This is a genomic window from Cellulophaga sp. Hel_I_12, assembly GCF_000799565.1.
Taxonomy (GTDB): domain Bacteria; phylum Bacteroidota; class Bacteroidia; order Flavobacteriales; family Flavobacteriaceae; genus Cellulophaga.
The window spans coordinates 979,526-1,037,196 of the sequence record NZ_JUHB01000001.1; the positions used below are offsets into that span (position 1 = coordinate 979,526).

Sequence of the window (57,671 nt, forward strand, 5' to 3'; positions counted from 1 at the left end):
ACCCACACCGACTTATAAGAGCCTTAGAAATTTGTTTAGGTACTGGCAAACCTTATTCATCATTTTTAGCCCAAACCAAGTCAAAAAGAAATTTTAATGTAATTACCGTGGGTATTGAAGCTGATCGTGAACTAATTTATGACAGAATAAACCAACGAGTGGATATGATGTTAGCTAATGGTTTACTGGAAGAAGTAAAGTCGCTCCTCCCCTATAAAGATCTAAACGCTTTACAAACAGTTGGTTATAAAGAATTATTTAAGTATTTTGAGGCTGAATGGGAGTTAGATTTCGCGATTTCCGAAATCAAAAAAAACACGAGAAGGTTCGCGAAACGACAACTAACTTGGTTCAAGAAAAGCAAGAATACCATTTGGGTAAAGCACAATGAGAATTTGGACGAAATTTTAAAAAAAATAGACCACCACACGAATGAAAAATAACGAAGGTTTTGTATTTTTTGTCATGGGCGTCTCTGGTACTGGTAAATCCACCATTGGGAAATTATTAGCCGCAGATTTAGGCCTTCCGTTTTTTGATGGAGATGATTATCACCCCAAAGCCAATATTGATAAAATGGCGGCTGGAAAGCCTTTAAATGATAAGGATAGAAAAGATTGGTTGGTAAAACTAAATAGCATTGCTGTAACGCACCAGAAAGATGGGGCTGTTATTGCATGCTCTGCCTTAAAAAAGAGCTATAGAACTACCTTACACCACCAGTTAAAAAATCATTTTTTTATATTTCTAGAAGGTTCTTTTGATTTGATTTTAAACCGAATGGGGAGTAGAAAAGATCATTTTATGCCCACTGAATTACTGAACTCTCAGTTTGATGCTTTAGAAGTACCCGATGCTACTGAAGCTGTTATCAGGGTACCGATCGATAGATCTCCAGAACAAATTATTTCTGAAATAATAAAACAACTTAAGTAGTGGAAACTCAATTAATATTAGCTGTAGTTTTAGGTATTGCAATTCTGCTATTTCTAATTCTAAGACTTAAAATAAATGCCTTTATAGCCTTATTAATTGGTAGCATTACCGTTGGTTTAATTGCGGGATTGAACGCTAAAGAAATTATTGATACCATAAAAGACGGTATGGGGAGCACCCTGGGATTTGTAGCCACAGTGGTGGGTTTAGGGGCCATGTTTGGTGCTATTTTAGAATATTCAGGAGGTGCCAAAACTATTGCCGATTTCATGATTCGGAAATTCGGGTTAAAAAATGCACCTCTTGCGATGGTAATCTCTGGGTTTTTAATTGCAATTCCTGTGTTTTTTGATGTTGCATTTATTATTCTAGTACCTATGATTTATGCCTTACAACGTAAAACTAAAAAATCATTACTATTATATGCTATACCACTATTAGCAGGTTTAGCCATTACGCATGCTTTTATCCCCCCTACTCCTGGCCCCATTGCCGTTGCAGAAATCATTGGTGCAGAACTGGGTTGGGTTATTTTAATAGGATTTATCGTTGGAATCCCGACCGCATTACTTAGCGGATTGGTTTTCGGTAAATTTATTGCTCAGAAAATTCATGTCGAAGCCCCTGCAGAACTGTCAAAAAATGACAGTAATCAATTACCAAACATAAGCCTAACCCTATGGATTATTAGTACTCCAATTGTTTTAATTCTACTAAACACCTTTATCAGCAGTGGTATAATTCTTCATGTACCTTATGGATTACTTAATTTTATAGCACTTATTGGGCACCCATTTTCAGCATTAATCATTGCGAATTTATTGGCTTGGTACTTTTTCGGAATTAAAAGAAAAATTAGTAAAGAAAAACTCTTTAAAATTACTAGTAAATCATTAGAACCCGCCGGAACAATTATTTTATTAACGGGTGCAGGAGGTGTTTTCAAACAAGTTTTAACCACTACGGGCGCCGGAGAACTGTTGGCCACTTCATTGACAAATATAGGCTTCCCTATACTAGCTTTTGCCTTTGTAAGTGCTGCTATAGTGCGTATTATTCAAGGTTCTTCAACCGTTGCCATGATCACAGCTGCAGGTTTGGTTGCACCACTACTTGTTCAAACCAATTTCGGAGATGCTCAATTGGCCTGTTTAGTCATTGCCATCGCATCCGGGGCAAGTATTTTTTCTCACGTAAATGATAGTGGATTTTGGTTGGTTGGGCAATATTTAAAAATTTCTGAAAAAGAAACCTTTCAATCATGGACCATGATGACCACAATATTAGCTATAACCGGTTTTATCACAGTTTGCATCGTAAATGCTTTTCTTTAAAAATACTAATAGGTAATAGCATTCCAAGTTTTAGAATACAAGGGCGCGATACGGTTTAAAATATCTTTTAACTGTACAACATCTACCTTGGGACCATCTGAAAAAACATTTTGAATTTCTTCTGATTTTGCATCAAAAAAAGTCTGAATTAAAAAGGCATTTGGTCTTCTCTTCACTAAAGTTTCTAGTAGACGCATGCTTCCTGAAATCACTTGTTTTCCTGTGCTGTTATTATCTGCCAGAATATCTAAGCCTTTTCTATGATAATTATACATCACAGCCCTATATTCTTTAAACGTATTCGACATTAAATTATCTACTAATTCGAAACGAGTCCTTTCTTTGGTATCTTGACTCCATCCTGCAGAATTAACACCTTGAGCCTGGGTCACTATATTCTGAGCCTTTCGGTAAAAATCAGTACCTCCCTCTAACTCAAAAGTATCTGCATCAATACCCAACATAATATAGGCATAAAATGCAACAACACTTACTAAATTAGATTCAAAAACATTTTCATTAAATACTAGAGGCTGAAATTCAGTATACTCAAAATTATATTGATTGTCCTTATAATTAAAAACCGGACTTTCATAAGCTGTATTGAAGACTGGTCTAGAGGATTGCAATTGAATGCTTGCTTTGAATCTGTTATTTTGAAATTCAGTTACCGTTATAAACATGCGAACGTTTAGCTTTTCAACTTCTTTGTACGTTCTATTGGTCCATTTTGTTTTATTTACAAAATCATTCAATGACCTTTCTAAAGTATTAAATATTTGTTGGTTCGTCTGGCTTACTTGATCTGAATTTACGGTAACTACAGCATTTATTTCCTGTGCAGTTCCAAAAAATGGCAGTAGTAGGAGAACAAGTAAGTAGAAATACTTAAGCATGCATTCTTTGTATTATCTGATTCAAAATATCCAAAGCTACTTCAGCCTTAGTTTTTAAATCAAACGTTTTAATTAAAGAATTCTTATCTATGAAAGCTATTTTATTAGTTTTTTTACCAAAACCAGCACCAACGTCATTTAAAGAATTAAGAACAATGGCATCTAAATTCTTTTTTTTAAGTTTTCCTATGGCATTTTCTACCTCATTTTCTGATTCTAGGGCAAATCCGACCAAAAACTGTGACTTTTTTAGCTCTCCCATCGCGTATAGAATATCTTTATTCTTAACGAAGTCTATAGACAAGTTGGCTTCACTTTTTTTAATTTTCTGAACTGCCACAGTTTTAGGACGATAATCTGCTACGGCAGCAGCCGCTATGGCGATATCTACAAAGCTGTAGTGCTTATGAACTTCATGGTACATTTCATCAGCCGAAACCACTCGCGTTAGATGAACCAAATCATGTTGAATAGTTAAATGTGAGGGTCCTGAAATTAAAAACACTTCAGCGCCTAAATTTGCAGCTGCCTTGGCCAGCTCAAAACCCATTAAACCTGAAGAATGGTTGCCAATAAACCGAACAGGGTCTATGGCTTCATAGGTGGGTCCAGCTGTAATAAGTACTTTTTTACCACTTAAGGCTAAGCCTTTTACTATATGTTGTTTTATAAAGGCAACAATAGCCTCGGGTTCTGCCATTCTGCCTTCACCATGCAATCCGCTTGCTAGTTCCCCAGAGGTAGCGGGTATCATACTATTTCCAAAAGAAGTTAATTTTTTAAACGATTCTTTTGTGGTAGGGTGATGGTACATATCCAAATCCATCGCTGGTGCAAAAAAAACTGGGCATTTAGCAGATAAGTAGGTAGCCAATAATAAATTATCACAGCTGCCATTTGCCATTTTAGAAAGCGTATTGGCCGTAGCTGGTGCAATAAGCATAAAGTCGGCCCATAAGCCAAGTGCTACGTGGTTATTCCAAGATACACTATGCGCTTCTTCCTTTACAAAAGAGGATAAAACAGGATTTTTCGAAAGTGTAGCGAGCGTTAGGGGCGAAACAAAAGAACTGGCGCTATCCGTTAAAATAATTTTAACATCAGCGCCAGCTTTTACTAATAACCTGACCAAAAAAGTAGTTTTGTAAGCGGCAATACCTCCAGTAATACCTAAAAGAATTTTTTTTCCGCTTAACATATTTACTCTAGATCTTTGGCTGTATTTCTGTGATATATTTTATCTTCTAACCACTCATTTACCGCTAGTGCATGAGCTTTTGGTAGTTTTTCGTAAAATTTTGAAACTTCAATTTGCTCTTTATTTTCGAAAACCTCTTCTAAACTATCGCTGTACGTAGCGAACTCTTCTAGTTTCTCAAGTAACTCTTTTTTGATTTCAGAGTTTATTTGAACAGCTCTTTTAGCAGCTATTGAGATAGCTTCATAAATGTTTCCTGTAGGAGCATCAAATTCATTCTTGTTAATGGTTACTGTAGAAACAGGAGCTTTTGAGTTTTTTAAATCGTTCATATTCATACTATCAATGTTTTTATTTGGAATAATTTTCTAATTCTTTGTTCACTTTTTCCATCAACGCCAAAGCCTGTTTTTCGAACTGGGTTTGTGGAAAGTTCTTTTTCAAAACGTCATAAGATGCCTTTGCATCTGACAAACGCTGTCTCTTTTTTTGTTCAGTACTGTTTAAAGCTAAATTTGTTAAGGCTTTTAATTTGTGAAAAAGCGCATCTTCTTTGTAAAAAGATCCTGGAAAATCAAGCATAAAATTATCTAAGGCTGCTATCGCAGAAATAGAAAATTCTAACTTATAAAACTCCCCTAATTTCGTAAATTGTTTTGCAATCTCAAATGCCTTTTGTTCTTTTTTCTGTGTTAAATCCTGAGCCATTTCGTTGGCCTGAGGTAAGTATTCAGAATTAGGGTAGGCATTTATAAATAATTGAAGCTTCATGAGCGCTTTGTCCGTATCAGTTTGATCTAATGAATACTTAGGAGAAAGTAGATAATAACTTTTAGCGCCTAGAAATGCGGCTTCTTGTGCCTTATCACTTTTGGCATACGATTTTAAAAAACGTTCAAAATAATAGCCTGAATTGTTGTAGTCTTTTATTTGGTAATACGAGTCAGATAAGAAAAACATAACGCGTTCTCCTTGAGGCTTTCCGATATATTGAGGGGATATTTGTTCTAATATAACATTAGCACGTTTAAAGTCTTTGGCTTCGTACAACTTTTCAGCCATATCATACTTCGCTTTAACATCCTCGTTTTTAAGTACTTTTTGATACTCACTGCAGGAGCTCAATACCAATACCAAAACTAATGTACTAAAAAATGGTCGCAATTTTCTAAACATTTTGCAAAATTAAGGATTCTAAATGGATTTAAAAAACATTTTTATTAAGCTAAAGTAAAGCGAATACCTTCGCAAACAACTATTTTAGCGAAGTTTTAACGTTCAAAAGATAAAGTGGCCCTATTTGTTACACTGATACTGAATTTAATGATTTTACAAAAGAAGATAATTTAGCGCTTAAATTGGCACTAGCTTTTACCAAAGGTAACCTCACCTGAGCTGTGCAAATACCTAATAGCTCAAAAATAGCTTTAATTCCAGCAGGGTTACCTTCTTCAAAAATTAAATGCATTCCTTCCTCTAATCGGTGATGAATTTCATAGGCCTCACCTACTTTTCGCGCTAATCCTAAGTTTATCATTTTAGAAAATTCGTTCGGCAAACCTTGACCAATTACAGAAATAACTCCTGCACCTCCAGCTAAGACGGTAGGTAATGCAGTAGCGTCATCGCCAGATATTACTAAAAATTTGGATGGTTTTGCCTCTAAGACTTCTTTTATTTGAAGCATGTTGCCACACGCTTCTTTAATAGCGATAATGTTTTTAAAATCAGTCGCTAAACGCAAGGTCGTTTCTGGTAACATATTACTCCCTGTTCTTCCAGGAACATTATAAATAATGACAGGTTTAGGGGAAGCATTTGAGATCGCTTTAAAATGTTGGTATATCCCCTCTTGTGTAGGCTTGTTGTAGTAAGGCGATACAGATAATATGGCAGCAAATTCCGACAAATCAATAGTTTTTAATGCTTCAACAACTAAGGTTGTATTATTGCCTCCGACTCCTAAAACCAAAGGCAACCTGCCTGCATTCGTTTTAATGACGGTTTCAATCACCTGCTTCTTTTCCGTTTCTGTTAAGGTGGCTGTTTCGGCAGTCGTCCCTAAAACTACTAAATAATCTACGCCACCACTTATGTTGTGCTCCACAACCCGCTCCAAACCAATTAAATCTACCGAAAAATCATTGTGAAACGGCGTAATTAATGCCACTCCTGTACCGTGTAAACTATTCATAGCTATTCTATTTCTTTAAATATTTTTAAATATTTCTTTAACTCCTTCTTGAACAGATCAAAATTAGAAATTGGAGTGTGTAAAATTAAATCATTTAAATTTTTATCAACTTCGCTAAAACCAACGCGTATTCTTGCTTTTGTTTTTAGAGTCATTAATTGTAATAAAATATGATCGTCTGTATAATAATTAATCAACAAATCATACTCCCGATTCATAAACTCTAATGCGTAACTATTTTCAATTTTACCTTTCCAGCCTAAGTCTTTGTCTGAGAAAACAGGCGTTGAATAAGGCGAATTTTTATCATAAAAATTTTTATACCCAATAATCTTCACCGAATTTGGCCTAAGCTTAAACTCCTCAATAAATTTATAAAACAAAGTAGTATCATCAAATTTCTCTAAATCTACGATACACCCTATAGACTTTATTTTATTCCCCTGTACCACATCCTTTGAAGGTTGCTGTAACAATTGTTTAATAAATTTACGTCCAGACTTATGTTTTAATCTTTGTTTTATAGCTTTTAAAAACATGAATTTTTACATTTGTACAAAGGTAAATAATATTCACAGCAATTGTTATACGAAGATAAACACTATTATGATTTTAAAAATTAAACATTTTGTTATATTTATAACAATTTTATTTTTTGTTTCTTGTAAGGAACAAAAACAAAGCCTAAGCGGGATCGTTGGAAAACGGATTTCTGTAACAGATAGTATACCAGAAAGCAAAGAAATCACTGATTTTGTGCTACCGTATAAACAACGAATTGACGAAGTTTTAGATAGTACATTGGCTTACGCATCGGTATACATCTCGAAAACCGATGGCAAACTAAATACCTCAGCAGGAAATTTAATGGCTGACGCCGTATTAGCGCTAGCAAATCCGGTGTTTAAGGCCAGAACTACACATACTATTGATTTTGTACTACTTAATCAGGGTGGTATTCGCAGCCCTATTTCTATAGGAAATGTCTCTGCTAGAACGGGTTACGAAATTATGCCCTTCGAAAACTCTGTTGTTGTCGTGGGTTTAAAAGGAACAGCGATGCGCGAAATGATACGCTATTTAGTAAAAAATAAAACCCCGCATCCTATCGCTGGAATTCAAATAATTCTAAAAAAAGATGATAGTTTAGCTGCTGTTCATATTCAAGGGAAGCCATTTGACGAAGAAAAAATCTACTATGTAGCAACCTCCAATTATTTGGTTACTGGTGGTGATAATATGAGCTTTTTTGAGGATCATGTGTCTTTAACCGAAACCGATTATTTAATAAGAAATATAATGATCGATTATTTTGGCAAGATGGATACCCTTGCTCCTACAATTGACGATAGATTTATACAACTAGAAAACTAAGCATGAACAGAAGAAAATTTTTATCGAATACCACAGCGAGTACAGCATTTGTAGGCTTAGGAGGATTATCGTTAAATTCTTGTCTTAACGCAACCACAAAAAAAATATCCATTCTTCATACCAATGATGTTCATAGCCATATAGACCCATTCCCTAAAAGTGATGCCAATTTCCCAAATTTAGGTGGCTTAGCCAGAAGAGCAACCTTAGTACAGCGGTTAAGGCAGGAGAATCCGAATACCCTATTGTTTGATGCTGGAGATATTTTTCAAGGAACGCCCTATTTTAATTTTTATGGGGGTGAATTAGAGTTTAAATTGATGAGTATGCTAAAGTACGACGCTGCTACTATTGGCAATCACGATTTTGATAACGGAATTGATGGCTTATTTGCGCAATTGCCGCATGCAAGTTTTAAACTTTTGTCTGCAAATTATGACTTTAAAAATACAGTGATGAACGGGTACACCAAACCTTATGAAATTTATACTGTTGATGGCATAAAAATAGGCGTTTATGGACTTGGAATTGCACTGGAAGGCTTGGTGAGTAAAAAATTATTTAAGGAAACTCAGTATTTAAACCCTTTTGAAATAGCACAAAACACGGAGCGAATTTTAAAGGAAGAGGAATACTGTGATTTGGTTATTTGTTTATCGCATTTAGGCTACCAATACAGTTCTGATAAACCAGATGATTTAAAGTTAGCCGCTAAAACAAAATTCACTAACCTTATTATTGGCGGACATACCCATACTTTTTTAGACAAACCAACAGTCGTTAATAACGGCATAGGAACCAAGGTTTTAGTAAATCAAGTAGGATGTTACGGAGTTCATTTGGGTAAAATTGATTTTTATTTTGACAGTGAAAAGAACATCACATCAGAAGGGCTAAGCATTACTATTTAAAAAGATACATGACCTATAGCATCAAAAAAACAAACTACGAGGATGAAGACTTTCAACAGTTAACGAAGGCTTTAGACGAAGATTTACGTGTAAAAGACGGAGATGAACACGCATTTTACAATCAATTCAATAGTCTTGAAGGCCTTTCGCAGGTCATTGTGGTGTATAAAAATAAAAAAGCAATTGGCTGTGGTGCATTTAAAAATTATGACTTAAATACCGCTGAAATAAAAAGAATGTATGTGATACCAGAATATCAAGGTAAAGGAATTGGGTCTACTATTTTAAATGAATTAGAAAATTGCGCGAAATTGCAAAATTTCAGCTTTTGCATATTAGAAACAGGAATTCGCCAACCTGACGCTATTGCCTTATATCAAAAAAACAACTATCAAATTATTGAGAATTATGGACAATATAAAGGGATGCAAAATAGTATCTGTTTTAAAAAAGAATTGTAATTTTCTTATTTAAAGTAAATTAACTGGTCCAGTATAGTGTTTATTCTAAATTTTGGCATCATCTTTGCACTTTAAAATACTATTAATATTTAATTTTTTAACATGAGTAAAGGAACAGTAAAATTCTTCAATGACACTAAAGGTTTTGGTTTTATCACTGAAGATGGAGTAGACAAAGATCATTTTGTACACATTTCTGGATTAATCGATGAAATTCGCGAAGGCGATGAAGTTGAGTTTGATTTAGAAGAAGGTAAAAAAGGTTTAAATGCAGTAAATGTAAAAGTACTATAATATATACTTTCTAAATTTTACAAAATCCCATTCGATTTACGAATGGGATTTTTTTTATCATAAATCTACTACTATTTCTTTCAATTCTTCTACTAAGCTATCTTTACGAAAAGGCGTATTAAGCTTTTAATACCCACAGCTGGTATTAAAAAATCACCAATTTTTTTTCTGTGAAAGCAGGCTTATTTTACTAGCCGTTCGCTTATGCTATGCTTGTGCACGAGCAAAGACGGGCTTATCTCCTTTTGCTGCAAAGCATATGCCATGCTGCGAAAATGTCTATTCTTGACTGGGCTCTTTATTTTTTAGAGCGATTTAAAAGTTTTGATAATTTTTAAGTGAATTCGTAGGATTTGAGTAGCCCATTTCAATTGGGTTATTTATTTATTTAATAAGAGCATCCTTTAAGAGTAATACCCCCTACTTTTACTATAACCAATAAATTAAATATCATGAGAAGTCTTCTTTGGCTTGTAGCCGTAATTTGCATTGTAATTTGGCTTTTAGGAATGTTAAACATTATCCCTGGAATGGGTACTAACAGTTTAATTCACATTCTAATTGTAATCGCAGTAATCGTAATTCTTTACAATATTATTTCTGGTAGGAAGCCAATTTAAAAAATTACCTAAAAAAGGAGTTATTGTTAAAACAATATAAGTGTTCGTTTCAAAACAAATAACTCCTTTTCATTACCTAGGACCTATCATAGCTAAAAAATCATCTTCTGATATAATGGCTACACCAAGGTTTTCAGCTTTTGTTCGCTTGCTGGGCCCCATATTGTCACCAGCCACTAAATAGGTGGTTTTCGATGAAACGGAAGAACCCACTTTACCTCCATTATCCTCTATCAACTTTTTCAAATCATCGCGACTCACATTTTCGAACACACCAGAAATAACAAAAGTTTGTCCTTTTAAATCTTCGGTTTGATTTTCTAATTTTTCTGCGGATAATTCAAACTGAACGCCAAAGCTCTTTAAATCTTGAATAATCCTTTGATTGAGGTCGTTCTTAAAAAATTCAACCACACTGTGCGCAATGCGCTCTCCTATTTCATCGACTTGTACTAACTCTTCAATATTGGCTACCATTAAAGCGTCAATATTTTTATAGGCCTTGGCTAGTTTTTTAGCTACTGTTTCGCCAACAAACCTTATTCCCAATGCAAAAAGCACTCTTTCAAAAGGAATAGTAACGGATGCTTTAACTCCTGAAACTAAATTTTCCGCAGACTTTTCTGCCATACGATCTAAAGGCATCACATCTTCTTTTGATAACCTATATAAATCTGCATAATTACGAATCAAGCCTTCTTTAAAAAGTAATTCTACTGTTTCGCCGCCCATGCCTTCAATATCCATCGCTTTACGAGAGATAAAATGTTGAATACGTCCTGTAATTTGAGGTGGACAACCATAATAGTTAGGACAATAGTGCTTAGCATCACCCTCGCTACGTTCTAATAAGGTGTTGCATTCAGGACACCGTTGAATATATATCGTGGGTTTTGAGTCTGTAGGTCGCTTGCTAAAGTCAACCCCTATTATTTTCGGAATTATTTCTCCTCCTTTTTCTACAAAAACTGTATCACGTTCGCGTATGTCAAACTTTTCAATCTGATCTGCATTGTGCAATGAAGCTCTTTTTACCGTTGTGCCAGCCAATAAGACAGGAGCTAAATTTGCTACTGGGGTAATAGCACCTGTTCTGCCTACCTGATAAGTAATTTCATGCAAGACCGTCGAGACCTGTTCTGCTTTAAATTTGTAGGCCATGGCCCAACGTGGTGACTTAGACGTATAGCCTAACTCTTCTTGATGCTGCAGGTTATTTACCTTGATGACCACACCATCCGTTTCATAGGGCAACTCATGCCGATGACTATCCCAATAGGCTACGAAAGCCATAACCTCTTCAATTGATTTACAAAGTTTAGCCACCGTTGGCACTTTAAAACCCCATTCCCTTGCCTTTTCTAACATTTGAAATTGCGAGGTAATTCCTGTTTGCATGCCTACAATACCATATAACAAGCAGTCTAAAGGACGGCGTGCTACTTGAGCACTATCTTGTAACTTTAGGCTTCCAGAAGCTGTATTTCTAGGATTCATATACGGCTCATCTCCATTTTCTATGCGCTCTGCATTCATTTTTGCAAAGCCCTCAAATGGCAAAACAATCTCCCCTCGAATGTCGAACTTCTGAGGATAATCGCCCTTTAATTGTAAGGGAATTGACTTTATAGTTTTAATATTAGTGGTTACATTATCGCCTTGAAAACCATCTCCACGAGTTAAAGCCTGAGTTAATTTCCCGTCTTCATAGCTAATACTTATAGACGCCCCGTCATATTTTAATTCGCAAGTAAACTCAACAAGTACATCACCCAGAACACGTTGAATTCGCTTTTCCCAATCTTCTAAATCATCTTTGGAATAACTATTATCCAAAGAATACATGCGGCTTTCGTGTACTACAGTATCAAAATTTTTAGTGATGGCGCCTCCTACTCGAAGCGAAGGCGAACTCGCATCATAAAATTCAGGGTGTTGTGCTTCTAAATCCTGCAATTCTTTGAGTTGCATGTCAAAATCGTAATCTGAAATTGTCGGTGTATCTAACACATAATACCTATGGTTATGTGCCCGAAGGGTATTTCTTAGCTCCTCAATTTTATCTTTGATATTCATGTACTAATTTGGTTAATCGTATTGGTATTACTCGAGGCTAGCTCTTATTAAAGTTGCTCTTTTTGTAGCCATTTTATAATTTTAGGTGGCGCATAGCCTTCCATTTTTTGTAATAAATCAGGAATGGTACTACTTACTAAAATCATTTCAAAATTTTCTTTTTTCACGAAACCTTTATTCACCATACTTTGAAGCATTTTTAATAAATCGTCGTAAAAGCCATTCGTATTTAAAATACCTATCGGATATTGATGCAAGCCTAATTGACCCCAAGTCAGCATCTCAAAAAACTCTTCTAGGGTTCCAAAACCACCTGGCAACATAATAATTCCGTCAGAGAGTTCATGCATTTTTAGCTTACGTTCATGCATGTTTTGAGTACTAATAAGCTCCGTAAGGGAGGTATGATACACTTCCCTTTTTTTTAAGAATTCAGGAATAACTCCTACAACCTTTCCTCCAGCATCTAAGGCACCCTGGGCTACTTGACCCATGATTCCAATTTTTGCACCACCATAAACAGTCGTGATTCGTTGCTCGGCTAAAGTTCTGCCCAGCATATAGGCTTGGTTCGCAAATTCAGGCTCATTACCAGTGCTACTTCCACAGAAAACTACAATACTTTTCATTTACCCAATTTTATTACCTAATTATCTAAAAAAACGCCTTTCAAAAATCGATCATTCCCAAAAATATCTTTTCGCATTTCAATTTCGGAAAAAAAACTATTTTCTAAAAGTGAATGCGTTTCTTTTCCCAAATATTGATTTATTTCAAAATATAAAGCACCGTCAGCAATAAGGATATCGCGAGCTAATTCTATGATTTTTTTATAAAATAGCAATGGATCGTGATCGGCGACAAACAAGGCAAGTTCAGGCTCGTTTTCTAAAACATTCTTTTTCATGTCAAGCTTCTCCAACATCCTAACATAAGGCGGGTTCGATACCATAATATCAAATTTACCCTCAAAGCTTGGTGTCTTTAAAATATCAGCATGTATGAAATTAATGTCCACCTCATGATACCTTGCATTTTCTTTGGCCAGCGCCAAAGCGTTTTCAGAAACTTCTACGGCATAGACTTGGGCCATTGGTAGATTTTTAGCCAATGAAATGGCAATACATCCGCTTCCAGTGCCAATGTCAAGAATTTTTAAAGGCGATGCTTGCGTAGACACATCATCCAAAATCCATTGCACTAATTCTTCTGTTTCCGGCCTTGGAATAAGCACATTTTTATTGACCATAAAACTTAAGTCCATAAAATAAGCCCTTCCAAGAATATATTGAATTGGAATTTCTAGCTTTAATTGGCTCAACGCCTTAAACAACAAAGACTCTTCTTCTTTAGTAATGATGAGCTCAGGTTGTAGTGCCAAAATGAACCGTTCTAAACCCAAATAATGTTCAATCGATATATAAAAAAAACTTCGTACCTCTTCTTCGCCATATAGGGCATCTAATTCAGCATGAAATATTTTTTTTATTTCTTTTAAAAGCATCGTATTTCTTTAAAGCACTTTTAACATCCAAACAGGACACGAATAATGCCCTGTATTTCCCATAGGTGCCTCTAAATATTCAAAGCCTGATTTTACGTATAATTTTTGGGCAGCTTTCATATAAGGCATTGTTTCTAAATATACTTTTTCAAACTTATATTGTGCTGCTTTTTCAAGGCAAATATTCATCATTCTAGCACCAATTCCTTGTCCTCTTGCCGCTTCTAAAAAGTACATTTTTTGCAACTCGCATACATCTGTTCCTTCATAGTTTTCTAGCGGAGCAATACCTGCACAACCTAAGATGACATCATTTTCAACCACTACAAAATAGCTCGATCTTGGAGCTGTGTAATTTTCGAACATACAATCTAATGCTTTATCGGCGTATGCCGTACCCACTTTTGGAACACCTAAATCGACCAAAACTTTACGAATAACTTTAGCCACCTGTTCATTGTCTTTTTGCTCTATTTCTCGAATGCTTATACTTGTCATATTTTCTTAAACCGATATGTATTTAATATCCTATTTTTGCGGGGTGAAGATACATGAATTTTATATTTTACGCTGCATTCAAATTGCTAAAAACGGATTAGGAACTACCGCACCGAACCCAATGGTTGGGGCTGTAATCGTCTATAACAATAGTATTATTGGAGAAGGGTTTACTAGTACCTATGGAGGCTCACACGCAGAAGTAAATGCAATTAATTCGGTCAAAGACAAATCTTTACTGAAAAAATCTACGCTTTATGTCACTTTAGAACCTTGTGCTCATTTTGGAAAAACACCACCTTGTGCTGATTTAATAGTACAAAGTGAAATTCCGATTGTAATTATCGGACTTTTAGATCCGTATGATGAAGTTGCAGGTAAAGGCATTGAAAAATTAAAAAACGCAGGATGCACGGTAATTACTGGTGTTTTAGAAGAAGAATGTCGAGAACACCACAAGCGATTTTTGACTTTTCAAGAAAAAAAAAGACCTTATATTGTTTTAAAATGGGCTGAAACAGAAGACGGATTTATAGCTCCAGACAAAAAATACAGAAAAAACACAGAGCCTTTTTGGATTACTAATGACTATTCAAAGCAATTAGTACATAAATGGCGTACAGAAGAACAATCAATTTTGGTGGGAACGACTACTGTTTTAGAAGACAACCCTCAACTAAATGCCAGACTTTGGAACGGCAAAAACCCCATACGAATTGTACTTGATAAATCCTTAAAAATTGATTCTTCGTTCCATGTCTTAGACGGCAGCATTAGAACTATGGTTTTTACAGCGGAAAAAGATACGAAAGCATACATTACTGGAGTTGAATACCATCAAATAGATTTCTCAAAAAATGTAGCTTCTCAAGTTTGTGAAAAACTATATCAAGAGAAGATTTTAAGTGTTTTTATAGAAGGAGGAACGAAAACTATACAATCCTTTATTGATGAAAATTTATGGGATGAAGCACGGATATTTACAGGACCTAAAAGGTTTCATTCTGGAACTAGAGCACCACAAATAAAAGGGCGGGTCAACTCAAAAATAAGCCTAGAAAAAGATCAACTAACACTATTATTCAATGCTTAAAAATATAGTTTTTGACTTTGGGGATATTTTCATTAACCTAGACAAACCTGCAGTCTTTAAAGCGCTTGGTAATTTTGGAGGCACTCAACTAAGTCCCGAATTATTCAAATTAGCCAAAAACTATGAAATGGGACTAATAAGTTCTACTGATTTCGTCAAGGCGCTCCAAGAACTATTTCCTACAGCTACAGCCGAAGAAATAATTGCTGCATGGAATTCAATTTTACTTGATTTTCCTATCGAAAGACTTGAGTTTATTGAGCAAATGGCAGCGGACAAAAAATATCGATTATTTTTATTAAGCAATACCAATGAGCTTCATATAACGGCAGTTATCAAATCTATGGGGATCCTAAATTTTAACCGGTTTAAAGCCTGTTTTGAACAGTTTTACTTATCGCACGAAATTAATTTAAGAAAACCCGACCTCCCAATTTACGAATATGTACTTTCCCAGAATCAATTAAAAGCTGAAGAAACACTGTTTATAGACGATATGTTAGAAAACACATTAGCAGCTGAAACTATAGGTATCAAAACATGGAATTTAATCGTAGGCAAAGAAGATATTGTTCAATTAGCATCAAAATTATAGTATGATTAATTTAGGTTTAAGTATTCTTTTTTCTAGCTTAATATTTGTTATTTTTAAACTCTTTTCGACCTATAAAGTCAATACCTTTTATGCGATAGTCACCAATTATTTTACAGCGTGCTTGGTAGGCTTGTTTTTTTATAAAGGCGATGTTTTAATGGCAAGCATACCTGGAAAATCGTGGTTTATAGGCACTCTTTTTTTAGGTGTTTTATTTATTCTTGTTTTCAATTTAATGGCGACAACGGCGCAAAAAGTTGGAGTTTCGGTAGCTTCGGTAGCCACAAAAATGTCTTTAGTAATACCAGTGCTTTTTGGAGTTTTTTGGTATGGCGAAACACTCTCCTATTTTCAGATTTTGGGCGTTCTTTTAGCACTAGTTGCTGTGTATTTTGCCTCCATAAAGGCTAAAAACATAAACCTGCCTAAAACATCACTCTTACTACCCGTATCGGTTTTTATAGGCTCAGGAATTATCGATTCTAGTATAAAATACCTTCAAGAAATTCACGTAGAAGAAACAGAATACCCTTTATTTTCAGCAGTGATATTTGCAGCTGCTGCAGTCGTTGGTGTAGCTATAATAGCTTTAAAAAGTATAAAAAATGGACTAAAAATTAGCCCTAAAGATATTTTAGGCGGAATAGCCTTGGGGGTTCCCAACTATTTTTCTATTTATTATCTTTTAAAAGCCTTACAGAGTGAAACCTTGAACAGCGCTTCGGTTTTTACAATAAACAACGTAGCCATAGTCATGTTTTCCACTTTGCTTGGTATTAGCTTATTCAAAGAAAAACTTAGCCTTAAAAACTGGATGGGTATAGGATTAGCGGTAATCAGTATTATTTTAATAGCCCTATTTTAATAGCACCTTTGTCATGGAAGAAGCTACAGATCTATACAAAACACTAAAAAAACCTTCGGAAGAAATTCTTTTCAAGGAGAAAAAAAGTAAGTTTTTTGGTTATGCTTTTCCTATTAATTCAGAAGATGACGTAAAACCAATTATTGAGGCACTTAAAAAAAAGCACGCTTCCGCTAATCATGTTTGCTATGCCTGGCAACTAGGGTTTAAAACCGTTTCGTACAGAGTACAAGATGATGGAGAACCTAATAATTCTGCTGGAATGCCAATTTACGGACAAATACAATCTTTTGAAGTCACCAATGTACTCGTTGCCGTTGTGCGGATTTTCGGAGGAACTAAATTGGGTGTAGGAGGCTTAATTAGTGCCTATAAAACCGGTGCACAAATGGCTTTGGCAAGCGCAAAAATTATAGAAAAAACAATTCAAGTATATTTTTTAGTATCGTTCGAATATCCTGACATGGATAAGGTAATGCGCATTATAAAACAAGAATCTATTGAAATTATATCACAGGAAATGGCTTTGGATTGTAAAATAAAAATAAGTACCAGGGAAAGTCATTCGGAAAAAATACAGACTATTTTTGAAGCTGTTTACGGCGTTTCTATTTCAAAAACAGATGCCTGATTTACCTTTATAAAAATCAAATAGTTGGAAAGTTTATTTTTTGTAAAATTTCATCAGGACACTTCATGGGTTTATTTTTTTTCGAATCCATAAATGCTAAAACCGTATGTGCATCGGCTAAAAGCTCATTTCTTTCGTTGAAAATCTTATAGTCAAATTCGATCTTTACTAGTGGCAGTTTTTTTAAGCTTGTTTGAACGGTGATAAGATCATCGTAAAGTGCAGATTTTTTAAAATTTATGGTCAAAGAAATTACTGGTAAAATAATACCACTTTCCTCTAAGGCTTTGTAAGAAATACCCATACCTCTTAACCACTCAACCCTACCCATCTCTAGATATTGCGCATAGTTACCATGATATACCACACCCATTTGATCGGTTTCACCATAACGAACTCGAAAAGAAATTTCAGTATTATCCATGTTATTAAAAGTAAAAATTATATATTTAAAGACTTTGCATTTTTAGTAGCTTGTCATGGTAAAAAAAAACTGATAATTCAATAGTATTAGATTTTTTTTTTAGTTTTTTTGTTCACATATTTGTAGCCCTGAGTGATACATATTAAACGTGTCAAATTTAAGGTAAGAGAACCTAATTTAATAACCAACTTAAGATTAATTTAAAAAATGAGTGTTACTGCAACATCCGTATGGAATAATTGTTTAGCTTTCATCAAGGATAACATCCAACCGCAGGCATTCAAAACTTGGTTTGAACCCATTAAACCAGTTAAACTATCGGACAACGCTTTAAGTATTCAAGTTCCTAGTAAATTTTTCTACGAATGGCTAGAAGAGCATTATGTAAAACTTTTAAAAGTTTCTTTAACAAAAGAATTAGGAGAAAGTGCTAAATTGGTGTATATTATAAAAATGGAAAACACCTATGGTAACCGAGAACCTTTTACCGAAAAAATACCAAGCTCAAATAGAAGTACTGTACCTGCGCAAGAATTAGATGTCGCTATTAAATCTAAAAATCCTGAATTAAAAAATCCATTTGTAATTCCAGGTATTCGCAATATAAAAATAGAATCACAATTAAATCCGAATTACAATTTTGAGAACTTTTTAGAAGGAGACTCTAATAGACTAGCACGATCAGCAGGGATGGCCGTTGCTAATAAACCTGGAGGAACTTCGTTTAACCCCCTCTTGATTTTTGGTGGTGTAGGCTTAGGGAAAACACACTTAGCACATGCCATAGGGGTCGAAATAAAAGACAAGTACCCAGAGCGTACGGTGCTTTATATTTCTGCCGAAAAATTTACACAACAATATATCGAGTCTGTAAAGAAAAATACTAGAAATGATTTTATTCATTTTTATCAATTAATTGATGTTTTAATTATTGATGATGTTCAATTTCTTTCAGGAAAATCAGGTACTCAAGACGTTTTCTTTCATATTTTTAATCACTTGCACCAGAATGGAAAACAAGTTATTTTAACATCTGACAAAGCTCCTGTGGACATGCAAGATATTGAACAACGCTTGTTATCAAGGTTCAAATGGGGTTTATCTGCGGAATTGCAAAATCCTGATTACGAAACAAGAATATCTATTTTAAAGAATAAATTATATCGTGATGGTGTTGAAATGCCCGATGATATTATAGAATATGTGGCCAAGCATATAAAAACAAACATTAGAGAGCTAGAAGGAGCTATCATCTCTTTAATTGCCCAATCATCATTCAATAAAAAGGAAGTTACTTTAGACCTTGCGCAACAGGTGGTTGAGAAGTTTGTTAAAAATACCAAACGAGAAGTTTCAATCGATTATATCCAAAAAGTAGTTTCTGATTACTTCGAAATGGATGTAGCCACACTTCAGTCTAAAACAAGAAAACGCCATATTGTACAAGCAAGACAATTAGCCATGTTTTTTGCAAAGAAATTTACAAAGGCATCTTTGGCTAGTATTGGCTCTCAGATCGGCAAAAGAGATCACGCAACCGTGCTACATGCTTGTAAAACCGTGGATAATTTAGCAGAAACTGATAAACAGTTCCGTAAATATATAGACGATTTAACTAAGAAATTTTCTTAAAACCCCTTTATGAAAACTAGAATTCTAATGGTCTGCCTCGGTAATATCTGTAGGTCTCCATTAGCAGAGGGTATTTTGCATAGTAAACTCAACTCTAAAGATTTTTATATTGATTCTGCCGGAACTGGTGGCTACCATATTGGATCTGCTCCTGACTCAAGATCTGTAGCCGTTGCAAACAAATATACTATTGATATTTCACAACAACGCTGTAGAAAATTTACCCCTCAAGATTTTGAGGATTTTGATATTATTTATGTGATGGATTATAGTAACTATCAAAACGTGGTAAAATTAGCTGATAACCAAGCACAAAAAAATAAAGTAAAACTACTTTTATCAGAAACAAGCCTAAAAGAAAAAGAAGTTCCTGATCCCTATTATGACGATAATGGGTTTGAATATGTTTTTGAATTAATCGACAACGCGTGTAACGTGATTGCTCAGAAATTAACAGTCGCTGATCATGGAAAATAACAGCTTTGGAAAACTCTATTTAATACCTACTACTTTAGGCGATAACGAACCTTTAGAAGTATTACCTATTTCTATAAAAAGAACGATTGAGAATATTAATTTTTTTATTGTAGAGAACGAAAAAACAGCGCGTAGGTTTATAAAAAAAATAAGTTCAAAAAAATCGCAATCTGATTTACATCTTGAAGCACTGAATAAATTTACAGAACCTGAAATGATTCCGACATTTTTACAACCTTGTTTAGACGGTAAAGATGTTGGCGTAATTTCTGAAGCTGGGTGTCCTGGTATTGCAGATCCAGGTGCAGATGTAGTTCGTATTGCGCATGAGAAAAATATAAAAGTAGTGCCTTTGGTGGGACCATCATCAATTTTACTAGCGCTTATGGCTAGTGGATTAAATGGACAAAATTTTGCTTTTAATGGCTATTTACCTATTGAATCTGGCGAAAGAAGAGGCGCATTAAAACGACTTGAAAAACTATCGAGAGACTCAAATCAATCTCAACTTTTTATTGAGACTCCGTATCGTAATGATAAACTCTTCGCTGAACTTTGCAAAACATTGAACCCGGCTACAAAAGTTTGTGTGGCTTGTGACCTTACATTACCCACCGAATTAATTGCTACTAAAACTGTTAAAGAATGGTCTAAAGAAACTATAGATCTTCATAAACGACCCACTATTTTTATTCTTCAAGGATAAAAAAAAAGCCTTTTCGATACTTGAAAAGGCTTTTGTATACATATTCTAATTAAATTTTAGCATTGCGTTTGGGTACTATCATTGAGATATCGTAACCCGAAAACTTTTTAATGTAATGACTTACACTTGATCCGTATTCATCATTTACATCATGTGCTCCTAAAGAACGCAAATACTTCTTTACATTTCCAGGACCTGCCAAATGTGCTGCAGCAATGATTCCTGATTCAGTAATGTGAGAATTGCCAATTTTTAACCCCGTGTACTTTTTAATGTCTTTTCTCAAGATCCATTTATTACGAGCTATGTTTGTTTTAAAAGCTCTTTCTTGTAATTTTGGATTTCTTAAGAAATAATCAGGATTGTAAATGCCGACTAATTCTAAAGTGCCGATTCCGAATTGATATTTTCCTAAATATCCTAAGGAATTAACTACACCATATTTACCCCGTGATTCTTTAAAAGCAACAGCTTCCTTAAAACCGACATATGAATTACCAACTCTTGGCGGCAATACAATTGGGTACTCAGCAAAAATTTCGTCTTTGGGAAACGAAAAAAACGTAGGTTCATTTACTTTTAGCGACTTTGGCACTTCTTGATTTTTAATCGAGTTTTTAAAACCAAAACTTGCTAAAAGAAATATCATGATAAGAGGACAACTTACGTTTATCCACTTTTTCATACATTTGATTTCTTAAGACTTACAACCAAAAAAAGGTTCGCTTAAATTAACTCGGCAAAGATAGGCTAGATTTTTTAAGCCAAATGTTGTAAAAAACCCAAAAAGGTTAAAATTTAGATAAATTGAAGGTTAAATCCGTTGATTGACCTATCTTTTTATGTTTTGAAGATTTATCCATCGGACGTATTGCTCTTTATTTCGGTTATGTTGTGCCAGAGTTTTGGCAAATTTATGATATCCAAAGTTCTCAACATTGGCAACAAAATAAAAATAATCATGCTTTTCTGGACTCAAAACAGCGTCAATCGCTGTAATATCAGGCATAGCAATAGGCCCTGGAGGCAAACCACCATATTTGTAAGTGTTATACGGAGAATCAAGGACAAGGTCTTTGTATAAAACCCTTTTAATAATTTGATTAAAATCTCCTGTTTCAAGTTTTAAGGCATAAATCACTGTTGGGTCTGCTTGTAATAACATCCCATCCCTTAGCCTGTTTAAATACACACCGGCCACTCTTGGACGTTCATCCACCTTAGCCGTTTCTTTATGCACTACTGAAGCAAGTGTAGTCACTTCTATTGGTGTTAATCCTAGTGAATTTGCTTTTGAAACACGGGTGTCATTCCAAAATCTCTGATATTCTTTCAACATTTTATCACGAAACTCCGCTGCTGTTGTATTCCAAAAAAACTCATAACTATTGGGAATATACATGGCCAATTTTGTTTGCTCATCGAAACCATTTTCTTTTAAAAAATCTTCATCATTAAATGCCTTGACCAACGAAACACTATCCGCTTCAATTTGCGATGCCACCCTCCCTGCTAAGTCTTCAAGAGTTTCTTGGTTATTAAAAGCTAATGTTATGGGAATATTTCTACTCCTTAGTGTGTTCACGAGCTCGTTATTGTTCATTCCCCTTTTTATAGCGAATTTACCAGCTTTTAAATTTGAGGTGTAGCCTTTTCTTTTCGCAGCTGCTTCAAAAGAACTGACATCTTTTAAAAGCGGCTCAAGGAGCGTTTTAACGGTTTCAAAGTTGGTATTTGATGGAATATAAACAAAAGCTTCAGTGTTGTTAAAGCTCGTATTGGGAATAAAAAAGGCATTGTACACCTTATATACATAGTATCCACCAACAAATAAACCGATAACCGCGAAAGCAAGAATTATTTTTTTTATATACATTATTTAAAATATTTTTTGATATAAGATTTCATTTTTAAAATTTCCATTGGAAAGAATCCAATCTTTCTTAAGGCCTATTTTTAAGAAACCTGATTTTTCAAATAAGCGAATACTCGTTTGGTTATCCTCTAAAATACTGCAATACAATTGATGCATTTCAAGGGTTACACGTGCGTAGCCACATAATAAGTCAAGGGTTTCAGATCCATAGCCTAAATTTCTATTTTCCTTTTCTAAAATAACAATTCCAATTCCTGCTCTTTTGTTTTTTGGATCAAAATCATACAAATCAACAAGTCCTAAAACGCGGTGATCTGTAATACCACAAACACATAACCGAAGTTGTTTTACATCATAAATATCGCGATGTGCATTATCCAAATACAATTGAAGAATTTGTTTGGAGTAGGGTGTCACTGTACCGCTAACTTCCCAGATCTCCGTATTGTTTTCTAACTCATACAAAAAATCTAAATCGCTTGGCTCTAGCGCTCTTAAATAAATATGTTTACCTTTTAGACTATACATCTATTTCTCCTTTAAAAACGAACGCGGCAGGTCCAGTTAAAAATACATTGGTATACCTTCCATCAAAAACATCAAAGCTGATTTCGAGGTCGCCGCCTAGGGTTTTAATTTGAATTTTTTTTGCTTGGGTTTTGTTTGTTTTATGCATGGCAATCGCCACTGCTGTTACACCCGTGCCACATGACAAAGTTTCATCTTCTACTCCCCTTTCATAGGTACGTACAAAAAAATTAGTTTCGCTATTTTGCGCTACAAAATTAATATTACTTCCTTTTTTCCCGTACATCCCATACCTAAGTTTGGCACCTTCTACTTTGACTTCTAAACTATTTATATTATCCACTAATTGCACGTGATGTGGAGACCCCGTGTCTAAAAATACAACATTGGGCTTTAGCTGAATATCAACAACATCTTTCATTTGTAAACTTATATGTTCACCTGAAATTATAGCGGTATGTGGGCCATCAACAGCATTAAACTGAGCCGAACTTTCTATCATATTTAAATGTTTTGCAAAAGCTACTAAACATCGCCCACCATTACCACACATACTACTTTCATTGCCATCAGCATTAAAATAGACCATTTTAAAATCTAATATAGGGTCATTTTCAAGCAGAATTAAACCATCGGCACCTATGCCAAAATTTCGGTCACACAAAAAAGAAATTAATTTGGTATCATCTTTGTTGAAAAAAGATTGACGATTATCAATCATGACAAAATCATTGCCCGTTCCCTGAAATTTGGAAAAAGTAAGTTTCATTTTTTAAACCTATTAGAATAACAAAGGTAGTATTTTATTAAGGGAATTTTGGCAGTTAAATTGACGTTAAACACAAATTTCATTGCTATAAAACTGTTAATTTTGTAGCAGTTAAGTTAAAAAGTAAATTTATTATGAAGAAAATTGCAAGTTTATTACTGGTTTCTGTATTTGCAGGGGCAATTACTTTAGGAGCCTACAAATTATTTTTCGAAGAAAATTCTTATGTTTTTACTGAAAACGAAAGCACGCCTTTTACTATGGCGAGCTACACCCCTACTTCCGCTCGAGGAGCGGGTATAAATGAAGTAGATTTTACTTCGGCAGCCGAAACGACGGTTAATGCTGTTGTTCACGTAAAGAATGTAGCTGTGAATAGTGGTCCACAAAGCCTAATGCAGTTTTTATATGGCTATGAACCGGATAAAACACCTCGTATTCAAGGTGCTGGTTCTGGGGTTATCATAGACCCAAATGGGTATATTGTTACCAATAACCATGTTATCGCTGGCGCTACCGAATTACAAGTTACGCTGAATAACAATATCACCTATAAGGCTGAACTTATTGGTACGGATCCTAATTCTGATATTGCCTTAATTAAAATTGATCCTGAACAAAAATTACCCTATTTAGCTTTTGGAGATTCTGATACTACAAAAATTGGCGAATGGGTTCTAGCAGTTGGTAACCCGTTTAATCTTACCTCCACGGTAACCGCAGGTATTGTAAGTGCAAAAGCTAGATCTTTAGGAGGTGGTAATCAATCATTTATTCAAACCGATGCTGCCGTAAACCCAGGGAATAGTGGTGGTGCTTTAGTGAATACCAATGGCGATTTAATCGGAATTAATACGGCTATATCGTCACAAACAGGTTCTTATGTGGGGTATTCTTTTGCTGTACCTAGCAATATTGCAAAGAAAATAGTCGATGATATTATTGAATATGGGAATGTTCAAAAAGGGATTTTAGGAATTGTAACCGTAAATTTAAACAGTCCCTATGCCATTGAAAAAGGAATCAATACTATTGACGGAGTTTATGTAAATGATGTAAGCGAGGATTCAGGAGCTTATGACGCAGGTTTAAAAACTGGTGATGTCATCAAAAAATTAGATGAAATCACCATTCATAAATATCCTGACTTAACAGGCTACCTTTCTACGAAAAGACCTGGAGATGAGCTGCAAGTAATCATTGAAAGAGATGGCGAGCAACTTGTTATTCCCGTAACTTTAAAAGAAAGACAGACTATTGTTTTGCCTATCATGGATCTTGAAGTTAAAAATTTAAGCGAAAAAGACAAAAAAGAGTTTAAGACTAAAAAAGGAGTTAAAATTGTGGGTGTTTCTGAAAGATATGAAGGATATGGCTTAGGCGGTAAAATTTTACTTTCGGTGGGTGATCAGGAAATCAATGACATTAAAGATGCTAAAGTACTTTTTGGAAAAATAACAAAATACCGAAATACGAGCATAACCATGATGAACAGTAAAGGAGAAAAAGAACGCATTATTCTTCAATAGATATTATAAATTCAAGTAAACTGTCTCATAAAAAAAAGCTTCCTAGTGGAAGCTTTTTTTTATGAGACAGTTTACGAAAACGATTGAAATGATTACTTTTGCCATAAATTTCAATAAAACACCTGAAAACCAAGCATGGATAAAATTAAATCATACGAAAAAGAATTAGCTTTTCAAGCAGATCGAAGAAAAGCTACTACAGAGTTTATTAAAATCATAAGTGATTTGTGGTATGATAAAGCTATCGAAGTAGTCCTATTTAAAAATCAGGTTATCGACAAAAATGTAAGTGACATCATAAACTTACACCAATATGCAGGTGAATTTGTTCAAAAGCCAATTTCTATTTTTGATTCTGTTGAAATTCTTAGAACTATCAATGATATGGTACTTCCGCCAGCAAAACTAGATATCGGAAAATTAACCTATGAATACCATGCTGATAATGAAAGTGAAAATAATGTAAAAGCCTTTGTCTTTAATAAACTTAAAGGAGCTGACGTTGCTGAAGAAATTAAACCTAAAGATGTTGTGCTTTATGGTTTTGGAAGAATTGGACGACTTGTAGCTCGTGAATTGATGTCTAGAACCGGGAAAGGAAACCAAATGAGACTCAGAGCGATTGTGGTTCGAGGCGAATTAAATCAGGAGAACTTAGAAAAAAGAGCCAGTTTATTACGAATAGACTCTATTCATGGTCAATTTAATGGCACGGTTGATATAGATGCCAAGAATAATGCTTTAATTATTAACGGAACAACAGTACATATTATTAACGCATCTAAACCTGAAGATATAGATTACACCAAATACGGCATATTTAATGCACTTATCATAGATAATACGGGTGCTTTTAGAGATAAAGAAGCCCTTTCAAGACATTTAAATGCCAAAGGCGTTGCTAAGGTATTGTTAACTGCACCAGGCGATGGCATCCCTAATATAGTACATGGCGTAAACCATACAGAGTTTAATCCTAGCGATTACAAAATTTTCTCTGCCGCTTCCTGTACAACCAATGCCATTACCCCTATCTTAAAGGTAATAGAAGATTCCCTAGGCATCAAAAAAGGCCATATCGAAACCATTCATGCATTTACCAATGACCAAAATTTGGTAGATAACATGCATCCTAAATACAGAAGAGGACGAGCAGCCACTTTAAATATGGTCATAACAGAAACTGGAGCAGGAAAAGCTGTTACCAAAGCATTACCTGCCTTGAAAGGAAAGCTTACTTCAAATGCTATTCGAGTTCCTGTGCCAAATGGCTCTTTAGCTATTCTCAGCCTTGAAGTAAATGCTAAAACCTCGGTGGAAGGCATAAATACCATCATGAAAAAGTACGCCCTACAAGGCGATTTGGTAGAACAAATAAAATATTCATTAAACCACGAATTGGTATCTTCAGACATCGTAGGTACAACGGCACCATCAATTTACGACAGTAAAGCTACCTTAGTTGCAGACGGCGGGAAAAATATTGTTTTGTATATATGGTACGATAATGAATACGGATATTCACATCAAGTAATTCGTTTAGCGAAGTACATTTCTAAAGTACGAAGGTTTACTTATTATTAAATTGTTTTAGTTTTCAATATTATTAAAGTAATTTAGCAAATCTCTAAATCATTATTAATACTAAGAACTTACAAGATGAAAAATTTTAGATTATTTCTTATAGTCTTGACCTTACTATCTTTTAACTTACAATTTGGTCAAGAAAGTGAAGACGACGGTTCAGAGCCTGATGCTACCCTCGAAACCGGAAATATACCGGGTCAATTTGATTATTTAGCTAGAAAATCCGGAAATTATAGGGCTGATGGTGTTCGATATGAAGTCGTAAAGGTTACTAGCTTAGATAAATTACGAGAAAATGTAATTGACACGCTAAATCTTATTAAGAAAAAGACCACTGAATTAAATGCTAGAATTGTTGAAAACGAAAAAAATATTGTTTCGCTCAATAAAAAATTAAAAGAAACCTCCAGTAATTTAGCAGCAGTAACAGAAGAAAAAGATAGCATGTCGCTTTTTGGTATCTTAGTTTCAAAAGCAATGTATAGCATCATATTATGGACCATGATTGCTGGCTTATTTCTTTTATTATTATTTTTTATTTATAAATTCAGAAGTAGTAATATTCTAACCCAAGAAGCAAAAACTAATCTGGAAGATTTAGAAAGAGAATATGAAGATCATAGAAGAAGAGCTTTAGAAAGAGAACAAAAAATAAGTAGACAGTACCAAGATGAAATCAATAAAAATAAAAAGGCTAAATAATTAGCCTTTTTATTTTTATTCAATCATATGCTTTTTAAAACTTAAATTTGCATCGAAAAAAAGGGTTTATGCGAATTGATATTATTACAGTGCTTCCCGAATTGCTCAAAAGTCCTTTCGAAGCTAGTATTCTAAAACGTTCCATAGAAAAAGGGATTGTGGCTGTTCATATGCACAATCTTAGGGACTATACCACATTAAGTTATAATCAAATAGATGACTATCAATTTGGTGGTGGTGCAGGAATGGTCATGATGATTGAGCCTATTGATAAGTGTATTGCTAAATTAAAATCGGAGCGAACATACGACGAAATTATTTATATGACTCCCGATGGCGAAACACTAAATCAAAAAATAGCCAATAGCATGTCGCTCTTAAATAATATTATTATTCTGTGCGGTCATTATAAAGGAGTAGATCAACGCGTGAGAGATGCCTACATCACCAGAGAAATATCTATTGGTGATTACGTATTATCCGGTGGTGAACTAGGAGCTGCTGTTTTATGTGATTCTATAATCAGGCTAATCCCAGGCGTTTTAAGTAATGAAACCTCTGCGTTGACAGATACTTTCCAAGACAATTTATTAGCACCACCAGTATATACCAGGCCCGCAGACTATAAAGGAATGAAAGTTCCTGAAATTTTATTAAGTGGTAATTTTCCAAAAATTGAAAAATGGCGCGAAGATAAAGCACAAGAACGCACAGAAAAATTAAGACCCGATTTATTGAAATAAATAGAGATTATAGAAGATTATTTTCATTCATATTCAAGAATTGCAGTATATGCGCCTATCCAATTAATACTTTTTGTTGTATACCTTTATAAGTTGTTAAACATGCAAATTTGGCAACAACACATATTTTAATTGGTGCTGTTTTCTCCGGGTTAGTGCAAATTGTAAGGCCAATTATTTACCAGTATTAACTTGATGACAAGGATAATTTTCTTCATCACACCTTTATAATATCGCTTATTTTAGATGTTTTTGATACTTTATTCGGAAATGGTCTCTTACTTTTAGCACTACCCTATAAAAAACCACAAATAAATTAAATTTTTAAGTTGTAAGTTTTTAATATTTGATTACTTTTGCAATCCAATAAATCAACCTCTGACGATAATCGTGAATGTTGCTTTATAACAAACAGTAAATCAAAGCAATGGAAGCATTATTAAAATTTGTTGAAGACGAATTTGTAACTAAAAAAGAATTTCCAAATTTCTCAGCAGGTGATACTATTACCGTTTATTACGAAATTAAGGAAGGTGAAAAAACACGTACTCAGTTTTTTAGAGGTGTTGTGATTCAAAGAAGAGGTTCTGGTTCTTCAGAAACTTTCACGATCAGAAAAATGTCAGGAACTATTGGTGTAGAACGTATTTTTCCAATAAACATGCCTGCTTTACAGAAAGTTGAAGTAAATAAAAAAGGTAAAGTGAGAAGAGCTCGTATTTTTTACTTTAGAGGCCTTACAGGTAAAAAAGCAAGAATTAAAGAGGTTCGCTCTTAATTTTTATGCTCTAAAATATTCAAAACCCGCAAATGCGGGTTTTTTTATAGGAAAGGTTTTGAGAAAATAAAACTCAAAATATTTTGAAAATTAAATAATTTAAGCTATATTTAAAGTATAAATAGTTACGCAACAGCAATCAATGGTTGCCGTTTTGTAAAAAGACAAAACAATTAGTTTGTGAACTATTTTATAAAAGCCATATCAATGTTTTAAACAATGATATGGCTTTTCTTTTGTTATTCAATGATCAAAAAAACAGCTCATATATTACAAGAATCTAAGCCAAAAGAAATAATAGAAAATTGTATCTTCGCACCGCTTAATTCAAACATAAAAAATAATGCAAAAAATAATTTATACAAAGACTGATGAGGCACCAGCTTTAGCTACACAGTCATTTTTACCAATTATCAAATCATTTACTAAAAGTTCAGGAATACGTATTGAAACTAAAGACATTTCACTTGCAGGAAGAATTATAGCTACATTCCCTGAATTTTTACAAGAGAATCAACGAATAGCAGATGATTTAGCTGAATTAGGCAAATTGGCAACAGATCCTGATGCAAACATTATAAAATTACCAAATATTAGTGCTTCGATACCTCAATTAAAAGAAGCTATCAAAGAATTACAAAATAAAGGGTATCAGCTACCAAATTATCCGGATGAGGTGAAGAACGAGGCAGAAAAGGATATCAAATCTAGATACGACAAAATTAAAGGCAGTGCAGTGAACCCAGTGCTTAGAGAAGGGAATTCTGATCGTAGGGCTCCTAGAGCAGTTAAAAATTATGCTAAAAAAAATCCCCATAGTATGGGAGCTTGGTCAGCAGATTCTAAAACTCATGTGGCGACTATGGGTAAAGATGATTTTAAGAGTAACGAAAAATCACTCACCATACAAACCCCAACAACGATTAGTATCGTCCTTGAAACTAAAGATAATTCTAAACTATTTTTAAAAGAAAATATTTCGTTATTAGCGGGTGAGATCATCGATGCAACTGTTCTTAGCAAAAAAGCACTGATAACATTTTTAAAAGAAGAACTGAAAGATGCTAAGGAAAAAAATGTTTTGCTCTCTGTTCATCTCAAAGCAACAATGATGAAAGTTTCTGATCCCATTATATTTGGTCATGTGGTCGAAACTTATTTTACAGAAGTATTTGAAACTTATAAAGATACATTTGACGATTTAGGCCTTAGTGCTAATAATGGACTAGAGAGTTTATTAAGTAAAATTAATGACCTTCCTGAAAAACTAAAAAACGAAATTCAAAATAAAATTGAAGCTACGATTGCCAATGGCCCAGATTTAGCCATGGTAAATTCCGACAAAGGGATTACTAATTTACATGTTCCTAGTGATATTATTATTGATGCATCAATGCCAGCGATGATTCGTAATTCTGGTAAAATGTGGGATAAGAATGGGATGGCTAAAGATACGAAGGCTATAATTCCAGATAGTAGCTATGCTGGGATATATGAAACTACCATCAACTTCTGTAAAGAGCACGGTGCTTTTGACCCAACGACTATGGGGACAGTACCAAATGTTGGATTAATGGCTCAAAAAGCGGAAGAATATGGTTCACATGATAAAACTTTTGAAATTAATGATGAAGGTATCGTTAACATTATTGATACAAACACACAGAAAGTTTTAATTTCTCACAAGGTCTCGAAAGGAGATATTTGGAGAATGTGTCAAGTTAAAGATGCGCCTATACAAGATTGGGTAAAATTAGCGGTATCCAGAGCTAAAGCGACCCAATTACCTACCATTTTTTGGTTAGATCAAAATAGAGCACATGATGCCGAATTAATTAAAAAAGTAAAACAATACCTACCGGAACATCACATTGAAGGCTTGGATATCAGAATCCTTTCACCGGAAGAAGCTACACAAGTTACCTTGGAACGCATTAGCAAAGGAGAAGATACAATATCCGTTACGGGAAATGTTTTACGGGATTATTTAACAGATTTATTTCCTATCTTGGAAGTAGGTACCAGCGCTAAAATGCTATCTATCGTACCTCTTATGAACGGTGGTGGTCTTTTTGAAACAGGAGCAGGTGGTTCTGCCCCGAAACATGTAGAGCAATTTTTAGAAGAAGGACATTTGCGATGGGATTCGTTGGGAGAATTTTTAGCCTTAGGCGTTTCATTAGAGCACTTTGGAGAGAAATACCATAATACACAAGCCATAGTCTTAGCGGATGCCTTAGATGCTGCCACAGAAAAATTCTTGGATAATGATAAATCTCCATCAAGAAAAGTAGGTGAACTAGATAATAGAGGGAGTCATTTCTATTTAGCCCTTTACTGGGCCGAAGCTTTAGCCAAGCAAGACAAAAATAATGAATTGAAAACTAAGTTCGCAGCTATCTATAAAGACTTAGCTGAAAATGAAATTAAAATTATTAAGGAGCTAAATGATGCTCAAGGTAAAACCATTGACCTACAAGGCTATTACAAAGCAAATGACGCCTTAGTAGTTCAGGCCATGCGCCCTAGTAAAACCTTTAATACAATTCTTGATAAATTATAACGAAACAATTCCCTTATACTAACCTTTTCTGTACCAACAGAAAAGGTTTTTTTTTACCTAATACTATGCAAAAACTAGTATTTTTGTGAAAAAATTGCGTTTAATGAATTTGATTAAGAAAATTGCATGCTACTTTATGATTAGTAGTACTCTATTGGTGCATGCACAAGAAAAATACACCATTAATGGCACGATAAGCGAAAAAAATAGCAATGAAACATTAATCGGTGTTACTATAGCTGTTCCTGAATTAGCAACAGGTGCTACTACCAACGAATATGGGTTTTATTCCCTTACCTTACCCAAAGGACAATATACACTGATCATAAGTTATCTGGGCTTCGCTGAAATTACAGAAATAATTAATTTGGATGCAAATCTTAAATTAAACTTCAAATTAGAAGAAAATGCTCAACAACTAGATGAAGTTGTTGTGGTTGAAGATGTTGAAAAAACAAATATTCGAGATCCCCAAATGAGCGTAAATAACTTATCCGTAAGTACCATAAAGAAAGTCCCTGTTGTTTTAGGAGAATCAGATGTTCTAAAGGCTATAGTGCTGTTACCAGGGGTAAGCAATGCTGGAGAAGGTTCATCGGGTTTTAACGTAAGAGGTGGTTCTGCTGATCAAAACTTAATTTTATTAGATGAAGCAACAATTTTTAATTCATCACATTTGTTCGGCTTTTTTTCAGTTTTTAATCCGGATGCCATAAAAGATATAAAACTATTTAAAGGAGGAATTCCGGCGCGATACGGAGGTCGCGTATCTTCTGTACTAGAAATTTTCCAGAAAGAGGGTAATAGCAATGAATTTAAAGCAAACGGTGGAATAGGAATAGTCGCCAGTAGGTTATTACTAGAAGGCCCTATTAAAAAAGAAAAATCGGCCTTTTTAATTGGAGGCAGATCATCCTATGCCCATTTATTTTTACCTTTATTCGATATTGATAACAAAGCCTATTTCTATGATCTAAATGCAAAATTAAATTTCAAGATAAACGAGAAGAATAATATTTTCTTTTCTGGATATTTTGGTCGTGATGTTTTTAGCATAAGTGATAGTTTTGTTAATACCTATGGCAATTCGGTTGGTAATTTTAGATGGAATCATCTTTTTACAGATAAGTTATTCTCAAACCTATCCTTAATTTATTCTGATTATTATTACGGTCTTAAGTTAGATTTTATAGGTTTTAACTGGAATTCAGGTATTCAAAATTTTAACTTTAAATACGACTTAAAGCATTATGTAAACAATACGCTTCAAATTAATTATGGCCTAAATAATATCTATTATAATTTTAACCCGGGCGAAATAAGCCCTAGTAGGCCCTCATCCGGAATCGTTGAAGATAATTTGACCAAAAAATATGCCAATGAATTTGCTGCTTATATAGATATAGAACAAGACATTACACCTAAATTAAGCCTGCAATATGGACTTCGATTAAGTGCTTTTAACAGACTAGGACAAGATGAAATTTTTGAATACGAGAACAATCAACCTGTAACTTTTAACCCTTTGCTCGGCATTTATCAAAAAGCGACCCCGATAGGAGTTTCAAGCAATAAAAGATCAGAGACCATAGCCAAATTTATGAATTTAGAACCGAGAGTTGCTGCCTCTTATCTCATCAATGACAATAGCTCTATAAAAGGTAGTTACACCAGACTTAGTCAGTATTTACATTTGCTCTCAAACACCAATTCTCCAACGCCTTTGGATGTTTGGACGCCGAGTGGACCATTTATAAAACCGCAATTATTAGATCAATTCGCATTAGGTTATTTTAAAAATTTAAAAAATGATGAATTTTCAATAGAAACAGAGGTGTTTTATAAGGATATTCAAAATCGTATTGATTATATAGATGGAGCAAATTTAATTGCCAATGATGCTATAGAACAAGTTATTTTAAATGGTCAAGCAAGGGCTTATGGTGTAGAATTTTTGTTTCGCAAAAATCAGGGTAAATTTCAGGGTTGGTTAGCTTACACCCTATCTAAATCAGAACAAAGAACGCCAGGCCGAACAGCAACTGCAACTAACGGAATCAGTGAAATTGAAAATGGAATCAATGGAGGTCAGTGGTACAATACTCCCTTTGATAAAACGCATGACTTCTCTTTATTTGGAAGTTATGATCTTAATAAAAAGTGGAGTTTTAATTCTAATTTTATATTTCAAACAGGACAACCTACAAATTTTCCCATAGGCCAATTTGAATTTCAAGGATTAACTGTACCATATTTTGGAGCACGTAATAGTGAGCGCTTACCTAGCTATCATAGACTTGATGTATCGGCAACCTTAACACCAAAAAAGAATCTAAACAGAAAAATAAAAGGAGAATGGGTATTTAGTATTTATAACCTCTATAATAGAAAAAATGCAGCCTCTATTAATTTTAGCAGAAATAATGAAATCAATCAAAATGAAGCTACTCGAACTGCAATTTTTGGCGTAATTCCATCCGTTACCTATAATTTTAAATTCTAAAAAATGATAAAGAAATATGTATATATCACCATAGCCATCTTATTGAATATCTCTTGCGAAGATGTTATTGAAGTAGAAGTACCATCAGAAAAATCAAGACTTGTTATTGATGCCTTGATTCGTATTGATCCTAGTTTAGATATGATTGATGTAGCTATAAAAGCTAGCGAAAGTGCTTCTTTTTTTGACAGCGTTCAACCCGCAAATTTAACTGAAATAAGCTTACGAAATATTGATACTTCCCCTGGTAACCCCTTTATTTTAGCCCCGTCTGCAACAGAGGCGGGCACGTACGAAGCGAGTATACCTAGAACATTTTTTACACAGGGAAGATTGGTGTTGAGTATTTTCTACAACAATGAAACGTATGTGTCCTTAACCAATTATGTGCCCGCTCCTGATATAGACTCCATAACCCAAAGTGTAACTACCCTATTTGGAGAAGATCAGACAGAGTTAGAAATATCATTTACGGACCTAGCAAATAGAGATGATTATTATTTATTTGATTTCGATTTTAATGAATACCTTACAATTGAAGATGAATTTTTCCAAAATCAACAATTTGTATTTTCGTATTTCTATGAAGATCGTTTAGAAGTAGATAGAGCCCTTAACATAAGTATACTTGGGATTAGTTTTGAATTTTTTGACTATATGAACCAAGTTATTGCACAAAGTGGCCAAACCCAAGGACCTTTTCAAACGCCCGCAGGTACAGTGTTAGGTAATATTATTAATGTTACCGATACCGATTTTGGAAGTATAGAAAGCCTAGAAGACATCGTACCCAATACCCATTTTCCTTTAGGTTATTTTGCTGTTTGTGAAACGTATAAAAAAACAATCATCATAGAATAATCGATTATATTTTAAAATCCATGAGTACAGATAAAGATTTATTATTAAAAGGGATAAAACATTTAGGTTATACGGTATTCTTAATGTTTTTAGCTCCCTTTGTGTTATACCAGGCATTTAAAAATGAAGATCATCCCTTATTTATTTATGTTTTTATTTTCGGAATAATTGCAGCAATTGCAGCAATTGCCTACGGTTTTTATGGCATTAAAATTATAATGGATAGTCTTTTTAATAAAAAAAAATAACGGTAGATCGTATTTTATAATCTTCCCCGACTATAAATTACTTTATACACCAGCTTTTAAAAAGCCATTTACATGCTTGTAGGTGGTTTTTTTTAGTTTAAGTTTCTTAAAGTGAGTGTAGGTGTATAGGTAAAGATTTACTTTATGCAGTATGGCAAGGGGTAGTTCAGGCTATAGTACTAAAATTTGCTTTCATGTAATACTGGTATGTACCAGTAAAGGTCATTACAAACTTGTACAAACAAAAAAAGTCCTTCATATTGCTATGAAGGACTTGATTAAAAAAGGCGACGACCTACTCTCCCACTTGGTATAGCAGTACCATCGGCGCTGATGGGCTTAACTTCCCTGTTCGGAATGGTAAGGGGTGGACCCCATCGCCATGGTCACCTTAAACTTTCAGTTGGGTCTATTTTAATTCTTTAAAACAAGACCAACAACACTATTTTAATTACTTTGACTACTCACTAGCATGGTTGCTGAGCGTAGCCGAAGCATAACATATTAAAGGGACAAAATGGGTGCTAATAGCACTCACAAAAAACACTAGTATATAATATAAAGTAAACTACGATTAATTTTAATTGTTTTTACAACCAAAGCTGTAAAAGGATTTTCCACCCCCTTAGTTAAAAGGGGGTTTGTTGTGCAAGCCTATGGGCTATTAGTATCACTCGGCTACAGACATTACTGCCCTTATACCTATGACCTATCAACGTAGTCATCTCCTACGGCCCTTTAAAGAAATCTCATCTTGTGGCTGGTTTCGCGCTTATATGCTTTCAGCGCTTATCCAATCCCGACATAGCTACCCAGCAATGCTCCTGGCGGAACAACTGGTGCACCAGCGGTCAGTCCAATTCGGTCCTCTCGTACTAGAATCAGATCCACGCAAATTTCTAACGCCCGCAGTAGATAGAGACCGAACTGTCTCACGACGTTCTGAACCCAGCTCGCGTGCCACTTTAATGGGCGAACAGCCCAACCCTTGGGACCTTCTCCAGCCCCAGGATGTGACGAGCCGACATCGAGGTGCCAAACCCCCCCGTCGATATGAGCTCTTGGGGGAGATCAGCCTGTTATCCCCGGCGTACCTTTTATCCTTTGAGCGATGGCCCTTCCATGCGGAACCACCGGATCACTATGCTCTTGTTTCCAACCTGTTCGACCTGTATGTCTCGCAGTCAAGCACCCTTGTGCCATTGCACTCTACGTACGATTACCAACCGTACTGAGGGTACCTTTAGAAGCCTCCGTTACTCTTTTGGAGGCGACCACCCCAGTCAAACTACCCACCACGCACTGTTCCCTAGTTATAGGGTTAGGCCCTAGACAAGCAAAGGCTGGTATTTCAACAATGACTCCACAACGCCTGGCGACGCCGCTTCAAAGTCTCCCAGCTATCCTACACATTACTTGCCCAGAACCAATACGAAGCTATAGTAAAGGTGCACGGGGTCTTTTCGTCCCACTGCGGGTAACCGGCATCTTCACCGATACTACAATTTCACCGAGCTCATGGCCGAGACAGTGTCCAGATCGTTGCACCATTCGTGCAGGTCGGAACTTACCCGACAAGGAATTTCGCTACCTTAGGACCGTTATAGTTACGGCCGCCGTTTACTGGGGCTTCAATTCAATGCTTCTCCTTGCGAATGACATCTCCTCTTAACCTTCCAGCACCGGGCAGGTGTCAGGCCCTATACTTCATCTTACGATTTTGCAGAGCCCTGTGTTTTTGATAAACAGTCGCCTGGACCTCTTCACTGCGGCCCTCCCAGAGGGAGGGCGACCCTTCTCCCGAAGTTACGGGTCTATTTTGCCTAGTTCCTTAGCCATGAATCTCTCGAGCGCCTTAGAATACTCATCCCAACCACCTGTGTCGGTTTACGGTACGGGCTGCTTCACTTGTTTTTCTCGGAGGATGTTACGCTGGATTATCAACTTTGCCGAAGCATCATCGTACTATCGGGGTGTCACCACTCCCTTCAACGTAGTATTCCGTCACTACGCACCAACACCACATCCCCGTCACTTTTAGCGTGAGCAGGTAGCAGAATATTAACTGCTTGTCCATCCACTACCCCTTTCGGGTTCGCGTTAGGTCCCGACTGACCCCCAGCTGATTAGCATAGCTGGGGAAACCTTGGTCTTTCGGCGTGCGGGTTTCTCGCCCGCATTATCGTTACTTATGCCTACATTTTCGTTTCTATGCGTTCCAGCAAACCTTACAGTTCACCTTCAACACACATAGAATGCTCCCCTACCCCTTTGTACCGTGTACAAAAGCCATAGCTTCGGTGGTATACTTATGCCCGATTATTATCCATGCGGAATCGCTCGACCAGTGAGCTGTTACGCACTCTTTAAATGAATGGCTGCTTCCAAGCCAACATCCTGGCTGTCAATGCAATTCCACCGCGTTATATCAACTTAGTATACACTTGGGGACCTTAGCTGATGGTCCGGGTTCTTTCCCTCTCGGACATGGACCTTAGCACCCATGCCCTCACTGCTGCAAAACATTTTATAGCATTCGGAGTTTGTCAGGAATTGGTAGGCGGTGAAGCCCCCGCATCCAATCAGTAGCTCTACCTCTATAAAACTATTGCAACGCTGCACCTAAATGCATTTCGGGGAGTACGAGCTATTTCCGAGTTTGATTGGCCTTTCACCCCTACCCACAGGTCATCCCAAGACTTTTCAACGTCAACGGGTTCGGTCCTCCACTTTGGGTTAACAAAGCTTCAACCTGCCCATGGGTAGATCACACGGTTTCGCGTCTACTACTACTAACTATGGTCGCCCTATTCAGACTCGCTTTCGCTACGGCTCCGATTCTTAAAATCTTAACCTTGCTAGTAAAAGTAACTCGTAGGCTCATTATGCAAAAGGCACGCCGTCACAGATTGCTCCGCTCCGACCGCTTGTAAGCGTATGGTTTCAGGATCTTTTTCACTCCGTTATTCACGGTTCTTTTCACCTTTCCCTCACGGTACTGGTTCACTATCGGTCTCTCAGGAGTATTTAGCCTTACCGGATGGTCCCGGCAAATTCATACAAGGTTTCACGTGCCCCGCACTACTCAGGATACCACTATCAATAACGTCCTTTACTTATACCGGGCTATCACCGTCTTTGGCCCCTCTTTCCAAAGGGTTCTAATTCATCGCGCATCAAATGTCGTGGTCCTACAACCCCAATATTGCCGAAACAATATTGGTTTGGGCTAATCCGCGTTCGCTCGCCACTACTAACGGAATCACTTTTGTTTTCTCCTCCTCCGGCTACTTAGATGTTTCAGTTCACCGGGTTTGCTTCTCTTTCAAGATACTATACCTTCAATATAGTGGGTTGCCCCATTCGGATATCCGCAGATCACAAGTTGTGTGCACCTCCCCGCAGCTTTTCGCAGCTTATCACGTCCTTCTTCGCCTCTGAGAGCCTAGGCATCCCCCATACGCCCTTTTCTAGCTTGTCACTAGTCCTTTATTCTAATTTATTAAAACATACTCCAGTATAAATACCAAAGCACATCATTTCGTACTTTACTCTAATTTATTTTTTGTGTTTCTTTGTGTTTACTATATCCCTGAAGATAATAGTAAATCACTTTGTCCCAATATGTCAATGAACATCGCGAGTCGCGATAGACAATTATACCATCTATACGCTCACATGCAATACGCCAGAGATAAATTAATATCTCCGGGCATTGCCCGGTGGAGAATATCGGAGTCGAACCGATGACCTCCTGCGTGCAAGGCAGGCGCTCTAGCCAGCTGAGCTAATCCCCCAATTACTAGTCGTTAGTAATTAGTAGTTAGTAGTTAGTACAACTACCACTCAACTTCTAGAATTTCCTTTCAATAATTTTTACTCTAAGAACGTTTATTCGCCATATGCTTTACGCTATATGCAATACGCTGTTTTAGCCTATCGCTTAAAGCTTACTGCCTAAAGCATCGAGCTTTGCTCGATTTGTAGTCTCAGGCAGACTCGAACTGCCGACCTCTACATTATCAGTGTAGCGCTCTAACCAGCTGAGCTATGAGACTCTCACTCTTGAACCCTTTAACAGATCCTCTCAATAACTTATATAACATACTAATAAGACAGCGATAAAATTAAAGTAAACAATAACTCAAAAATACAAGGGCTAGATTCTTCTAGAATTCATCTATAGGATGCTTTTCTCTAGAAAGGAGGTGTTCCAGCCGCACCTTCCGGTACGGCTACCTTGTTACGACTTAGCCCTAGTTACCGATTTTGCCCTAGGCCGCTCCTTACGGTGACGGACTTCAGGCACCCCCGGCTTCCATGGCTTGACGGGCGGTGTGTACAAGGCCCGGGAACGTATTCACCGGATCATGGCTGATATCCGATTACTAGCGATTCCAGCTTCACGGGGTCGAGTTGCAGACCCCGATCCGAACTGTGACCGGTTTTATAGATTCGCTCTGCTTTACAACATGGCTGCTCTCTGTACCGGCCATTGTAGCACGTGTGTGGCCCAGGACGTAAGGGCCGTGATGATTTGACGTCATCCCCACCTTCCTCACGGTTTGCACCGGCAGTCTCGCTAGAGTCCCCATCATTACATGCTGGCAACTAACGACAGGGGTTGCGCTCGTTATAGGACTTAACCTGACACCTCACGGCACGAGCTGACGACAACCATGCAGCACCTTGTAAATTGCCCGAAGGAAAGTCTATCTCTAAACCTGTCAATCTACATTTAAGCCCTGGTAAGGTTCCTCGCGTATCATCGAATTAAACCACATGCTCCACCGCTTGTGCGGGCCCCCGTCAATTCCTTTGAGTTTCATTCTTGCGAACGTACTCCCCAGGTGGGATACTTATCACTTTCGCTTGGCCGCTCAGTCCGAAAACCGAACAGCTAGTATCCATCGTTTACGGCGTGGACTACCAGGGTATCTAATCCTGTTCGCTACCCACGCTTTCGTCCATCAGCGTCAGTGTATAGTTAGTGACCTGCCTTCGCAATCGGTATTCTATGTAATATCTATGCATTTCACCGCTACACTACATATTCTAGCCACTTCACTATAACTCAAGACCGCCAGTATCAAAGGCAGTGCATACGGTTGAGCCGCAGCATTTCACCTCTGACTTAACAGCCCGCCTACGGACCCTTTAAACCCAATAATTCCGGATAACGCTCGGACCCTCCGTATTACCGCGGCTGCTGGCACGGAGTTAGCCGGTCCTTATTCTTACAGTACCGTCATCAGAGTACACGTACTCCTTATTCTTCCTGTATAAAAGCAGTTTACAACCCATAGGGCAGTCTTCCTGCACGCGGCATGGCTGGATCAGGCTTGCGCCCATTGTCCAATATTCCTCACTGCTGCCTCCCGTAGGAGTCTGGTCCGTGTCTCAGTACCAGTGTGGGGGATCTCCCTCTCAGGACCCCTACCCATCGAAGTCTTGGTAAGCCGTTACCTTACCAACTAACTAATGGGACGCATGCTCATCTCTTACCGTAACCTTTAATATCAAACCGATGCCGACTTAATATAATATAGGGCATTAATCCAAATTTCTCTGGGCTATTCCCTAGTAAGAGGTAGATTGCATACGCGTTGCGCACCCGTGCGCCGGTCGTCAGCGGAGCAAGCTCCCTGTTACCCCTCGACTTGCATGTGTTAGGCCTGCCGCTAGCGTTCATCCTGAGCCAGGATCAAACTCTTCATCGTTGTTTTGTAAATATTATTCACATCACTAAAAATAAATTATCCGAACCTAACCCTTATGTATTCTTTAAGCTATTTTGTTAAATTCAATTCTTTATCCAATTATCGTTTCCAATAATTGAACGCTGTCTTACAATATGTCAATGAACCTTTTTATTTCTCTTTTAAGACCCTAAAAGTCTTATCACTTACATCCCTTTCATTCTCTCTGTCTCCGTAAGCGGGTGCAAATATACACCCTCTTTTTAATCCCGCAAATGTTTTTTTAATTCTTTTTTGAAATAATTACTACAATCAAAACAAAACCCTTAGAAACAACACGTTACAAACAATGAAAAAATTAAAAAAAATTGTGTTTGTTTAATCTCGTTGAAAAAAACTTAAAACCAAGCTAAATTTAAATTTCAAAAAGCTTCCCTTCAAATAAACAGGGCATTAAATTTAAGCGATTATCACCATATATACAAACTATTTGTTTTGTTTTTTTTCGGTGGCCCACTTATTGGTCAATAAAGAATAGTCATAATTCAAAGCCGACTTTTGTCGTTCTAACCTAAACTCAGAAAAAGCACGTTGTAAAATATCTTCTATAAGATAGTCTTCATTGACCAAATCTGGTTCAAATTCTTCTTTGATACTTATCTTAAACATTTTTGCTGTGGTATTATACCAGAAGGCACGCCAACCGTTACGAAGCTCTTTGACTAAATCAAAGGCCGTGATTCCCGTTTGTCGATGTATAAGTTTTATTAGAATTTGACCTTCAGTTCGCGTTAACTTTTTTAGTTCATCAGAAAATTCGCCTTCAACATATTTTTGAATTTCTTTGGTATATTTTCTCTTTTTTGAATTTTTAGTAATTTTCAGTAAGCTATCATTCAGTGTTGTTAACCTTTCGGCAGCAAGTTTTGCATACGGATATACTTTTAGCGTTTTTCTACGGAGAATATAATATCTTAGTTTTTCGTCATAATTAGAAAACCTTAATTGACTAAAAACATAAAACTCATCTAAGTCGATGGCGTTTCGCATAATTGAATCGCCCTCGATAATAATCATATTTTCAGCAATAGAATCCAAAGGAGTTTCCTCCTCTTGGGAAAATCCAAAAAAACATATCAAACTCAATAAAGACCCTAGAAATTTAATTCTCATAAGTTTATGTCATAATATTTCTTCAAAATTAAGATAAAGACCCTATATTTTTATTAAATAAAAGTGAATATTACTAACTTCGTGCCTAAAATATACGCAAATGAGTACAAAGAAGATTCTGAACAAGAAATCTATAGATTTTTTAGAAAAATACTTAAATAATGCCTCGCCTACAGGATATGAATGGGAAGGTCAAAAAATATGGATGGAATACCTTAAGCCCTATGTAGATACTTTTATTACCGATACCTATGGTACTGCGGTAGGGGTAATAAATCCTGATGCTAAATACAAAGTAGTTATTGAAGGACATTCTGATGAAATATCATGGTATGTAAATTATATCACCGATGACGGATTAATATATGTGATACGAAATGGCGGTAGTGACCACCAAATTGCCCCATCAAAGTGGGTAAATATTCATACCAAGAATGGAATCGTAAAAGGAATTTTTGGTTGGCCTGCGATACATACACGCGAAAGCTCTAAAGAAGAGGCTCCAAAATTGGATAATATTTTTATAGATATAGGTGCTAAAGACAAAAAGGAAGTAGAAAAAATGGGGGTACATGTAGGCTGTGTTATTACCTACCCTGATACCTTCCAAATTTTAAATGGCAATAAATTTGTTTGTCGCGCCATTGATAACCGTATTGGTGGTTTTATGATTGCAGAGGTCGCTCGTTTATTGAAAGAAAACAAAAAGGAACTCCCTTTTGGTCTTTACATCACTAATTCTGTTCAAGAAGAAATTGGGTTACGAGGCGCTGAAATGATCACACAAACTATAAAACCTAATGTGGCGATAGTTACTGACGTTTGTCATGACACCACAACGCCAATGATTGAAAAGAAAAAGCAAGGACATACTGAAATTGGTGCTGGGCCCGTTATTTCATATGCACCTGCAGTTCAAAACAAATTAAGAGAACTTATCTTAACAACAGCCGAAGCTAAAAAAATTCCTTTTCAAAGAATGGCGTCTTCGCGCTATACAGGAACCGATACCGATGCATTTGCTTACAGCAATGGCGGAGTAGCTTCTGCTTTGATCTCTTTACCCCTTCGGTATATGCATACGACGGTAGAAACAGTGCACCAAGATGATGTTGAAAATGTTATTCAGCTCATCTATGAAACTTTATTAACACTTAAAGAAGGAGATACTTTTAGCTACTTTAACTAAAGATCCTCACCCCTAATAAACTCTCTCTTCTACAAAGAAGGGAGGGTTTTTATATCATATTATGGATGAACTCATAGATGTGCTAGACAGTCATGGAAACAAAACTGGAGCAACAGTTTTAAAATCTGAAGCGCATAAGACAGGAATTTTTCACGAAACGGTTCATGTTTGGTTTTATACTGCTGCAGGACAAGTTTTGCTCCAACAAAGAGGCAAAGAAAAGAATACTTTCCCGCTCTTATGGGACGCTTCGGTTGCAGGACATATTGGTGCCGGCGAAGCCATCGATGATGCTGCCAAGAGAGAAGTGAAAGAAGAAATAGGACTTTCTATTGCTACAAATGCCTTAGAAAAAATTGGTGTTTTTAAGTCGATTCAACAACATACAGCTCAATTTCTTGATTGTGAATTTCAGCACATTTTTATCTCCAAACTAAACGTACCCTTTGGGCAATTAAAAAAACAAGAAAGCGAAGTTGCCGATCTATCGCTCACTTCACTTTTAAAATTTTCAGAAGAAACTTGGGGTTTAGCCCAAACTCAAAAATACGTTCCGCATGGGACGGACTATTACAAAACAATAGTTCGCGCTATACACAAGGCTATAGGGAATTTATAAAATCATGTACCGTAGCGAAAGAATAGGTTTTCTGTGAGCCATTGACCATGTCTTTCACCACAAAACTATTTTCTGACAATTCCTGCTCCCCTATAAGTATCACATAGGGCACATTACGCTGATTGGCATATTTCATCTGCTTTTGCATTTTAGCAGCGCTAGGATAAACATCGGCCTTAATTTTGTTTTTACGTAATTGGGTAGTCAATTGTAGTGCCGCTAAAGCTTCTTTCTCACCAAAATTAACACATAATACTTGCAAGGATTGGTCAATAGCTTCAGGAAATAACCCTAATTCTTCCAACACCAAATATATACGATCCAAACCAAAAGAGATACCCACACCACTGACATCTTTTAACCCAAAGATCCCTGTTAAATCATCATAGCGACCACCACCACCAATAGATCCCATTTGTACTTGAGCTGGCGCAGCCACTTCAAAGATAGCACCCGTGTAATAATTAAGTCCGCGAGCTAAGGTAACGTCAATAGCTAAATTTGCAGTTTGTAATCCTAATTTAGAAATAGATTCTATGATATAGCGCAGTTCTTGCACTCCTTTGAACCCTTCTTCTGAATGTGCTAATAAATTTTCAAGAGCCTCAAGTTGTTCTAAATTAGTTCCTGTGAGCGAAAATAATGGAGCCGCTTTTTCAATAGCAGATAGAGAAATACCTTTTTCAAGCATTTCTTTTTTTACACCCTCCTCCCCTATTTTATCTAATTTATCAAGTGCTACCGTAAAATCGATTAAATGATCTTGAGCACCGATAACTTCGGCAATACCTGCCAGTATTTTTCGGTTATTTAATTTGATACTTACACCGTGCAACTTTAGATCGGCAAAAACCGCATCGTATAACTGCACTAACTCTACTTCTTGCAACAATGAATCAGAACCTACGACATCAGCATCACATTGAAAAAATTCACGAAATCGACCCTTTTGCGGCCTATCTGCTCGCCATACAGGTTGAATTTGATATCGTTTAAAAGGGAAATCAATTTCATTTTGATGCATCACAACATAACGCGCAAAAGGCACTGTTAAATCGTATCGAAGGGCTTTTTCGGAAATTTTAGAAGTTAAGGCATTTGCATCTTTTTGATTATAGAGTGAATCATCTACTTTATTTAAATAATCACCAGAATTCAAAATTTTAAAAATTAAACGATCTCCCTCATCGCCATATTTACCCATCAAGGTTTCTGAATTCTCAAAAGAAGGCGTTTCAATAGGCTGAAAACCAAAAATTTGAAAATTGTTTTTAATACGATCAAGTATATAATTTCGTTTTACGACCTCTGAAGGTGTAAAATCTCTTGTTCCTTTGGGTACCGATGGTTTTTGAGCCATATTTTAATAATTAGTTTCAGGTTGCTATTGTTTCTCGGTTAAAGTTCGATATACGCATTGTTTTATATCTTATCCACAAAAAAACTTCATTACTTTTCTATGATGATATGCTGTACAAAAAACGCGAACTTACAATTTAGTTTAGTATTAAAACCACTTCAAATTAAATCATTGTTACAATTTTACATTGCTACATTAAATCTTTAAGCAATAACTTTTTCGAACCATTGGTACAATTCTCCTTTAGTAATTACCGCTCCTTGTTGAATCAGCTTAAATTTATCTAGATTTTTATCAGCAGTATACATTTTCGATGCCGTTAAATATTCCACAAAGTCAGATTGCCAATTTTTTCGAAACCATGCAAAACCAACATCTGTAGTTAAATCTATTTCAGGATTCATCACTTTCACTGAAATAAGTTTCATTTCTTTTTCTGTCAAATGAAATAAGTGCATTTGTTGTGCTGAAATATTCTCAACAAAGTCAACTTTAGCCAAAACACCTTCCCATATGATATCAGAAAAAACATCTAATTCATCTTCGGCTACATTTGGTTTTTCTTTTTTGATGCTTTCCCACTCGTCACCGGTGATAGACTGTGTCGCTAAAAAATTAATAAACTCTTGATGCAATTCTTCTAATTGCTGTTTTGTAAGTCTTGAATATTTCATTAAATAATTACGTTAATCCATTTAAGCTCTTATCCTTTTGCAAAAGTAAAAAGGCTGTACAAATTGCACAGCCTTTTAATGTATAAAAATTTTTATTTATTAATTTTCTCCAACAACTTCGAAAGGGAAATCAACAACAACATCTCTGTGTAATCTAATTTGTGCATTGTAAGGCCCTGTTCTTTTAACAGCACCCCCTTGAATAGAAATAAATTTTTTCTCTATTTCATGGCCTTCTTTTGCAATAGCGTCTGCTAAATCACTGTTGGTTACAGATCCAAATAATTTGTCTCCAGCTCCAGTCTTTGCTGCTATTTTAATTTCTAATTGTTTTAAAGCGTCTGCAACTTTCGTTGCTGCGTCAACAATTTTCTTTTCTTTATGCGCTCTCTGCTTTAAGTTTTCTGCTAAAACCTTTTTTGCAGAAACTGTAGCCATGGCAGCCAATCCGTTAGGAATTAAAAAGTTTCTACCGTAACCATTTTTTACAGTTACCACATCATCTTTAAAACCTAAATTTTGTACGTCTTCCTTTAGTATAAGTTCCATCGTTCGTTTCTTTTTATTTTAATAAATCACCAACATATGGCATTAATGCTAAGTGACGCGCTCTTTTAACTGCAACTGCCACTTTTCTCTGAAACTTTAACGAAGTACCAGTTAATCTTCTAGGAAGTAATTTACCTTGTTCGTTAACCAATTTAATTAAAAAGTCTGGATCTTTGTAATCTACATACTTAATACCAGATTTTTTAAAACGACAATATTTCTTTTGAGTATTTGTCTCTATATTTAATGGAGTAAGATATCTGATCTCTCCATCTTTTTTACCTTTTGCTTGTTGTTCTATCGATGACATAATGCTTAAGCTTTAGTTTTTAACTTTGTTCTTCTTCTTTCTGCCCATGAAATAGCATGTTTATCTAAACTCACAGTTAAATAACGCATGATACGTTCATCTCTTCTGAATTCTAACTCATAAGGAGTTATGGCATCTCCAGGAGCTGTAAATTCAAACAAATGGTAAAAACCACTTTTTTTGTGTTGAATTGGATAGGCCAATTTTTTTAGCCCCCAATTTTCTTTAGATACCATTTTGGCACCTTTGCTAATTAAGAAATCTTCGAATTTCTTAACTGTTTCCTCTATCTGAGTATCAGATAGAACGGGATTTAGAATGAAAACAGTTTCGTAATGATTCATATGAATATAATTTTAAGTGTGCAAAAGTAGTAATAATTCTGATTTAACACAAGAATTTACTAAAATCTTCGTTATTATGTTTTAGAGTTATTAACATAAAAAAATTAAAGTCACCTTAACCCAAACCTTGATGGCGCTTTTTACTGAATACACAACATATTATGCAATGTTCACATCTTTTGTTGTAGTTCACCGAGTTTTTTCAGTAATTTGCCCATGATTTAACCCCACAAATCAACCATTTATGAAATTAAGAAGTATAATCGTAGACGATTCTTCCATGCAAAGGATGGCGGTAGCAAAATTAGTGAATAACCACCCTAATTTAATGCTTGTCGCTGAATACAGTAATGCAATAGAAGCAAAAAATGGAATTAAAAACAACGAGATTGATTTAATTTTTCTTGATGTTGAAATGCCTATTATTAATGGTTTTGACCTACTAGAATCATTAGAAAACAGACCGCAAGTAATTCTAATTACAGGCAAACCTGATTATGCGTTGAAGGCGTTTGATTATGATGTTACTGATTACTTACATAAACCTATAACCATGTCTAGGTTTGATTCTTCGGTGAAACGGGCTGTTGCTAAATTTGAGCAACTGCACAGAACAAACGAAGATGAGGAGCATATTTTCGTAAAAAGCAATCTTAAAAAGAGAAAGGTTGTTTTAAATGATATTAAATGGATAGAGGCTTTAGGAGATTATATCAAATTAGTAACCGATGAAGCCAATATTGTGATTTTATCGACGATGAAGTCTTTTGAAGAGCAACTACCGGAAGATAAATTTCTTAGAATTCACAAATCGTACATTATTAATTTAGAAAAAGTTGAGAAATTCAACAGCAAAAATGTTGAAGTGAGCGGAAGATCTATTCCTTTAAGCAGAAATAAAAAAACGGAATTAGCTGAAGCTTTAAATAACGTTTAAATATAATCTACATTATAGATTACACGTACGCTTGCGTACTGAGAGATAGCATTAAAAGATTTTTCTAATCTTCTAATGCTTTTTTTTGTTTTTACTAATGACTGACCGTTAGGAATTTTAATCAATACATTTTTTATATACTGATTTCGAATGCGAGAAACGGATGGAAATTCTGGTCCCAAAACATGTACTCCAAAAGCATTGCGTAATCCTTTGGTAAACCATTCTGCAGCTTCGTTGAGTTTGTTATACTCTTTATGCTTAAACGTAATTTTTATAATTCTGTTTACTGGCGGATATTTATGCTGTTCTCTTTCATACAATTGTTCTTGATACATGGCCTGATAATCGCCTGTGGACACTTGTTTTAAAATTTGATGGTATGGATTAAAGCTTTGAATAATTACTTTTCCACGCTTTTTGGTGCGCCCAGCCCTGCCCGATACCTGTGTTAACAATTGAAAACAACGTTCATGGGCTCTAAAATCAGGGAAATTTAGTAAGGTATCAGCACTCATAATACCTACGAGGTTTACGTTTCTAAAATCTAAGCCCTTGGTTAACATTTGTGTACCTACCAAAATATCTAATTCTTGCTGTTCAAAAGCCGTGATTATTTTTTCATAGCCATATTTACCACGCGTGGTGTCTAAGTCCATTCGGCCTATTTTAGCATCTGGAAATAAAGTTTCTAGTTCTTGTTCTACTTGCTCAGTTCCAAAACCTTTGGTATCTAAGGTTGAACTTCCACATGCCTCACACGCCGTTAGCAGGGCTATATGATAACTACAATAATGACAGCGAAGTTGTTTTTTATGTTGGTGATAGGTTAAACTCACATCACAATTAGGACATTGGGGGGAGTGACCACAGGTTGTACACTCCAAAATTGGAGCGTAACCTCTTCTATTTTGAAACAAAATAACTTGTTCTCCATTTTCCAAAGTATCAGTTATTTCATTAAATAAACGTACTGAAAAACGGCCTTTCATTCTTTTTTTTCGCGTTTGTTCTTTTATATCTACCAACTCAATCTCTGGCATTAATACATTCCCATAACGCCGTTGTATCGTGGCGTAGCCATACTTCCCTATTTGTACATTATAAAAACTCTCAATACTTGGCGTTGCAGAGCCCAACAAAATATGAGCTTCATGCAATTTGGCCATTACGATAGCCGCATCTCTAGCGTGGTATCTGGGTGCTGGATCGTATTGCTTAAATGAACTTTCATGTTCCTCATCAACAATGATAAGTCCCAAATTAGTAAAGGGCATAAATAAAGCAGAACGAGCACCAATAACAATTTGTGCCTTATTTTTATTTTCTAAGATATTGTGCCAAACCTCTACACGTTCTTGAACGCTATATCTGGAATGATATACCGCTACTTTTTCTCCAAAATAGTCTTGTAAGCGTGTAATAAGTTGTGTGGTTAAGGCTATTTCGGGTAATAAATACAAAACCTGTTTATGCTGTGCTAAGGTTTCTTCAATCAATTTTACATATACTTCTGTTTTTCCAGAAGAGGTTACACCGTATAAAAGCGTGGGTAAATTTTTATCAAAACTTTGCTTAATGGCTAAAAAGGCTTCTTCTTGAAATTCATTTAAAGATTTTATATCACTGTTATCTTCTTCATTTGAGTAGCTAATACGATCTGTTTGAATATAATACTCTTCCAGGATTTCTTTGTCAATTAAGGCCTTAATAATGGCTGTAGAACTCTTACTAGCTGTTTCTAACTCACTAACTTTTATTGGTTTTTTTTGCGTGGCTTGAAGTTGAAATAAGGATAAAATAACCTGACTTTGTTTTGGTGCTCGGGTTAAAGAATGTAATAATGTTTCGAGGCCTACTTCTGTTCTGTATTCCTTCCCTAATTTTACATATCGAACCAATTTAGGTTTGTATTGTTCGTATACTTCTTCTTTAAGTAAAATAATATTTTTGTCTAAAAGCCTATTAAGCACTGGCAACACATTTTTTCTATCTAAAATAGCACTAATCTCGTGTACCCGAAGTATGGCTTGATGTTGTAAAGCTTCGAAAACTAAGAACTCATCATCTAACAAGGTAGTTTCATCAAAAACTATTTTCGTGTTTTTTAAAATAAGTGTTTCACTTTCTAATAAAAAAGCACTGGGAACGGCCGTTCTAAAAACTTCTCCAATGCTACACATATAGTAGTCCGCAATCCAAAACCAATGTTTTAGTTGGATGGCTGTAACTATCGGTTTTTCGTCTAAAATTTGATCAATTTCTTTAGCCTCGTAAATCGTTGGTGCGGTTTGATGGACCTCATGAACTAGGGCACTGTATATTTTTGATTTACCAAAAGGAACAGCCACACGCATACCTGGTTTTAAGAATGAAGCCTCTGCGTCAGAAATACTATAGGTAAATAGTTTTTCTAATGGAATAGGAAGAATTACATTGATAAAATAAGGCATGGAGCTAATTTCTAATCTTTTACTCTAATCCAAGTTTGTGTGCGGTAAATAAAGGCCAAATAACCTCTAACTTTAAGTTCATTAGGGTTATCAGGATTCAGCCAGATTTTGCATCTGAAGATCATGGCCTGTTCTGGATCAAATAAATGTTTTCCTTTCCATTCGCCGTCTTCGTGTTTTTCTGCTGCTTTAATGATGACCATTCCAAGAACAGGTTCGTCTTTTAAATCTCCTTCACATTTTGTACAAATCGCATCTTTTTTTCCTTTTTCTAAAATTTCCACAACCTTCCCAAACATTTTTCCCTCTTTTTTGTAAATGTCTATCACTCCCTTAGGGTTTCCTGTGCGATCGTCAATGGTTTTCCATTTTCCAAAAACGTTTTGTGCATTGGCATTGGAGAAAAATAATAATGCAATGCTCGTAATAAGTACGCTGATTAGTTTTGTCATATTCGTTGTGTAGGTTAATTAGGCTGCTTATTTTTTTATTTTCCATGGTATATCTTATACCCTTCTCTATTCTTTTTATGGGTCCATATTTTGGGCTTTCATATTACTTCTAAGCGAATTTAAAGTTGCATTAAGTTCAAAGCCGAGGAGAAGTATATTCGAATTTAACCAAATAAACACCATTAATATTAACAATCCTCCTAAAGCACCATAAAGTTCATTATAGGTAGCAAATTTTTCAACGTAAATACCAAAGAGATATGAGGTTGCTATAAATAAAACAGTTGTCATTAAAGCTCCTGCTGAAAAGAATTTTGCATTTCTACCTTCCGCTGTGCCAAAATAATATAAGATAGCAGTCGTTAAATAAGATAAGACAACAAAAAATAAAATTTTTGCAATCTGTACCCCCAAAATGTCTCCCTCTGCTACTTTTGTGCCATTTGCTTTTGCGGAAAGTTCGCTCAAATATTCTAAAATGTAAAATTCAAAATAGACAAAAACAACAGCACCAACTATTAATAAAATAGACAAAATTAGACCAACCATTAGTGCATACGCGTACTGTCTGAAAAAATTTCGATTAAGATTTACATGGTAAGAGTTTTCAAAGCCGCCAAAAATAGCATTCACCCCATTCGCCACTAAAAAAATAGAAATAATAAAAGTTGAAGACAGTAATCCTCCGCGCTTTTGGTCTTTTATTTGTTGGAATATTTCAGTAAAATAATCGCCTGTTGCCGTAGGTAAAAATGACTCTAAAAATACCAAAAACTGATCTTCAAAATTCTCATTACCGATACTCACATACGGTATTAAAAAAGGCAAAAGACTAAGTAAAAAAATGAGCAAAGGAAAAAGTGCCATAAAAAGGCTAAATGCAATAGAACTCGCTCTTGTCGATAGCGCACCCTGAACTATTCCTGAAAGATACATTTCTAACAGGTCATATAAAGATAAGCCTTCAAAAGCAGATAGCTTAATTTTTTTTAATAGTCGCGCTAACCAGTTGATAATTGGTATTTTTTCAATCTTTTCCTCGATGGCTGCCGACATTTAAACTGCTTTTAAACTTAAATCCATATTATGCACAGAATGGGTTAAAGCGCCTGATGATATAAAATCAACGCCACACTCTGCGTAGCTTCGAATGGTTTCCTCAGTAATGCCACCAGAAGATTCTGTCAAGGATTTTGAACCTATTAAATGTACCGCAGTTTTTGTGTCCTCGTAGTTAAAGTTATCTAATAAAATTCGATACACTCCTTGAGCATCTAATATTTGTTGTACTTCATGAAGATTTCGCGCTTCTACAATTATTTTTAAATCTTTTTTCGTGGTCTGAAGGTAATTTTTAGTTTTTTCAATGGCTTTTTCGATGCCTCCTGCGAAATCAATATGGTTATCTTTTAACATAATCATATCATACAAAGCAAATCTATGATTCTCACCTCCGCCAATTTTAACGGCCCACTTTTCTAAAGCTCTAATACCTGGTGTTGTTTTTCGAGTATCTAAAATTTTAGTTTTCGTGCCTTCTAATAGATCCACGAAATACTTGGTTTTTGTTGCAATAGCACTCATGCGCTGCATAGCATTGAGCACTAATCGCTCTGCTTTTAAAATACTCTGTGCACTTCCACTGACATAAAAAACAATATCCCCGTGCTTTACTTCTTCACCATCGTTTATTAGGGTTTCAACTTTTAAAGCTTTATCTACATACAAAAAAACGAGTTTAGCCAACGCTACACCTGCAATAATACCAACATCTTTCACTAATAATTTAGCCTTACCTGTGGCTGTATCAGGAATACAGGCTAAAGAACTGTGATCGCCATCTCCTATATCTTCTCTAATTGCATTGGCGATAATGATATCTAGTTCCGTATTAAATTGTGCTGTTGAAATCATGTAATTATTTTTCCTTGTGGCTAATTTACTAAAATATAAATCAGAATTTAAACATTTCTACCTACTGCTCACCTTAAAACCAAAGACCCTTCCGCTGAACGCTAGTACCCAAAGGAGCAGACTAAGTGTAGAGATCACTGAATACGAATGTGTTGTGATTTTTAAACCCAAACAATTTTTCTAGTATTCTTTAATTTTTAAAATAGCATTCCATATCTAAAACAAAGTATATATTTTTAAGTCAAGTCTTACAGGTTTATCCTAAACTAGCTAACATCTGCTAAAGAGTAGGCCTGGACTAAAAGAAATTTAGTACAAAACAAAAACGCTTCAGTTTACTTTTAGCATTCGATATTCACTTTTTAGTATTTTTGTATCATGCATATAAAACTACTAGCGATAGGAAAAACAGATAGTTCTCAACTTTCGGAATTAACCGATGAATATCAAAACAGGTTAAAGCATTATATAAAGTTCGAGTTTGAAGTGCTCCCTGACATTAAAAACACTAAAAATCTTTCAGAGGCTCAACAAAAAGAAAAAGAAGGAGAAGCGCTCTTAAAAAAATTAAACCCTACTGATATTTTAATCTTATTTGATGAAAACGCTAAGCAATATACTTCGGTAAATTTTGCCGACTTTCTACAAAAAAAAATGAATGCGGGTACCAAACAACTGGTCTTTGCTATTGGCGGTCCATACGGCTTTAGTGATAGGGTGCATTTAAAAGCACAAGGCAAAATTAGTTTGTCAAAAATGACATTTTCACACCAAATGATTCGTTTGTTTATTGTTGAGCAGGTGTATAGGGCTTTTACCATTTTAAAAAATGAACCTTACCACCATCAATAAATTAGCCTTAAACTTCTGTTTTATTCTCTTTTATATTGATGCTAAACTTCGTTAAAAAAGTATCTAATTGAGACGTTTCAACCGTATCTTCTTCTAATGATTTCATCATATTTTTTGAGACGACCTCTAAATCATTAAGTTCATCAATGACGCAATCTACTAATGCTTGTTGATTGTTGAGTTTTTTTTCAATTTTCAACACATGTTGTAAATCTCTTAAATTTTGCATGTGAGAATTAAAGGCATGGGACTGATGCCAAGATATGTCTTTTAATTTTTTATTTTGGACGCTAATTTTTCGGATCGCGGGGTTTATAATAAAGAATATTTCAAAAAGTAATATTAATAATGAAAGTGCCGCAAGTTCGTACTCTATTATTTTTAGCGTGTTAATCTCCTGCTCGGATACTTTTTGAAATTGACTTACAATAGTTTCCATTTTCGCTAAAGCACTTTCTACCTCTGTCTTTAGTTTTGAAATGGGAATTTGATTATAATTATTAAAATCTTTTAAATTAAGGAGTATATAGTTTAAATGTGGTTCTAATTCTTTAAACGTTTTTTGAATTTCAGGATGTTGTAATATCGCTAATTTTATCTCTGAATTACCTTCTTGTAAAATTTTATTGGTCCGCTCTAATTTATTTAAAGCAATACTCATTTCAGAATAATCACAGGTTTGGTACATGCATTCATAAAAGTTTTTCATGACCAATTGACTCAGCATTCGCTGTCTTCCCGCCATATTTAATACCGAGGCCATGCTTTTTTGCTTATCTAGGGAATACTGTACAACGCTTTGGATTAGAATTGTCAGCAAAACAATAGTAAACACCAGTAAATAATATTTACGGAATATTTTGTTTGAATTTAAAAATTTAATTTTCACCTGCTAGAGAAATTTCTTACGAAATAAACACAATTATAGTCATTGTTCAACTAAATGTTGCGAAATGGCACGTGAATATGGTCAAAACAGGTCAAAAGGTTATTTAGAAAAATAAAAATTCTAGAAAACTTAGGATTTAGCTTTTTAGAATTTCGTAAACTCAACTCCTGTACTGTTTAGTACAAGACTCTGAACTTAATAGTATTATCTATTTTTTTGAGTTCTTTAATCACATCTTTATTATACTCTTTATCTACGTCAGAGATCACATAACCTACTTCATTATCAGTCGATAAATATTGTCCAGTTATATTCAATTCATACTCGGCTAGAACTTTATTAACTTTTGCCATGATGCCTGGCACGTTTTTATGAATATGTAAAAAACGGTGTGACTTATTTTGCTTTGGCAATCGAATATTTGGAAAGTTTACGGCATCTACAGTGTTGCCTGAATTCATGTAATCCATTATTTTATTGGGAACAAATTCTGCAATATTTCGTTGTGCCTCTTCTGTACTACCACCAACGTGTGGTGTTAAAATAACATTTTCTAATCCTTTCAATTCTGTTTCAAAATCGCCATTAATTGCTGGCTCTTCTGGAAAAACGTCAATAGCTGCACCCGCAATTTTTCCGCTTTTTAAGGCTTTGGCTAAAGCTGAAATATCAACCACAAAACCACGCGCTAAATTGATGAAAATTGCACCATCTTTCATTTGGTTAATTTCTCTTTCTCCAATAAAATTTAGGTTGGCTTTATTATCATCAATATGTAGGGTAACGACATCAGATATATGGAGTAATTCTTCGAGTGTATTACATTTTATAGCATTACCTAAGGCTAACTGATCATTTACGTCATAATAATACACATGCATCCCTAAAGCTTCAGCTAAAACTGACAATTGCTTCCCGATATTACCGTAACCAACTATTCCTAAATTTTTTCCTCGAACTTCACGAGAATTTGCCGCCGTTTTATTCCATTGACCCTTATGTATTTCGGTGCTACGGGTAAACACGCTGCGCATCAACATAATAATTTCGCCAATAGCTAATTCAACTACCGAGCGTGTGTTGCTATAAGGCGCATTAAAAACTACGACCCCTTTTTTCTTGCAACTCTCTAAATCAATTTGGGTAGTTCCGATACAAAAAGCACCAACTACCATTAATTTATTAGCGGCTTCAAGAACTTTAGCTGTCACCTGTGTTTTGGAGCGAATTCCTAAAACATGTACCCCCTTTATTTTTTTTATGAGTTCTTCCTCAGACAAACTATGGGTAATCGTTTCAACCGTAAAACCAGCTTCAGAAAGGCTTGTAAAAGCATCAGGATGTACATTTTCTAATAACAACATCTTTATCCTATTTTTAGGATAGGAAATTTTTCTATTCAAATCGTTCACAAATAAAAATTCATCAAGGTTAGGTGTAATATAATCTGCATTTTTTGCAGCTTTTTCACGGTGAACATTTTCGGTGTACGCAAAAAATTTATCTGCAATACCCGCTTCTCTCATGACATAATCGCTATAACCGTCACCGATTACTTGAACCTCACCGTCAAGATTCATATTTTTAAGACAGTCAATTTTACCGTTGTGCATGGCCAAAACATTGGTCTTATCAAAGCCAATAATTTTACCTTCTACATCAAATTTAAAGGTATTGGCATATACCCTATTGGATGGAATATTGTATTCCGCAACAATAGGATCTATAAATTCTTTAAAACCGCATGAAATAACGTAAATATCGGCTGCATACTCTTCAAAAAATTCTTTATTGGCTGCGATTGATTTTGATATTTTTGTTCGTAATTCTGCAACCAAAGGAATTAAATCGCTTTTATTCGCATTTAATAATTTAATACGGCGCTCTAAAGATTCTGTAAAAGAAATATCCCCATCAATTCCTAAATTGGTGATTTCTTGAATTTCCTTTATAATCGCGTCTTTATCAGCCCTCTCCTTTAAGGTTAATTCAGCTAGAACATCTAAAGCTTCAACTCTTGTTAAAGTACTATCAAAATCAAACACATACTTTCTACCGGCAGCTATCATCACTTTTTTGAATTAAGCATCAAAAGTAAAAATTAATTTGCTCCAATCGGGTAATATTAACCTAAAACTGTTGCTGAGTTATCATTTGAAACAAATTACTACGAAATTGTTTTTATGTACAGGCAAAAATTATCAAAATCCTAAAATTGAACCTCTTAAATCCTAAAATTGAGGTACGCTAGACCTGCTAAAATAGCCATCCCAAAACTCAATAAGGTTCCTATTAAAATATATTCTGTTAATTCTCTACTATTACTTTCTTTTAAATCATTAAATCTAAATACAGATTTGGCGGCAATCAAAAATCCAATTACTTCCCAGCGTCCTAGAAGAATAAAAGCAAAAACAAAAAAACGCTCAATAATACCAATGTACATTCCGGCATTGGGCAAAGATTCATGGTCAGTTTCTATGTGCTTAGACATGCCAGACAACAATTTACTAATCAGTATTGCTGTGGGATAGCTAATAAAAACAAATGCCGTTACAAATAGAAAGTCAATATTTTGAAATAATGCTATGGTATGGTTGGTTAAATCACCATAATAGGCGATGCTGTATAAAACCAAAATATGCAAAATTTGATCTATGAAGAAAGGAATGTTTTTATGTTTGAATTTTGGATCAACATATAATTTTAACAGATCAATGATGTAATGTGCAATCATTATAATAAGCGCTATTTTCCAATAGTTTAAATCCCATAAAAGGATTAGAGTGACTAAAAAATGGAGGGCAACATGAATGTATAGGTATTTTGATTTTACCTTATTTGCTTCCTT

General features: G+C 35.4%; 57 protein-coding genes, 2 tRNA genes and 3 rRNA genes (2 of these 62 running past the window's edge). 29 read left to right on the plus strand and 33 right to left on the minus strand.

Annotation, left to right across the window (positions count from 1 at the left end):
* The 3 genes in view from miaA to GQ45_RS04510 are tightly spaced (each overlapping or abutting the next) and all read left to right on the plus strand, a layout consistent with a single transcriptional unit that may run on beyond the window.
* On the plus strand, positions 1 to 443 hold the end of the coding sequence (gene miaA / locus GQ45_RS04500; RefSeq protein ID WP_047415461.1) for a tRNA (adenosine(37)-N6)-dimethylallyltransferase MiaA. Its footprint begins 469 nt before the window's first position; only the last 443 of its 912 coding nucleotides appear in the window; its start codon lies off the left edge, out of view; its stop codon occupies positions 441 to 443.
* Positions 433 to 936 (plus strand): gluconokinase, encoded by a 504-nt coding sequence (locus GQ45_RS04505; RefSeq protein WP_047415462.1) that lies wholly within the window; start codon positions 433 to 435, stop codon positions 934 to 936. Before miaA ends, GQ45_RS04505 begins: the two co-directional genes overlap by 11 nt.
* Positions 936 to 2,270 (plus strand): GntP family permease, encoded by a 1,335-nt coding sequence (locus GQ45_RS04510; protein ID WP_047415463.1) that lies wholly within the window; start codon positions 936 to 938, stop codon positions 2,268 to 2,270. Before GQ45_RS04505 ends, GQ45_RS04510 begins: the two co-directional genes overlap by 1 nt.
* Positions 2,271 to 2,275: 5 nt before the next feature.
* Here the strand turns inward: GQ45_RS04510 and GQ45_RS04515 are convergent, their stop codons facing one another.
* The 6 genes from GQ45_RS04515 to GQ45_RS04540 form a co-directional block, all read right to left on the minus strand.
* Positions 2,276 to 3,166, minus strand: coding sequence for a DUF4835 family protein (locus tag GQ45_RS04515; protein WP_047415465.1), 891 nt, complete (start codon positions 3,164 to 3,166; stop codon positions 2,276 to 2,278).
* On the minus strand, positions 3,159 to 4,364 hold the full coding sequence (gene coaBC / locus GQ45_RS04520; protein ID WP_047415466.1) for a bifunctional phosphopantothenoylcysteine decarboxylase/phosphopantothenate--cysteine ligase CoaBC: 1,206 nt from the start codon (positions 4,362 to 4,364) through the stop codon (positions 3,159 to 3,161). The genes GQ45_RS04515 and coaBC overlap by 8 nt, the downstream gene beginning before the upstream one ends.
* A gap of 2 nt (positions 4,365 to 4,366) precedes the next feature.
* Positions 4,367 to 4,702, minus strand: a complete 336-nt coding sequence (locus tag GQ45_RS04525) for a DNA-directed RNA polymerase subunit omega (RefSeq protein WP_197056921.1) — start codon at positions 4,700 to 4,702, stop codon at positions 4,367 to 4,369.
* Positions 4,703 to 4,715: 13 nt separating this feature from the next.
* Positions 4,716 to 5,540 (minus strand): outer membrane protein assembly factor BamD, encoded by an 825-nt coding sequence (locus tag GQ45_RS04530; RefSeq protein WP_047415467.1) that lies wholly within the window; start codon positions 5,538 to 5,540, stop codon positions 4,716 to 4,718.
* 127 nt (positions 5,541 to 5,667) lie between these two features.
* Positions 5,668 to 6,558 carry a 4-hydroxy-tetrahydrodipicolinate synthase gene (gene dapA / locus GQ45_RS04535; RefSeq protein WP_047415468.1) on the minus strand — a complete coding sequence of 297 codons (891 nt, stop codon included), beginning with the start codon at positions 6,556 to 6,558 and terminating at the stop codon, positions 5,668 to 5,670.
* A gap of 2 nt (positions 6,559 to 6,560) precedes the next feature.
* Positions 6,561 to 7,097, minus strand: coding sequence for a hypothetical protein (locus tag GQ45_RS04540; RefSeq protein ID WP_047415469.1), 537 nt, complete (start codon positions 7,095 to 7,097; stop codon positions 6,561 to 6,563).
* 67 nt (positions 7,098 to 7,164) lie between these two features.
* On the opposite strand from GQ45_RS04540, the gene GQ45_RS04545 reads away from it, so the two are divergent.
* The 5 genes from GQ45_RS04545 to GQ45_RS17975 all read left to right on the plus strand — a co-directional run bounded on the left by GQ45_RS04545 (position 7,165) and on the right by GQ45_RS17975 (position 10,218).
* Positions 7,165 to 7,932: a 5'-nucleotidase C-terminal domain-containing protein gene (locus GQ45_RS04545; RefSeq protein WP_047420036.1), complete on the plus strand. Its 768-nt coding sequence runs from the start codon at positions 7,165 to 7,167 to the stop codon at positions 7,930 to 7,932.
* Between the two features lie 2 nt (positions 7,933 to 7,934).
* Entirely contained in the window at positions 7,935 to 8,843 is a 909-nt protein-coding gene (locus tag GQ45_RS04550) for a bifunctional UDP-sugar hydrolase/5'-nucleotidase (protein WP_047415470.1), read from the plus strand.
* 8 nt (positions 8,844 to 8,851) lie between these two features.
* The gene (locus tag GQ45_RS04555) at positions 8,852 to 9,304 is read left to right on the plus strand and encodes a GNAT family N-acetyltransferase (protein ID WP_047415471.1); all 453 of its coding nucleotides are present in this window, start codon (positions 8,852 to 8,854) and stop codon (positions 9,302 to 9,304) included.
* Positions 9,305 to 9,406: 102 nt separating this feature from the next.
* On the plus strand, positions 9,407 to 9,598 hold the full coding sequence (locus GQ45_RS04560; protein WP_047415472.1) for a cold-shock protein: 192 nt from the start codon (positions 9,407 to 9,409) through the stop codon (positions 9,596 to 9,598).
* 452 nt (positions 9,599 to 10,050) lie between these two features.
* The gene (locus GQ45_RS17975; protein ID WP_156125347.1) at positions 10,051 to 10,218 is read left to right on the plus strand and encodes a lmo0937 family membrane protein; all 168 of its coding nucleotides are present in this window, start codon (positions 10,051 to 10,053) and stop codon (positions 10,216 to 10,218) included.
* Positions 10,219 to 10,290: 72 nt separating this feature from the next.
* On the opposite strand, the gene ligA is transcribed toward GQ45_RS17975, so the two are convergent.
* Genes ligA through GQ45_RS04580 form a run of 4 tightly spaced genes read right to left on the minus strand, consistent with a single transcriptional unit; the run spans position 10,291 to position 14,296 of the window.
* A complete protein-coding gene (gene ligA, locus GQ45_RS04565; RefSeq protein WP_047415473.1) occupies positions 10,291 to 12,294 on the minus strand; it encodes an NAD-dependent DNA ligase LigA in 2,004 nt (667 codons plus the stop codon).
* A 47-nt stretch (positions 12,295 to 12,341) separates the two neighbouring features.
* Positions 12,342 to 12,923, minus strand: coding sequence for a TIGR00730 family Rossman fold protein (locus GQ45_RS04570; RefSeq protein WP_047415474.1), 582 nt, complete (start codon positions 12,921 to 12,923; stop codon positions 12,342 to 12,344).
* 17 nt (positions 12,924 to 12,940) lie between these two features.
* Positions 12,941 to 13,798, minus strand: a complete 858-nt coding sequence (gene prmC, locus GQ45_RS04575; protein ID WP_047415475.1) for a peptide chain release factor N(5)-glutamine methyltransferase — start codon at positions 13,796 to 13,798, stop codon at positions 12,941 to 12,943.
* Between the two features lie 9 nt (positions 13,799 to 13,807).
* Positions 13,808 to 14,296, minus strand: coding sequence for a GNAT family N-acetyltransferase (locus GQ45_RS04580; RefSeq protein ID WP_047415476.1), 489 nt, complete (start codon positions 14,294 to 14,296; stop codon positions 13,808 to 13,810).
* A gap of 16 nt (positions 14,297 to 14,312) precedes the next feature.
* Between GQ45_RS04580 and ribD the strand changes: the two genes are divergently transcribed.
* From ribD to GQ45_RS04600, 4 genes are read left to right on the plus strand one after another with little or no spacing between them, the layout of a single operon-like run.
* Complete coding sequence (gene ribD / locus GQ45_RS04585; protein ID WP_231555152.1) at positions 14,313 to 15,389, plus strand: bifunctional diaminohydroxyphosphoribosylaminopyrimidine deaminase/5-amino-6-(5-phosphoribosylamino)uracil reductase RibD; 1,077 nt, start codon at positions 14,313 to 14,315, stop codon at positions 15,387 to 15,389.
* Positions 15,382 to 15,984 (plus strand): HAD-IA family hydrolase, encoded by a 603-nt coding sequence (locus GQ45_RS04590; RefSeq protein ID WP_047415477.1) that lies wholly within the window; start codon positions 15,382 to 15,384, stop codon positions 15,982 to 15,984. The genes ribD and GQ45_RS04590 overlap by 8 nt, the downstream gene beginning before the upstream one ends.
* Position 15,985: 1 nt before the next feature.
* The gene (locus tag GQ45_RS04595; protein ID WP_047415479.1) at positions 15,986 to 16,849 is read left to right on the plus strand and encodes a DMT family transporter; all 864 of its coding nucleotides are present in this window, start codon (positions 15,986 to 15,988) and stop codon (positions 16,847 to 16,849) included.
* Positions 16,850 to 16,862: 13 nt separating this feature from the next.
* Positions 16,863 to 17,480, plus strand: a complete 618-nt coding sequence (locus GQ45_RS04600; protein WP_047415481.1) for a YigZ family protein — start codon at positions 16,863 to 16,865, stop codon at positions 17,478 to 17,480.
* Positions 17,481 to 17,496: 16 nt separating this feature from the next.
* Here GQ45_RS04600 and GQ45_RS04605 read toward each other — a convergent pair whose 3' ends face one another.
* On the minus strand, positions 17,497 to 17,904 hold the full coding sequence (locus GQ45_RS04605) for a thioesterase family protein (protein WP_047415482.1): 408 nt from the start codon (positions 17,902 to 17,904) through the stop codon (positions 17,497 to 17,499).
* Between the two features lie 207 nt (positions 17,905 to 18,111).
* Between GQ45_RS04605 and dnaA the strand changes: the two genes are divergently transcribed.
* The 3 genes from dnaA to GQ45_RS04620 are packed head-to-tail and all read left to right on the plus strand — an operon-like array spanning position 18,112 to position 20,719.
* Positions 18,112 to 19,536, plus strand: a complete 1,425-nt coding sequence (gene dnaA / locus GQ45_RS04610) for a chromosomal replication initiator protein DnaA (RefSeq protein ID WP_047415484.1) — start codon at positions 18,112 to 18,114, stop codon at positions 19,534 to 19,536.
* Positions 19,537 to 19,545: 9 nt separating this feature from the next.
* The gene (locus GQ45_RS04615; protein WP_047415485.1) at positions 19,546 to 20,013 is read left to right on the plus strand and encodes a low molecular weight protein-tyrosine-phosphatase; all 468 of its coding nucleotides are present in this window, start codon (positions 19,546 to 19,548) and stop codon (positions 20,011 to 20,013) included.
* Positions 20,003 to 20,719 (plus strand): SAM-dependent methyltransferase, encoded by a 717-nt coding sequence (locus GQ45_RS04620; RefSeq protein WP_047415487.1) that lies wholly within the window; start codon positions 20,003 to 20,005, stop codon positions 20,717 to 20,719. Before GQ45_RS04615 ends, GQ45_RS04620 begins: the two co-directional genes overlap by 11 nt.
* A 49-nt stretch (positions 20,720 to 20,768) precedes the next feature.
* On the opposite strand, the gene GQ45_RS04625 is transcribed toward GQ45_RS04620, so the two are convergent.
* The 4 genes from GQ45_RS04625 to dapF all read right to left on the minus strand — a co-directional run bounded on the left by GQ45_RS04625 (position 20,769) and on the right by dapF (position 23,892).
* Positions 20,769 to 21,404: a hypothetical protein gene (locus GQ45_RS04625; protein WP_047415489.1), complete on the minus strand. Its 636-nt coding sequence runs from the start codon at positions 21,402 to 21,404 to the stop codon at positions 20,769 to 20,771.
* 147 nt (positions 21,405 to 21,551) lie between these two features.
* Positions 21,552 to 22,595, minus strand: a complete 1,044-nt coding sequence (mltG, locus tag GQ45_RS04630; protein WP_047415491.1) for an endolytic transglycosylase MltG — start codon at positions 22,593 to 22,595, stop codon at positions 21,552 to 21,554.
* 3 nt (positions 22,596 to 22,598) lie between these two features.
* Complete coding sequence (locus tag GQ45_RS04635) at positions 22,599 to 23,123, minus strand: GNAT family N-acetyltransferase (protein ID WP_047415493.1); 525 nt, start codon at positions 23,121 to 23,123, stop codon at positions 22,599 to 22,601.
* Positions 23,116 to 23,892, minus strand: coding sequence for a diaminopimelate epimerase (dapF, locus tag GQ45_RS04640; protein WP_047415495.1), 777 nt, complete (start codon positions 23,890 to 23,892; stop codon positions 23,116 to 23,118). The genes GQ45_RS04635 and dapF overlap by 8 nt, the downstream gene beginning before the upstream one ends.
* 134 nt (positions 23,893 to 24,026) lie before the next feature.
* Between dapF and GQ45_RS04645 the strand changes: the two genes are divergently transcribed.
* The 9 genes from GQ45_RS04645 to GQ45_RS04685 all read left to right on the plus strand — a co-directional run bounded on the left by GQ45_RS04645 (position 24,027) and on the right by GQ45_RS04685 (position 35,406).
* Positions 24,027 to 25,421, plus strand: a complete 1,395-nt coding sequence (locus tag GQ45_RS04645) for a S1C family serine protease (protein ID WP_047415496.1) — start codon at positions 24,027 to 24,029, stop codon at positions 25,419 to 25,421.
* A gap of 135 nt (positions 25,422 to 25,556) precedes the next feature.
* On the plus strand, positions 25,557 to 27,005 hold the full coding sequence (locus tag GQ45_RS04650; RefSeq protein WP_047415498.1) for a glyceraldehyde-3-phosphate dehydrogenase: 1,449 nt from the start codon (positions 25,557 to 25,559) through the stop codon (positions 27,003 to 27,005).
* A gap of 75 nt (positions 27,006 to 27,080) precedes the next feature.
* Entirely contained in the window at positions 27,081 to 27,710 is a 630-nt protein-coding gene (locus GQ45_RS04655; protein WP_047415499.1) for a hypothetical protein, read from the plus strand.
* A gap of 68 nt (positions 27,711 to 27,778) precedes the next feature.
* Positions 27,779 to 28,453 carry a tRNA (guanosine(37)-N1)-methyltransferase TrmD gene (gene trmD / locus GQ45_RS04660; RefSeq protein WP_047415500.1) on the plus strand — a complete coding sequence of 225 codons (675 nt, stop codon included), beginning with the start codon at positions 27,779 to 27,781 and terminating at the stop codon, positions 28,451 to 28,453.
* A gap of 427 nt (positions 28,454 to 28,880) precedes the next feature.
* Positions 28,881 to 29,231 carry a 50S ribosomal protein L19 gene (rplS, locus tag GQ45_RS04665; protein ID WP_047415502.1) on the plus strand — a complete coding sequence of 117 codons (351 nt, stop codon included), beginning with the start codon at positions 28,881 to 28,883 and terminating at the stop codon, positions 29,229 to 29,231.
* 343 nt (positions 29,232 to 29,574) lie between these two features.
* Entirely contained in the window at positions 29,575 to 31,794 is a 2,220-nt protein-coding gene (locus tag GQ45_RS04670; RefSeq protein ID WP_047415504.1) for an NADP-dependent isocitrate dehydrogenase, read from the plus strand.
* 136 nt (positions 31,795 to 31,930) lie between these two features.
* Complete coding sequence (locus GQ45_RS04675; RefSeq protein ID WP_231555153.1) at positions 31,931 to 34,297, plus strand: TonB-dependent receptor; 2,367 nt, start codon at positions 31,931 to 31,933, stop codon at positions 34,295 to 34,297.
* A 3-nt stretch (positions 34,298 to 34,300) separates the two neighbouring features.
* Positions 34,301 to 35,158 carry a DUF4249 family protein gene (locus tag GQ45_RS04680; protein ID WP_052188119.1) on the plus strand — a complete coding sequence of 286 codons (858 nt, stop codon included), beginning with the start codon at positions 34,301 to 34,303 and terminating at the stop codon, positions 35,156 to 35,158.
* Between the two features lie 20 nt (positions 35,159 to 35,178).
* Positions 35,179 to 35,406 (plus strand): DUF6095 family protein, encoded by a 228-nt coding sequence (locus GQ45_RS04685; RefSeq protein WP_047415507.1) that lies wholly within the window; start codon positions 35,179 to 35,181, stop codon positions 35,404 to 35,406.
* A 282-nt stretch (positions 35,407 to 35,688) separates the two neighbouring features.
* Here the strand turns inward: GQ45_RS04685 and rrf are convergent.
* Positions 35,689 to 35,800, minus strand: a 5S ribosomal RNA gene (rrf, locus tag GQ45_RS04690).
* A 250-nt stretch (positions 35,801 to 36,050) separates the two neighbouring features.
* A 23S ribosomal RNA gene (locus GQ45_RS04695) occupies positions 36,051 to 38,888 on the minus strand.
* Positions 38,889 to 39,030: 142 nt separating this feature from the next.
* Here GQ45_RS04695 and GQ45_RS18295 point away from each other — a divergent pair.
* The gene (locus tag GQ45_RS18295; RefSeq protein ID WP_255352028.1) at positions 39,031 to 39,156 is read left to right on the plus strand and encodes a hypothetical protein; all 126 of its coding nucleotides are present in this window, start codon (positions 39,031 to 39,033) and stop codon (positions 39,154 to 39,156) included.
* On the opposite strand, the gene GQ45_RS04700 is transcribed toward GQ45_RS18295, so the two are convergent.
* The 4 genes from GQ45_RS04700 to GQ45_RS04715 all read right to left on the minus strand — a co-directional run bounded on the left by GQ45_RS04700 (position 39,130) and on the right by GQ45_RS04715 (position 42,278).
* A tRNA-Ala gene (locus GQ45_RS04700) sits at positions 39,130 to 39,203 on the minus strand. The two genes, GQ45_RS18295 and GQ45_RS04700, sit on opposite strands and share 27 nt — an antisense overlap.
* A gap of 187 nt (positions 39,204 to 39,390) precedes the next feature.
* A tRNA-Ile gene (locus GQ45_RS04705) sits at positions 39,391 to 39,464 on the minus strand.
* A gap of 143 nt (positions 39,465 to 39,607) precedes the next feature.
* Positions 39,608 to 41,126, minus strand: a 16S ribosomal RNA gene (locus tag GQ45_RS04710).
* The 16S, 23S and 5S rRNA genes sit together here with 2 tRNA genes alongside, the layout of an rRNA operon.
* A gap of 465 nt (positions 41,127 to 41,591) precedes the next feature.
* Positions 41,592 to 42,278: a DUF4294 domain-containing protein gene (locus GQ45_RS04715; RefSeq protein ID WP_047415509.1), complete on the minus strand. Its 687-nt coding sequence runs from the start codon at positions 42,276 to 42,278 to the stop codon at positions 41,592 to 41,594.
* 100 nt (positions 42,279 to 42,378) lie between these two features.
* Here GQ45_RS04715 and GQ45_RS04720 point away from each other — a divergent pair, with 100 nt between their 5' ends.
* Positions 42,379 to 43,467, plus strand: a complete 1,089-nt coding sequence (locus tag GQ45_RS04720; RefSeq protein WP_047415510.1) for a M42 family metallopeptidase — start codon at positions 42,379 to 42,381, stop codon at positions 43,465 to 43,467.
* A 61-nt stretch (positions 43,468 to 43,528) separates the two neighbouring features.
* Positions 43,529 to 44,086: an NUDIX domain-containing protein gene (locus GQ45_RS04725; protein WP_047415512.1), complete on the plus strand. Its 558-nt coding sequence runs from the start codon at positions 43,529 to 43,531 to the stop codon at positions 44,084 to 44,086.
* Here the strand turns inward: GQ45_RS04725 and hisS are convergent.
* The 5 genes from hisS to rpsF form a co-directional block, all read right to left on the minus strand.
* Entirely contained in the window at positions 44,070 to 45,446 is a 1,377-nt protein-coding gene (gene hisS, locus GQ45_RS04730) for a histidine--tRNA ligase (RefSeq protein ID WP_047415514.1), read from the minus strand. The genes GQ45_RS04725 and hisS overlap by 17 nt on opposite strands.
* A gap of 203 nt (positions 45,447 to 45,649) precedes the next feature.
* A complete protein-coding gene (locus tag GQ45_RS04735) occupies positions 45,650 to 46,120 on the minus strand; it encodes a DUF6495 family protein (protein ID WP_047415516.1) in 471 nt (156 codons plus the stop codon).
* Positions 46,121 to 46,219: 99 nt separating this feature from the next.
* A complete protein-coding gene (gene rplI / locus GQ45_RS04740) occupies positions 46,220 to 46,669 on the minus strand; it encodes a 50S ribosomal protein L9 (RefSeq protein WP_047415518.1) in 450 nt (149 codons plus the stop codon).
* Between the two features lie 13 nt (positions 46,670 to 46,682).
* Positions 46,683 to 46,982 (minus strand): 30S ribosomal protein S18, encoded by a 300-nt coding sequence (gene rpsR, locus GQ45_RS04745; protein WP_197056984.1) that lies wholly within the window; start codon positions 46,980 to 46,982, stop codon positions 46,683 to 46,685.
* Between the two features lie 2 nt (positions 46,983 to 46,984).
* Positions 46,985 to 47,323, minus strand: coding sequence for a 30S ribosomal protein S6 (rpsF, locus tag GQ45_RS04750; RefSeq protein WP_047415521.1), 339 nt, complete (start codon positions 47,321 to 47,323; stop codon positions 46,985 to 46,987).
* 244 nt (positions 47,324 to 47,567) lie between these two features.
* On the opposite strand from rpsF, the gene GQ45_RS04755 reads away from it, so the two are divergent.
* The gene (locus GQ45_RS04755) at positions 47,568 to 48,260 is read left to right on the plus strand and encodes a LytTR family DNA-binding domain-containing protein (protein WP_047415522.1); all 693 of its coding nucleotides are present in this window, start codon (positions 47,568 to 47,570) and stop codon (positions 48,258 to 48,260) included.
* Here GQ45_RS04755 and priA read toward each other — a convergent pair.
* The 4 genes from priA to nadC all read right to left on the minus strand — a co-directional run bounded on the left by priA (position 48,257) and on the right by nadC (position 53,079).
* Positions 48,257 to 50,713: a primosomal protein N' gene (gene priA, locus GQ45_RS04760; protein ID WP_047415524.1), complete on the minus strand. Its 2,457-nt coding sequence runs from the start codon at positions 50,711 to 50,713 to the stop codon at positions 48,257 to 48,259. The genes GQ45_RS04755 and priA overlap by 4 nt on opposite strands.
* A gap of 11 nt (positions 50,714 to 50,724) precedes the next feature.
* The gene (locus tag GQ45_RS04765) at positions 50,725 to 51,165 is read right to left on the minus strand and encodes a DUF2147 domain-containing protein (RefSeq protein WP_047415526.1); all 441 of its coding nucleotides are present in this window, start codon (positions 51,163 to 51,165) and stop codon (positions 50,725 to 50,727) included.
* Positions 51,166 to 51,240: 75 nt separating this feature from the next.
* Positions 51,241 to 52,221: a YihY/virulence factor BrkB family protein gene (locus tag GQ45_RS04770; RefSeq protein WP_047415528.1), complete on the minus strand. Its 981-nt coding sequence runs from the start codon at positions 52,219 to 52,221 to the stop codon at positions 51,241 to 51,243.
* Positions 52,222 to 53,079: a carboxylating nicotinate-nucleotide diphosphorylase gene (nadC, locus tag GQ45_RS04775; protein WP_047415530.1), complete on the minus strand. Its 858-nt coding sequence runs from the start codon at positions 53,077 to 53,079 to the stop codon at positions 52,222 to 52,224. It abuts the gene before it with no gap.
* A gap of 378 nt (positions 53,080 to 53,457) precedes the next feature.
* Between nadC and rlmH the strand changes: the two genes are divergently transcribed.
* Positions 53,458 to 53,931 carry a 23S rRNA (pseudouridine(1915)-N(3))-methyltransferase RlmH gene (gene rlmH, locus GQ45_RS04780; RefSeq protein ID WP_047415531.1) on the plus strand — a complete coding sequence of 158 codons (474 nt, stop codon included), beginning with the start codon at positions 53,458 to 53,460 and terminating at the stop codon, positions 53,929 to 53,931.
* Between the two features lie 7 nt (positions 53,932 to 53,938).
* On the opposite strand, the gene GQ45_RS04785 is transcribed toward rlmH, so the two are convergent.
* The 3 genes from GQ45_RS04785 to GQ45_RS04795 all read right to left on the minus strand — a co-directional run.
* A complete protein-coding gene (locus GQ45_RS04785; protein WP_369798270.1) occupies positions 53,939 to 54,820 on the minus strand; it encodes a type IV pili methyl-accepting chemotaxis transducer N-terminal domain-containing protein in 882 nt (293 codons plus the stop codon).
* A 176-nt stretch (positions 54,821 to 54,996) separates the two neighbouring features.
* Positions 54,997 to 56,889: a phosphoglycerate dehydrogenase gene (gene serA / locus GQ45_RS04790; protein ID WP_047415534.1), complete on the minus strand. Its 1,893-nt coding sequence runs from the start codon at positions 56,887 to 56,889 to the stop codon at positions 54,997 to 54,999.
* A gap of 155 nt (positions 56,890 to 57,044) precedes the next feature.
* Positions 57,045 to 57,671, minus strand: the 3' portion of a protein-coding gene (locus GQ45_RS04795) for a DUF3307 domain-containing protein (protein WP_047415536.1). Its footprint extends 78 nt past the window's final position; the window shows 627 of its 705 coding nt (coding positions 79-705); its start codon lies off the right edge, out of view — the gene reads right to left on this strand; its stop codon occupies positions 57,045 to 57,047.

Bases quoted from the DNA above. Each gene is read 5' to 3' on its own strand.
- coaBC (WP_047415466.1), bottom strand. From the start codon at position 4,364: ATGTTAAGCGGAAAAAAAATTCTTTTAGGTATTACTGGAGGTATTGCC.
- GQ45_RS04675 (WP_231555153.1), top strand. From the start codon at position 31,931: ATGATTAGTAGTACTCTATTGGTGCATGCACAAGAAAAATACACCATT.
- GQ45_RS04735 (WP_047415516.1), bottom strand. From the start codon at position 46,120: ATGAAATATTCAAGACTTACAAAACAGCAATTAGAAGAATTGCATCAA.
- GQ45_RS04770 (WP_047415528.1), bottom strand. From the start codon at position 52,221: ATGTCGGCAGCCATCGAGGAAAAGATTGAAAAAATACCAATTATCAAC.
- rpsF (WP_047415521.1), bottom strand. From the start codon at position 47,323: ATGAATCATTACGAAACTGTTTTCATTCTAAATCCCGTTCTATCTGAT.
- GQ45_RS04635 (WP_047415493.1), bottom strand. From the start codon at position 23,123: ATGTATAGTCTAAAAGGTAAACATATTTATTTAAGAGCGCTAGAGCCA.
- GQ45_RS04595 (WP_047415479.1), top strand. From the start codon at position 15,986: ATGATTAATTTAGGTTTAAGTATTCTTTTTTCTAGCTTAATATTTGTT.
- GQ45_RS04680 (WP_052188119.1), top strand. From the start codon at position 34,301: ATGATAAAGAAATATGTATATATCACCATAGCCATCTTATTGAATATC.
- rplI (WP_047415518.1), bottom strand. From the start codon at position 46,669: ATGGAACTTATACTAAAGGAAGACGTACAAAATTTAGGTTTTAAAGAT.
- rplS (WP_047415502.1), top strand. From the start codon at position 28,881: ATGGAAGCATTATTAAAATTTGTTGAAGACGAATTTGTAACTAAAAAA.
- GQ45_RS04590 (WP_047415477.1), top strand. From the start codon at position 15,382: ATGCTTAAAAATATAGTTTTTGACTTTGGGGATATTTTCATTAACCTA.
- dapA (WP_047415468.1), bottom strand. From the start codon at position 6,558: ATGAATAGTTTACACGGTACAGGAGTGGCATTAATTACGCCGTTTCAC.
- GQ45_RS04645 (WP_047415496.1), top strand. From the start codon at position 24,027: ATGAAGAAAATTGCAAGTTTATTACTGGTTTCTGTATTTGCAGGGGCA.
- GQ45_RS04685 (WP_047415507.1), top strand. From the start codon at position 35,179: ATGAGTACAGATAAAGATTTATTATTAAAAGGGATAAAACATTTAGGT.
- dnaA (WP_047415484.1), top strand. From the start codon at position 18,112: ATGAGTGTTACTGCAACATCCGTATGGAATAATTGTTTAGCTTTCATC.
- serA (WP_047415534.1), bottom strand. From the start codon at position 56,889: ATGATAGCTGCCGGTAGAAAGTATGTGTTTGATTTTGATAGTACTTTA.
- GQ45_RS04545 (WP_047420036.1), top strand. From the start codon at position 7,165: ATGATTTTAAAAATTAAACATTTTGTTATATTTATAACAATTTTATTT.
- dapF (WP_047415495.1), bottom strand. From the start codon at position 23,892: ATGAAACTTACTTTTTCCAAATTTCAGGGAACGGGCAATGATTTTGTC.
- GQ45_RS04655 (WP_047415499.1), top strand. From the start codon at position 27,081: ATGAAAAATTTTAGATTATTTCTTATAGTCTTGACCTTACTATCTTTT.
- nadC (WP_047415530.1), bottom strand. From the start codon at position 53,079: ATGATTTCAACAGCACAATTTAATACGGAACTAGATATCATTATCGCC.
- GQ45_RS04620 (WP_047415487.1), top strand. From the start codon at position 20,003: ATGGAAAATAACAGCTTTGGAAAACTCTATTTAATACCTACTACTTTA.
- GQ45_RS04525 (WP_197056921.1), bottom strand. From the start codon at position 4,702: ATGAATATGAACGATTTAAAAAACTCAAAAGCTCCTGTTTCTACAGTA.
- GQ45_RS04720 (WP_047415510.1), top strand. From the start codon at position 42,379: ATGAGTACAAAGAAGATTCTGAACAAGAAATCTATAGATTTTTTAGAA.
- GQ45_RS17975 (WP_156125347.1), top strand. From the start codon at position 10,051: ATGAGAAGTCTTCTTTGGCTTGTAGCCGTAATTTGCATTGTAATTTGG.
- GQ45_RS04530 (WP_047415467.1), bottom strand. From the start codon at position 5,540: ATGTTTAGAAAATTGCGACCATTTTTTAGTACATTAGTTTTGGTATTG.
- hisS (WP_047415514.1), bottom strand. From the start codon at position 45,446: ATGGCTCAAAAACCATCGGTACCCAAAGGAACAAGAGATTTTACACCT.
- rlmH (WP_047415531.1), top strand. From the start codon at position 53,458: ATGCATATAAAACTACTAGCGATAGGAAAAACAGATAGTTCTCAACTT.
- GQ45_RS04600 (WP_047415481.1), top strand. From the start codon at position 16,863: ATGGAAGAAGCTACAGATCTATACAAAACACTAAAAAAACCTTCGGAA.
- mltG (WP_047415491.1), bottom strand. From the start codon at position 22,595: ATGTATATAAAAAAAATAATTCTTGCTTTCGCGGTTATCGGTTTATTT.
- GQ45_RS04515 (WP_047415465.1), bottom strand. From the start codon at position 3,166: ATGCTTAAGTATTTCTACTTACTTGTTCTCCTACTACTGCCATTTTTT.
- GQ45_RS04550 (WP_047415470.1), top strand. From the start codon at position 7,935: ATGAACAGAAGAAAATTTTTATCGAATACCACAGCGAGTACAGCATTT.
- GQ45_RS04765 (WP_047415526.1), bottom strand. From the start codon at position 51,165: ATGACAAAACTAATCAGCGTACTTATTACGAGCATTGCATTATTATTT.
- priA (WP_047415524.1), bottom strand. From the start codon at position 50,713: ATGCCTTATTTTATCAATGTAATTCTTCCTATTCCATTAGAAAAACTA.
- ligA (WP_047415473.1), bottom strand. From the start codon at position 12,294: ATGAATATCAAAGATAAAATTGAGGAGCTAAGAAATACCCTTCGGGCA.
- GQ45_RS04625 (WP_047415489.1), bottom strand. From the start codon at position 21,404: ATGAAAAAGTGGATAAACGTAAGTTGTCCTCTTATCATGATATTTCTT.
- GQ45_RS04555 (WP_047415471.1), top strand. From the start codon at position 8,852: ATGACCTATAGCATCAAAAAAACAAACTACGAGGATGAAGACTTTCAA.
- trmD (WP_047415500.1), top strand. From the start codon at position 27,779: ATGCGAATTGATATTATTACAGTGCTTCCCGAATTGCTCAAAAGTCCT.
- GQ45_RS04540 (WP_047415469.1), bottom strand. From the start codon at position 7,097: ATGTTTTTAAAAGCTATAAAACAAAGATTAAAACATAAGTCTGGACGT.
- GQ45_RS04560 (WP_047415472.1), top strand. From the start codon at position 9,407: ATGAGTAAAGGAACAGTAAAATTCTTCAATGACACTAAAGGTTTTGGT.
- GQ45_RS04755 (WP_047415522.1), top strand. From the start codon at position 47,568: ATGAAATTAAGAAGTATAATCGTAGACGATTCTTCCATGCAAAGGATG.
- GQ45_RS04615 (WP_047415485.1), top strand. From the start codon at position 19,546: ATGAAAACTAGAATTCTAATGGTCTGCCTCGGTAATATCTGTAGGTCT.
- GQ45_RS18295 (WP_255352028.1), top strand. From the start codon at position 39,031: ATGTCAATGAACATCGCGAGTCGCGATAGACAATTATACCATCTATAC.
- GQ45_RS04605 (WP_047415482.1), bottom strand. From the start codon at position 17,904: ATGGATAATACTGAAATTTCTTTTCGAGTTCGTTATGGTGAAACCGAT.
- GQ45_RS04670 (WP_047415504.1), top strand. From the start codon at position 29,575: ATGCAAAAAATAATTTATACAAAGACTGATGAGGCACCAGCTTTAGCT.
- GQ45_RS04715 (WP_047415509.1), bottom strand. From the start codon at position 42,278: ATGAGAATTAAATTTCTAGGGTCTTTATTGAGTTTGATATGTTTTTTT.
- GQ45_RS04650 (WP_047415498.1), top strand. From the start codon at position 25,557: ATGGATAAAATTAAATCATACGAAAAAGAATTAGCTTTTCAAGCAGAT.
- GQ45_RS04505 (WP_047415462.1), top strand. From the start codon at position 433: ATGAAAAATAACGAAGGTTTTGTATTTTTTGTCATGGGCGTCTCTGGT.
- ribD (WP_231555152.1), top strand. From the start codon at position 14,313: ATGTATTTAATATCCTATTTTTGCGGGGTGAAGATACATGAATTTTAT.
- GQ45_RS04580 (WP_047415476.1), bottom strand. From the start codon at position 14,296: ATGACAAGTATAAGCATTCGAGAAATAGAGCAAAAAGACAATGAACAG.
- GQ45_RS04725 (WP_047415512.1), top strand. From the start codon at position 43,529: ATGGATGAACTCATAGATGTGCTAGACAGTCATGGAAACAAAACTGGA.
- GQ45_RS04570 (WP_047415474.1), bottom strand. From the start codon at position 12,923: ATGAAAAGTATTGTAGTTTTCTGTGGAAGTAGCACTGGTAATGAGCCT.
- prmC (WP_047415475.1), bottom strand. From the start codon at position 13,798: ATGCTTTTAAAAGAAATAAAAAAAATATTTCATGCTGAATTAGATGCC.